Below are 55654 nucleotides of genomic sequence, written 5' to 3' on the forward strand. Positions count from 1 at the left end.
AGGACTACGAGCGATATGCAAGCACATTGGCAGACCTGCACCTCGTCGCCTTTGTCTGCCTCATGCTCAGGAAGGCTGCCCTACTCGCTTGCGGTCCATAACAGCCTCTAGAGGATCGCCCGCGCGGCGAGGTGCGCCCCGAGGCCGAGCAGGCCGACATAGAAGACCTTTCGGAACACCGGATCGCTGACCCGGCCCCGCACCCAGCCGCCGATAAACATCCCGCCCAGGGCCGGGAGGAGGGCGACGAGCGAGACGCCCGCGATTGCCGGATTGAGGACGCCGCTGCCCGTCAGCGCGATCGCCAGCGCGATGGTGGAGACGGTGAAGGACAGGCCGAGCGCCTGGATCAGGTCGTCCTTGGTCAGCCCGAGCGCGCCGAGATAGGGCGCGGCCGGGAAGGACGAGACGCCGGTCGCCGCCGTCACCACGCCGGTGGCGGCCCCGATCAGGGGGGCGAGCCAGCGCTCGGTCGCCGGCGCCACGGCGAGCCGCAGGGCCGCGAGGCCGTAGGCGGCGTAGATCATCAGCGCGACGCCCAGGGCGATGGTGGCCTCGCGCCCGTAGCGGCCGTGCAGCAGCGCCCCCGCGGCGAGCGTCGTCAGGGTGCTCGCCACGAGAAGCGGCCACAGGCGCCGCGCCAGGGTCCCGAAGCGCGGCCCCGCCACGAGCTGCCACACATTGGTGACGAAGGCCGGCACCACGAGGATCGCCGCCGCCTCCGCGGGCGTCATGACGAGGCTGAGCAGCCCCACCGCCACCGGCGGCAGGCCGAGCCCGACCACGCCCTTGACGAAGCCGGCGAGCAGGAAGGCGAAGGCCGCGATGGCGAGCGCCGAAGGGTCGAGGGGGAGGGGCATACGGTGTCCGGTGCAGGGGCGGGCGTGCGGTCAGGCGGGTCGCGCGGTGGGGACGAGGCCGGTGCGCGGGGCGCCATCCCGAGGGCACCGCGCGCCGGGCCGGCGGGGAAAGCCCGGAGACTCTGCGTGCGGTCGGCGCATCCGGGCAGACTTCAGTCGCCCAGCATCAGGGCATCGCGGAACAGGGTTTCCGGGTCGGGATCGGATGCGGTGGCCAGCTGCGCCGGAGCCGCCACCTGCGGGACCGCGCAGGTCCGCGCGGCCTCGGTCTTGATCGCGAAGGCCGACAGGGCGGTGAGCGCCGCGAGGACGATCGTGGCGCCCTCCAGAAGGAGACGTCCCGAGACGAGGGTGGGTGCCTGCTGTGCCATGGGCCGAGCTTCGGCGGAGCGGACGCGCGCGACAATGCGGAAGTCGCCCGTCCCAGCCTTCGGCTGAGCCGAAGGTTCTTGCCCGCGGGCCGCTGCCGGAGGATTATGGCCGACCGGAGGACCAAAGCCCACCGGAGGACCAGAGCCTTTGCGCTTCGACCTGACCGATCTCCGCCTGTTCCTCCACGTGGTCGAGGCCGAGAGCATCACCCACGGCGCGGAGCGCGCCGGCCTCGCCCTCGCGTCCGCGAGCGAGCGCATCCGCGGCATGGAGCTCGACGGTGGCGTCCCGCTCCTGGAGCGCCGCCCCCGTGGGGTGCGCCCGACGCCGGCGGGGCTCGCGGTGGCGCATCACGCCCGCACGGTGCTGGCGCAGCTCGAGCAGATGCGCGGGGAACTCGGGCAATATGCCCGCGGCCTGCGCGGCCATGTCCGCCTGCTCTCCGTCACCGCCGCCGTCGCGGCCTTCCTGCCGGAGGCCCTGTCCGGGTTCCTCGCCGCCCATCCGAGCGTCGATGTCGATCTGGAGGAGCGCACCAGCCGGGAGACGGTCGATGCGGTGGCGGGTGGGCTGGCCGATCTCGGCGTCGTGGCCGACACCACCGAACTGGCCGATCTGGAGACCCGGCGCCTGCGCCCCGACCGGCTCGTCCTCGTGGTGGCCGAGGGCCATCCCCTGGCGGAGCGGGCGGCGGTCGCCCTGCGGGAGGTTCTGGATGAGCCCTTCGTGGGCCTGAGCCACAGCCGCTCGCTCCAGACCTATCTCGCCGGCCATGCCGCCCGCGCCGGCCGACCCTTCAAGCTGCGGGTGCGGCTCGGCGGGCTCGACGCGGTCTGCCGGATGGTCGCCCGCGGCGTCGGCGTCGCCATCGTCCCCGAGGCCGCGGCCCTCCGCGCCAGGGAGACGGCGGCGATCCGGATCGTGCCGCTGAGCGATCCCTGGGCCTGCCGGTACCTCGTCCTGGCCGCCCGCAGGTTTTCCGCCTTGCCGGCGCATGCGCGCCAGCTCGTGGACCATCTGCTCGCGGAGAGCGCGTGAACGCGGGCGTTCAGCCGGATCGGCCCGGCAGCATCCGCGCGAGCACGGCGTCGCGGCGGATCGCGGCGTGCCAGATCGTGGCGGCGATATGCAGTCCGACCAGGGCGTAGACCGCGTATTGCCCGGCGAGATGCACCGAGGCGAAGGTCTCCTGCAGCGCCTTGTCCTTGGCGAAGCCGGGGATCGGGAAGAGATAGAAGAATTGCGTCGTGTTGCCGTTATAGGCGCTGAGCAGGTAGCCGCTCACCGGCATCAGCAGGAACACCGCGTAGAGCAGCCAGTGGTTGATCCGGCCGATTAGGGCGAGACCCGCGGGCTCGACCGTGTCGGGCGGCGGCGGATGCAGGGCGCGCCACAGGATGCGCAGGACCACCAGCGCCAGGATCGTGAGCCCCACCGACTTGTGGAATTGGAAGACGACCGGCTTGGCCGGATCCTCCTTGGCGAGGTTCGTCGCGATCCAGGCCAGAGGCAGCACCGCGGCGACGAGGAGCGCGGTGAGCCAGTGCAGGGCCTGAGCCATGCGGCCGTAGCGGGCGGGGCCGCCGACGGAGCGAAGGGCGGTGTCACGTTGGGCGGCGGTATCCATGGCCATCCTCCCGGGACGCGGGGCGACAGGCCGTCGCCGCCGAACCTCCGATTCACCTATGGCGGGAAGGCCGTCCGGGACATCACATCCGCGTGTGGGACTCAGATCGCCGCCGCCGGATCCTCGTCGGCGCTGCGCTCCCGATGCGCGCGGCGGGGGCGCCGTTCCATCAGGGCGCGGCCGATGGCCCGCAGCGGGGCGGTGAGGCGGCGGGCATCCTCGGCCCGTTCCATGAAGGTCTCGCCGCGGCGGATCTCCCGGTCGAGCTTGGCCATGGTGCGGGCGAGCGCCGGATCCTCGTCGTCCAGCCAGACCTCGACGGTGCGGGCGAAGGCCAGGACGGTGCCCTGGATCTTGAGGCGCCCCAGCGGACCCTCGGTGTCGATCCCGGCCGCGGCCAGCATGTAGCGGTGGGAATTGAGCGCCACGCCGTTGAGCGCCAGCATCGAGAGGGGATCGCCGCGCAGCGCGAAGCTGATCCGTTGCAGGGCTGCCTTGTAGGGCGTCATCGCGTCGAGGCGGCGCATCAGCACGTCGAACAGGCGCTCGCGGGCCGGCTCGTCGGCGAGGTCGCTGGTGTCGCCGTCCAGCACCGCCCGGTCGATGATCCGCGACAGGCCGCCGAGCACGGCGCCCTTGGAGGGGAACAGCTCGCGCAGCTCGGCGAGGCTCAGATCCGCCTCGCGGGCGATGTCGCCGATCTCGATGTCGTTCCAGGGCTGCTCGGCGGCGAGCCGCATCAGGGCCTCGACGGCGGCCGTGCGGGAATCGGGCTTCTTCGCCGTGGTCTCGGGACCGGATACGGATGCGCTCGCCTTGGACGCGCTTGCCTTGGCTCCACCCGCCTTGGACTCGTCCGCTCCGGTCTTGCCGGACTTGGACTTGCCCGGTTTCAGCTCCTGGACCCCGTCCTTCTGGGCTTCGTCCTTCCGGGCCTCGTCCATGATCCGTGCTCCGTGCTCGCTTCGCCGGTATGTAGGCGCGGTCGCGCGGGGTTGCACCCCGGAGCGGCTCAACCGGACAATTCGCCCGCCCGGACCCGCGCGGCCTCGACGGCGTCGCGCAGGGTGTCGGGCAGGCCGCCCGCGCGCATCAGCACGGCGAGCGCCGCCGCGGTGGTGCCGCCGGGCGAGGTCACGTCCTTGCGCAGCTGTGCCGCCGCGCGCGGATCCGCGTCGAGCAGCGCGCCCGCGCCCGCCACCGTGGCGCGGGCGAGGCTCTGGGCGAGATCCGGCGGCAGGCCCGCCGCGATGCCGGCCTCCGCCAGCGCCTCGGCCAGGAGGAAGACGTAGGCCGGGCCCGATCCCGACACGGCGGTGAGCGCGTCGATCAGCCTCTCGTCGTCGAGCCACGCGACGAGCCCGGCGCTGGCGAGCAGCGCGTCGGCCGCCGCGCGCTGGCCCGCATCGACCTCGGGGCTGGCCACCGCACCGGTGGCGCCGCGGCCGATGCTGGCGGGGAGGTTCGGCATCGCCCGGACCACCGCGCGGGCGCCGGGCAGGCGGCGCTTGAGGTCGGATATCGTCTTGCCGGCCAGGATCGAGACCACGAGCGTGCCCTCGCCGATCCAGGGCGCGAGCGAGGGCGCGGCGGTGTCGAGGCCCTGCGGCTTGAAGCCGAGCACCAGGACGCCCGCCGGCTCGGGCCGGTCCGGGTTGAGCCGGAGGCCGCGCGCGGCGCAGAGGTCGGCGATCTCGGGGGAGGGGTGCGGCTCGATCACCACCGCCGCGGCCGGGTCGAGCCCGCCCGCGGGGCTCCCGGCGAGCCAGCCCCGCAGCAGGGCGCCCCCCATCTTGCCGGCGCCGACGAGGACCAGGGGGGCGGGCAAGGTGGCGAGGGAGGCGGCGGCGAGGGGGGAAGCGGGCATGTCCGTCATGCGCCCTCGATCCCACCGGATCGCCCCGCGATCAAGGGGTGCGGTCGGTGCCGGCGCGCGGATCGGGTCGGCGCCGGGCTCGAGCCCGGATCAGGCCTCGCCTTCGGTCTCGAACAGCACCGCGTCGAGGGCCTCGCGGGCGGACTTGCCGGCCCAGAGCACGAACTGGAACGCCTGGAAGTAGCGCTCGCAGGCATCGGTGGAGGCCTTCATCAGCGCCGCGCACTGGCCCTGCGTCGGGGCGAGCCCGTCATTGAGCAGGAGCGAGTGGCGGAACATCACCACGCTGTCGGACGACCACAGGTCGAAATGGCCGATCCAGAGCTGCTCGTTCACCAGCGAGACGAGGCGCAGCATCTCGGCGCGGCGCCGCTCCGGCACCTTGAGATCGAAGGCGGCGGCGACGTGGAGGGCTTCGACCTCCTCGATCCAGGTGAAGGCGACATGGTATTCGGCCCAGCGCCCCGAGACCGAGACCGACATCTCGTCGGTCTCGATGCGATCGAAGATCCAGTCGCGCAGGGAGGCAAGGCGCTCGACGACGTCGATCGGGTGCTCGGACCGGTCGTTGGCTTCGATGAGGCTGAGCTGGGTCATGGCGATCCAAGTTGTCGGCACGGTCGGACGGGTCCGATCGGGCCGGCGGGCAAAGCAGGGCCGTGGCGGAACCCGGACGAGTTCCGTCGATCTCCGTCCCGCGGAGGGTTTCGATCAGATTTCACGAGGCCCCGCGGTCCGGTCGGTCTGTTCCGACGGGGCGAATCGTCTACCCGACGTTTATAGCCCGCAGCCCCGGCGTGCTTCAAAGCGTCGTCCCGGCATCAGCAGTGGGCAACAAGGGCTGTCCACCGCTGCTTCCTGTGCAAAGATCATTCGAATCCGGACGATCCGGCCTCCTGCGATCGTGCGGGACGGCGCCGGATCGCGCCGCCGCGGCAGGAGAGGAATCCGGAACGACGCCTTCGGTTTCCTTCCGCCGCAGCGATCGGTCCGGTGAAAGCGTCAGACCGCTTCCGTGTTGCCCGCCGTGCCGGCCTCGGTGCCGAGGCGCGCCTCCAGGGCGGTCACCCGGGCGGCGAGGGCGTCGTTCTGGCTGCGCAGGGCGGCGACGAGGTCGCGCAGCACGTCGACCTCCTCGCGGGTGGCGACGTCCATGTCGCGGATCAGGCGCTCGGCCTGTCCCTTGATCAGGGTCTCGGCCTCGCGGCGGACCCCCTGAGCCGCCCCGGCGGCGTCGGTGAAGATCCGGGCGACGTCGTCGAAGAGGCGGTTCGAGCTCTGCATGGGTTCTTCTCCCGAGCCCGACACGGTTGCGGGCATGCTCCGACATAAGAATCCGCGGGCGGCGGGGCAATCGAGCGGCCGTCGATGCCGGGACGGCGCCCGGCGCCGGGCACCGGACCGGCGCCACTCTGTTGCCGAACATGTCCGGCCGCCATCGCCGAAACGGAGGGTGACAATCGCGCGCCGTCCACCCGCTTCCGCCCCGGGCCGGAGCGGGCGTAAGACTGGACGCGCCATGAGCGCGAACGCCCCCACCCCCCACATCCTCGTCGTCGAGGACGATCGCGAGATCAGCGCGCTGGTTGCCCGCTACCTGCGCGCCAACGAGTGCCGGGTGAGCGTGGCCGGCGACGGGCGCGAGATGGATCGCGTTCTGGCCGATGCCCGCGTCGATCTGATCGTCCTCGACCTGATGCTGCCCGGCGAGGACGGGTTGAGCCTGTGCCGCCGCCTCAGAGCTTCCTCGCAGGTGCCGATCCTGATGCTCACGGCGAAGTCGGAGGAGATCGACCGCATCGTCGGGCTGGAGATCGGCGCCGACGATTATCTCGGCAAGCCGTTCAATCCGCGCGAGCTGCTCGCCCGCATCCGGGCGATCCTGCGGCGCAAGGGCGCCGAGCCGCAGGACGGCGAAGGGGTGCGCCGCTTCCACTTCGCCGGCTGGACGCTCGATGCCGGCCTGCGGCAGGTGCTGAGTCCCGAAGGCGCGCGTCTCTCGCTGACGGGGGCGGAGTTCGACCTCCTGCACGCGCTCTGCCTACGGCCGGGCCGGGTGCTCTCGCGGGACCAGCTCCTCGACCTGACGCAGGGGCGGGCGGCGGGGCCGTTCGAGCGCAGCATCGACGTGCTGGTCTCGCGCATCCGCCAGAAGATCGAGGCCGACCCGCGCAATCCCGAGATCATCCGCACGATCCGCTCCGGCGGCTACCTGTTCGCGCCGGAGATCGCCCGCTCATGAGCACCGGCCGCACCACCGCCCTGCCGTCATCCGTGGCGTCCCCTGCGGCGACGCCCGCCGTCGCCCCTGTCGCCTCCTCCGCCGCGGCGCCCCGGCGATGGCCGGTCTGGTCGCGCCCGCGGAGCGCGGCGGGGCAGATCGCGCTCCTCGTCGTGGCGGCAATGCTGGCGGCCCACGTGCTCGCCACCGTCGCGGTGCTGGTTCTGCGCGAGCCCTGGCGGGCGGACGGGCATCCCGGCGTGGCCGCGACCCGGCTCGCGACCCTGGCGCGCCTCCTCGACGCCGCCGAGCCCGGCGAGCGCGACGCCCTGCTGCGCGCGGGGGCGCGCAGCCTGCCGACCCTGCGCATCGCCCCCTGGGACGGCGCGGCGCCCGCCGGAGCGCGAGGACCGGCACCGGGCCATGGGCAGGGGCAGGGACAAGAGCAGGCCGTCGAGCGGGCGATCGACCGCCATCCCCTGGTCGTCCGGCTCCGGGAAGGATTCGGACGCGATCTCGCCCTCGTCGATCTCGCCCCCGAGGGGAACGAGGCCGGCCTCCTCTCGCTCGGGCTCGTCACGCCCGCGGGCGCCCGGCTGCGGGCGGCGCTCCCCGACGATCACCCGCGCCCGCTGTTCGGGCAGGGCGCCATCATCTTCACCCTCGTCTTCCTCGGCGTCAGCCTCACCCTGCTGCTGTTCTGGGCGACGCGGGCGCTCACCGCGCCCCTCGCCGGGCTCGCGGCGGCGGCCGAAGCCTTCGGCACCGCCGAAGAGCCGCCGCCGCTGCCCAAGCGCGGTCCGGAGGAGGTGCTGGCGCTCGCGCGCGCCCTCGACCGGATGCGCGCCCGCGTGCTGCGGCTCCTCGACGACCGCACGCAGATGCTGGCGGCGATCAGCCACGACCTGCGCACCCCGATCACCCGCCTGCGCCTGCGCGCCGAGTTCATCGAGGACGATCGCGCCCGGGAGATGACCCTGCGCGACCTCGATCAGATGAACGGCCTCGTCGAATCCGCCCTCTCCTTCGTCCGCGACGGACAGGGGAGTGCGAGCGAGGGCGAGCCGCTGCTGATCGACCTCGCCTCCGTGGTCCAGACCGTCTGCGACGGCTTCATCGATATCGGCGCGGCGGTGAGCCTGGAGCGCAGCCGCCACGTCCTCGTGCGCGGCCGCCCCGACGACCTGGAGCGGGCGCTCACCAACCTCGTCGACAATGCCGTGAAATATGGCGGCGGCGCCCGCATCCTGATGGGACCCGCGAGACAGAGCGAGCCCCCCGGCGTCGCCGTGGAGGTCCTGGACGACGGGCCCGGCATCCCCGAGGCCGAGCGCCACGCCATGCTCCAGCCCTTCGTGCGCGGCGACCGCGCCCGCAACCTCAACGCGGCGACCGGCTTCGGCCTCGGCCTGTCGATCGTGCTCGCCATCGTCGAGGGCCATGGCGGGCGCCTGACCCTGGAGAACCGCCAGGGAGGGGGGCTCTGCGCCCGCATCGAACTGCCGCTCGCCGCATCGAGCCGCGGCGGCTGAGGGCGCCCCTCGGGCCCCATCCGGTCGAGCCCTACGGGATGGCGGATGCGGGCTTCGCTCAAGCGCCGCGCGAGCGCGCTGATCCGGCTTGCATCAAGCGGACGCCGGATCAGAACTCCATATCGAGTTCCTCGATCTCGTCCGGCTCATGCTCGGCCAGGGATGCCCATTCGTTGAGCAGGTCCCAGCCCAGGATCGTGTCGCGATAGGTGGCGGCGGTGAAGGGCAGGGCGACGTCGTAGGTGCGGAACCGCGTGCAGACGGGGGCGTACATCGCGTCCGCCATGGTCGGCCGGGCGCCGAACAGGAACGGCCCACCGGAGCGCGACAGGCAATCCTCGAAGATCGCGCAGATGCGCTCGATGTCGCCCTTGGCGCCGTTGAAGATCTTGAAGCCGCGGTGGAGGCTGCGCAGGTTCATCGGCAGCGCCGAGCGCAGGTTGATGAAGCCGCCATGCATCTCCGCCGAGACCGAGCGGCAGCGGGCGCGCTCGCTGGGCGTCTCCGGCAGGAGGCCGGCCTCGGGACGGATCTCGTTGAGATATTCGGCGATGGCGAGCGCGTCCCAGACCGCGATGCCGCCATGGTCGAGGCGCGGCACCAGGAAGGACGGCGACAGGTGGAGCAGCTCCGCCCGGGTCGAGGCATCGCTGCCGGGCAGGAGTTCCACGGCGAGGTCGAGCCCGGCCATCCGGCACAGCAGCCAACCGCGCAGGGACCAGGAAGAATAGTTCCGGCTGGAGATCGTGAGCGTCGCCTCGGCCATGGCCTTTTCTCCCGCATGGGTCTTGGGTCCGGCGATCCAAGACTTGTGCCGGATCCCCGGCCCGCCGCCGGCCCGGCGGTATCGGACCCGCGCCTCGCGGCGGGGCACGGTCCCCAAGAGCGACGGGAAGAGAGACGGGAAGAGAGACGGGCCAAGCCGATGGCGCGACACGGGAAACGAATGTTCTCCGGACGACCGTGCACACAGTGTGATGCAATCTCGACACAGGCTGCATCTGTGTACTTTTGGTCGGTTGCGCGGTTTTTCGAACGGCTTAGCCTGGACCGCCCGAAATCGCGGCGCGGGGGCGACGGCCGCGGACTGGATAAAGTGCACCGGACGACGCCGGGCATCGGGACGTTCGTGCTGGGAGTTTGACCCGATGCTGTATCAAGCCTTCGATGTCCAGTCGGACATCGCCCGGCAGACGCGCCAGTGGGGCAGCCTCCTCCACGATGTGGCGGCGCCCTGGATGCGCACGCCCTGGCACGATAGCGCCAAGTGGTGGTCGGCCGGCGCCCGGATGATGATGCGGGCCGGTCTCACCTTCGCCCGCCCCGCCTACGGCATCAACGCCGTCACGGTGGGCAACCGCGAGGTGCCGGTCGTCGAGGAGCCGGTGCTGGCCACGCCGTTCGGCACGCTGCTGCGCTTCCGCAAGGACATCGACACCGCCCAGCCCAAGGTGCTGCTGCTCGCTCCCCTGTCGGGCCATTTCGCCACGCTGCTGCGCGGCACGGTGCGCACGCTGCTGCCCGATCACGACGTCTACATCACCGACTGGCACAATGCCCGCGACGTGCCGGTTTCGGAAGGTCGCTTCGGCTTCGACGATTATGTCGATCACGTCGTGCGCTTCATGGAGGCGATCGGCGAGGGCGCCCATCTCATGGCGGTGTGCCAGCCCGCGGTGCAGGCGCTCGCCGCCGCCGCCGTGATGGCGCATACCAAGAACCCGGCCCAGCCCCGCAGCATGACGCTGATGGCCGGACCGGTCGATTGCCGCATCAGTCCGACCTCGGTGAACCAGCTCGCCACCTCGAAGCCGATCGAGTGGTTCGAGCAGAACCTGATCGCCACCGTCTCGGGGCGGCACAAGGGTGCCGGGCGGCGGGTCTATCCCGGCTACATGCAGGTGTCGGCCTTCGTCGCGATGAATGCCAAGCGCCACCAGGACGCGCATGCGAACCTGTTCTGGAACTATGTCGACGGGGATGCGGAGAAGGCCCGCGCCGTCGAGACCTTCTACGACGAGTATTTCGCCGTGCTGGATCTCACGGCCGAGTTCTATCTCGAGACGGTCAAGACCGTGTTCCAGGATTATACGCTCGCGCGCAACGAGCTGACCTATCGCGGCGAGCGGATCGACATGGGCGCGATCCGGCGCACCGCCTTGATGACGGTCGAGGGCGAGCGCGACGACATCTGCGCGGTCGGCCAGACGATGGCGGCCCACGACCTCTGCTCGAGCCTGCCGCCGCATATGAAGAGCCATCACCTCCAGGCGGGGGTGGGCCATTACGGCGTGTTCTCCGGCCGCAAGTGGGAGGGGCAGACCTACCCGCTGGTGCGCAACTTCATCGCCTCCCACGCCTGAGGCGGGCCGGCAAACGGGCATCCCTCGACCGCCTTTCCGGTATCGCCTGCTGCGCCCCGGAAGGACGGTCGGGAAGCGGCGCGCGGCGCTGACGATCCCGTCGCCGCGACCCCCCGGTTCCGCACCATGGCGGACGTGTCACGGAGGGGCGAGATCCGTGTGGGGAAAAACTTTCGGAAGGCCTTGTCTTCCGCGCACACTTCCAACCGGAGCCGGCTTCGTGTAAGTCGCGCGCCCAGGTGCAATTCATTCGCGCCGATTCGGCCGCCGTCGCGACGCCTCCCCCGGAATGGAAACCGGGGACCGAGGCGCCTGACGGCTTTTTCCCGGTCCGGCCGGGAATCCGAGGCCGGCGCGGTCCGAAACAGCAGAACTCAGGGGTTGATTCCGTTGCAGGTACTCGTTCGCGACAACAACGTTGACCAGGCGCTTCGCGTCCTCAAGAAGAAGATGCAGCGCGAGGGCATCTTCCGCGAGATGAAGCAGCGCAAGGCCTACGAGAAGCCCTCCGTGCGCAAGGCGCGCGAGAAGGCCGAGGCCGTCCGCCGCGCCCGCAAGCAGGCCCGCAAGACCGCGATCCGCGAGGGCCTGATCGCCGCGCCGAAGCCGAAGCCCCGTACCGGCGCTCCGCGTCGCCCCGGCGCCCCGAGCTTCTCGCAGCAGCCGGCCGCCGCCGCGACGCCCGCCGTCGCCTCCTGAGGCCGGCCTCGGCCCGGTCTCCGGGCCCGGCTCCTCGTGGATCCGACACGAAAAAGGCCCCGCCGTGAGCGGGGCCTTTTTCGTGTCCGGGATCAGGCCGCCCGGGCGGTGAGGGTGGCGCGCTCGGCCTGCCGCAGGAGGTCGAGGGGAAGCCAGGGTTTGCTCATGTAGACCGCGTGGGGCGGCAGGTCGGCGCGCGGCGTCCCCTCGGAGGTCACCACGAGCCGCACCTGCGGCCACCGATCCTCGACGGTGCGGGCGAGGGTCGCCCCGTCCATCTTCCCCGACAGCCGCGTATCGGCGACCACCATGGCGACGGTGACGTCGTCCCGCTCCAGCACCGCCAGCGCGTCCTCCGCACTCGAACAGGCGATGACGTCGAGGTCGGTCTCCTCGATCAGCGCCGCGGCGAGATCGCGGGCGGCCTCGTCGTTCTCGACGACGAGCGCGACGGGACAGTCGGACGGGGCTTGGGGCATGATGGCTCCTCTGGCGACGAAGGAAGGACCGGCGCGGGACGACGCGGCGCCGGACGGGTGGAACCCGCGGGCTGAACCCGACACACGGCAACGAGCGCTGCCGAAGGTTGCTCTGCGACAACAGGCCCGCGAATGAATGGTTCAGGGGCCGGGCGTCGCTTCACGTTCAGCCGGCGCAATGATGTTTCTTAACGACCTGTTCACGCAACGGATCGGATTGTAACAAGCCGGTGACGGGCAGCGGCCCTTTCGGACCGAGTCTTGCACCGCTCGAACCAGGAGACATAGGAGGCCGACGTTCCGCCATGTGCCGTTTCCTCGCCTATCTCGGTGAGCCTGTCTTCCTGAACGAACTCGTCTGCGCCCCGACGCACTCGCTGGTGCATCAATCGCTCCACGCGTCGGAAGCGAAGACCGAGACCAACGGAGACGGCTTCGGTATCGGCTGGTACGGCGAGCATGCCGAGCCCGGTCTCTATCGCGATGTCTGTCCCGCCTGGTCGGACGACAACCTCGTCAACCTGTGCCGGCAGGTGCGGGCCAAGACCTTCTTCGCCCATGTGCGGGCGGCGACCGGCACGGCCACGACGCGGGCGAATTGCCATCCCTTCGCCCATGGCCGCCACCTGTTCATGCATAACGGCCAGATCGGCGGCTATCACCGGATCAAGCGGCGCCTGGAGGCGCTGATCCCGGACGACCTTTACGACACCCGCCGCGGCACGACCGATTCCGAGGCGATCTTCCTGCTGGCCCTGGCCCATGGGCTGGAGACCGACCCGGTCGCCGCCATGGAGACGACCTGCGCCACCGTGCGCGACCTGATGCAGGCCGCGCGCATCGCGGAGCCCTTCCGCTTCACCGCCGTGCTCACGGACGGCGACAGCCTCACCGCCTTCCGCTGGGCCTGCGACGGGCGCCCGCCGAGCCTCTACTATCGCGAGAGCGAGCGCGGCCTCACCGTCGTGTCCGAGCCGATCGACGGCTGCCGCGAGGGCTGGCAGGTGGTGCCCAAGGGCGGCACGCTCCGGGCGCGCCGGGGTTTCCGCGCGGTGGTGAGCCGACCGGAAGCCGGCCGCGCGGCGGCTTGAGCGATTCGATCGGCCTACCCCATCCCCCCTTGGGATGAGGGGATGGGCTGGAAAGCACGATCTCGCGATGGTCCGGCCTCGAAGAGCCTCCGCCCCCTCGCAAGCCAGCCTTCAGCCCCGCCCGGTCCCCAAGCCGCGGCCGCTCGACTAGATAAGGGCCGTTCCCCGCCCAGGAGACGGCTCATGGATCTCGACGTTTCGCTTCACATTGCCGGCCAATGGCGCGGCGGCGGGGCCGGCGACACCCTGCCGATCCTCAATCCCGCCACCGGGGAGACCATCGGCCGGGTCGCGGTGGCGACGCAGGACGATCTCGACGCGGCGCTCGCGGCGGCCGAGCGGGGCTTCGCCGCGTGGCGACGGATTTCAGCCTTCGACCGGGCCAAGATTCTGCGCCGGGCCGCCGCCCTGATGCGCGAGCGCCTCGAGCCGATCGCCCGCACCATGACCCGCGAGCAGGGCAAGCCGCTGGCGGAGGCTAGGGTCGAGACCGGGGTCGCCGCCGACATCATCGAGTGGTTCGCGGAGGAAGGCCGGCGCGCCTATGGCCGGGTCATCCCGGCGCGCGCGGAGGGCGTGCTCCAATTCGTGACGCGCGAGCCGGTCGGGCCGGTCGCCGCCTTCACGCCCTGGAACTTCCCGATCAACCAGGCGGTGCGGAAGATCTCGGCGGCGCTCTGCACCGGCTGCTCGGTGATCCTCAAGGGACCCGAGGACACGCCGGCCTCCTGCGCCGAGCTGGTGCGCGCCTTCCTCGATGCGGGTGTGCCGGGGGATGCCCTCGCCCTGGTCTACGGCGATCCCGCCGCCATCTCCGGCCGCCTCATTCCGCACCCGGTCATCCGCAAGATCACCTTCACCGGCTCGACCGCGGTGGGCAAGGACCTGGCCGCCCTCGCCGGTCGCCACATGAAGCGGGCGACGATGGAACTCGGCGGCCATGCCCCGGCCATCGTCTTCGACGACGCCGATGTCGACACCGCCGTGCGGGTGCTCTCGGCCAACAAGTACCGCAATGCCGGCCAGGTCTGCGTCGCCCCGACCCGCTTCCTCGTGCAGGACACCGTCTACGACCGCTTCGTCGACGGCTTCGTGGCGGCCTCCGAGGCCCTCGTGGTCGGCGACGGGCTCGAGCCCGATACGGGGATGGGCCCGCTGGTCCATGGCCGCCGGGTCGAGGCGATGGAAGCCTTCGTGGCGGATGCCGAGGCCAAGGGCGCCCGGCTCAGGACCGGCGGCAAGCGCATCGGCAATCGGGGCCATTTCTTCGAGCCCACGGTCTTCACCGATGTGCCGCTCGATGCCCGGATCATGAACGAGGAGCCGTTCGGCCCGATCGCCGCGATCCGCCGCTTCTCCGCGGATGACGAGGCGCTCTCGGAAGCCAACCGCCTGCCCTACGGCCTCGCCGCCTACGCCTATACCCGCTCGGCCACCCGCGCGACCCGCGTCGGGGCGAGCGTCGAATCCGGCATGATCTCGATCAATCACCACGGCATCGCGCTGCCCGAGACGCCCTTCGGCGGCGTCAAGGAATCCGGCTACGGCAGCGAGGGCGGCTCGGAGGCGATCGAGGCCTATCTGGTGACGAAGTTCGTCACCCAGGCGAGCGCCTGAGGCTTTCGCTCCTCACGACGTCGTTCCGGTTTCGCTCCGCGCCCCGGAATGACGGCCGAGGGGTTCGGACGGGAAAGCGCGCCCCAGCCGGGGATGCGGCGGTGCACAATAACTCTGGTTTTCCCCAGTGGTCTCTTGAACAAAGGAAACTTTCTGCAGGCGATGCGAGTTTAATCCTCAGCATCATGAAGATAAGGACAGCTTGGGTCTGCGAGCTGCTCCGGGGAGTGCTCGCTTGCTGTATCCTCTCTACGAGGCTGGACATCTGTGGCTTGCGCCCCTGCGCATGGCCGCTGAAGCCACCCGCATCGCCTGCGAGAACCCGTTCAACCCGCTGGCCTACGCGCCGCAGAGCCGCGCGGTCGCCGCCGGCTGCGAGATGTTCGAGCGCGCCACCCGCGTCTACGCCAAGCCGGACTTCCGTCTCGGCGTGCCCGAGCGCGTCGTCTGGGAAAGCCCGTTCTGCCGCGCCGTCGCCTTCGGCGAACCCGGTCCCGAGCTTGAGGCGCGCCCGAAGCTCCTGATCGTGGCGCCGATGTCGGGCCATTACGCCACGCTGCTGCGCGGCACGGTAGAAGGCTTCCTCCCGACCCATCAGGTCGTCATTACCGACTGGGCGGATGCCCGGCAGGTTCCGCTCGCCGCCGGCCGCTTCGGGCTCGACGATTACGTCGACACCTGCATCCAGCTGTTCGAGGCGCTGGGGCCGGATCTCCACGTCGCTGCGGTGTGCCAGCCCTCGGTGCCGGTCCTGGCCGCCATCGCCCGCATGGAGGCGGAGGGGAATCCGCTGGTGCCGCGCTCGGCCACCGTGATCGGCGGTCCGATCGACACCCGCCGCGCGCCGACCGCTGTGAATGCGCTGGCCACCGAGAAGGGGTTTCCCTGGTTCGAGCAGAACTGCATCCACACCGTGCCGCCGGGTTATCCGGGGGCGGGGCGCGCGGTCTATCCAGGCTTCCTGCAGCTCGCCGGCTTCATGGGCATGAATCTGGAGCGCCACGCGGACGCGCATCACGCGATGTTCGACCATCTCGTGCGGGGCGATGGCGATTCGGCGGCCAAGCACCGCGCTTTCTACGACGAGTATCTCGCGGTGATGGACCTCACCGCCGAATTCTACCTCGAGACGATCCGCCGGGTCTTCATCGATCATGAACTGCCCCGCGGCGTGTTCCATCACCGGGGCCGGAAGGTCGATCTCGGTGCCATCCGCCGCTGTCACCTCATGGCGATCGAGGGCGAGAAGGACGACATCACCGGCATCGGTCAGACCAGGGCCGCGCTGGAACTGGCCGTGAACCTGCCCGAGAGCGCCAAGGCCTATCACCTCCAGCCGGGCGCGGGACATTACGGCATCTTCAACGGCTCGCGCTTCCGCGCCGAGATCGTGCCGCTGATGCGCGGCTTCATGGAGCGCAGCATGGAGGCGGCCCGCCCGGCCGCGGAGAGGGCGTCGGAGGTCGATACGCGCCCGATCCTCCTGCCGGTCGAGCCGGCGCTGGCCCAACCGCAACGCCACGCCGTGCCGCCCCGTGCACGCCGCCCCGACTGGGCCGTCTGGCGCGAGGCCCCCACCCCGAACGAACGTCCGGAGCAGCGGATCGGGTAATCCCGTCCCTTCTGCCCAACCGCCTCATCCCGAGGATACCGGCTTTCCGTCCTCGAGAGAAAAGCCGGTATCTCTTGTCGCGCCCCCCGGACGGATCGCTGTTTGACCCACCCCTCTCGCTGAATTATGAATTCAAAAACGTCGGGACCGGCGTGGCGAGGGGAGGTTCGACTTGGGCGCGACAGCCAGTCCGCGGGCGACGGCCCGCAATGCGGCGGGGCTGCCGCGCAAGCTCGCGGAGGTTCTGCAGGGCGAGGCCCGCTTCGACGCCTTCACCCGCGGGCGCTACGCGACCGATGCCTCGATCTACCAGATCATGCCGGCCGGCGTCGTCTTCCCGAAAAGCGCCGACGATATCGCCGCGACCCTGAAGGTCGCGGCCGATCACGCGCTTCCGGTGATCCTGCGCGGCGGCGGCACCTCGCAGAACGGCCAGCCGATCGGCTCCGGCCTCGTGGTCGATTGCTCGCGCCACTTCAACCGGGTCCTGGCCTACGATGCGGAGGCCGGCACCGTCACGGTCGAGCCCGGCCACGTGCTGGAACGGCTGAACGCGCGCCTGCGGGCCGATGGCTGGTTCTTCCCCGTCGAGCCCTCGACCGCGACCCGCTGCACCATCGGCGGCATGGCGGGCAACAATTCCTGCGGCGCCCGCTCCCTGCGCTACGGCAAGATGAGCGACAACGTCCTCGGGCTGGAGGCCCTGTTCCACGACGGGCGCGCCTTCGGCTTCGGGCTCACCGGCAATGAGGCCGCCGCGGTGTCCGGCGGCCCCCGGGCCGAAGATCTCGCCCGGCGCATGCTGGCCCTGGCCGACGCGCATCGCGGGGAGATCGAACGGGTCTACCCGAAGGTGCAGCGGCGGGTCGGCGGCTACAACCTCGACAGCCTGATCGAGCCGCGGCCGAACCTCGCCCATCTCCTCGTCGGATCGGAGGGGACGCTCGCTGCCACCACGGCGGTGACGCTCAAGCTCTCGCGGCTGCCCGCCCACCGGGTCATGGGCGTGTGCCATTTCCCCTCGTTCCGCGCGGCGATGGAGACGACTCAGGCGATCGTCGGCCTCGATCCGGTGGCGGTCGAGCTCGTCGACAACAACGTGCTGGTCCTCGGCGCCGACATCCCGCTGTTCCGCACCACCCTCGCCGACATCACGAAGGGCACCCCGAACTGCCTGCTGCTCGCCGAGTTCGCGGGCGATGACCTCGCCGCGCTCCAGCGCGATCTGCGGCGCCTCGACCAGTGCATGGCCGATCACGGCTTTCCCGACGCCGTGGTCGAGGTGGTCGAGGCCAACCGCCAGAAGGCGGTCTGGGAGGTGCGGGAGGCCTGCCTCAACATCATGATGTCGATGAAGGGCGACCGGAAGCCCGTCTCGTTCATCGAGGATTGCGCCGTCCCCCTCGAGCATCTGGCCGATTACACCGATGCCGTCACCGAGGTGTTTTCCCGGCACGGCACGCGGGGCACGTGGTACGCCCATGCCTCCGTCGGCTGCCTGCACGTGCGCCCGATCCTCAACATGAAGGACGGGGGCGACGTGGCGACGATGCGCGCCATCGCCGAGGAGACCGCGGAACTGGTGCGCCGGCACAAGGGCTCCTATTCGGGCGAGCACGGCGACGGCATCTCGCGCTCGGAATTCGTCGAGCCGCTGTTCGGCCCGACGCTCACCCGCGCCTTCGAGACGGTGAAGGACGCCTTCGATCCCGACAACCGCCTGAACCCCAACAAGATCGTCCGCCCGCTGAAGATGGACGACCGCACGCTGATGCGCTTCGCCCCCGGTTATGAGGTGACCGAGCCGGCGCGGACGGCCCTCGACTGGTCGGATTGGGGCGGGTTCGGCCCGGCGGTCGAGATGTGCAACAACAACGGCACCTGCCGGAAGCTCGCCGGGGGCGCCATGTGCCCCTCCTACCGTGCCACCGGCGACGAGCAGCACCTGACGCGGGGCCGGGCCAATTCCCTGCGCCTCGCCATCTCCGGCCAGCTCGGCAAGGACGCGTTCCTGTCGCCGGAGATGAAGCGCACGATGGATCTGTGCGTGTCCTGCAAGGCCTGCCGCCGGGAATGCCCGACCGGCGTCGACATGGCCAAGATGAAGATCGAGTTCCTGCACCATTACCATGCCCGCCACGGGCTGCCCCTGCGCGAGCGCTTGGTGGCCGAGATGCCGCGCTTCGCCGGGATCGCCGCGGCGCTGAGCCCCCTGCTCAACCTGCGCAACCGCTCCGCCATCCTGGCGAAGTTCGGCGAGGATCGCCTCGGCTTCTCGGCGCGGCGCTCGCTGCCGGCCTGGCGGCGGCCCTGGCGCGAAGCCGGCGAGCCGGCGCACCCGCAGGACGTGGTGGACGATGTCCGCGACATCGTCCTGTTCGGCGACACCTTCAACCGCGCCTTCGAGCGCGAGAATCTCGAGGCCGCCGAGCGGGTTCTGACGGCCGCGGGCTACCGCCTGCACCGCGTGCTGGCCCATAAGGGCCGGCGCCCGCTCTGCTGCGGCCGCACGTGGCTGGCCTCCGGCCAGACCGACCGGGCGCGGGAAGAGGCGCGCCGGACGCTCGACGCGCTCCTGCCCTTCGTGCGCGCCGGTGCGCGCGTGGTCGGGCTGGAGCCCTCCTGCCTCCTCACCTTCCGCGACGAGTTCCTGTCGCTCCTGCCGGGGGACGAGGCGAAGACGTTGGCGGAGCGCAGTCTCCTGTTCGAGGAACTGCTCGCCGCCGATCTCGCGGCGGGCCGGATCCGCCTGCCGCTCCGGGAGCAGGGGGGCCGCGTCGCGCATCTGCACGGCCATTGCCACCAGAAGAGTTTCGGCGTGATGGGGGCGGTGGAGACGGTGTTGCGCCACGTGCCGGGGCTCGACGTCAGGGTGATCGAATCGAGCTGTTGCGGCATGGCCGGGGCCTTCGGCTACCGGGCCGACACGATCGACGCGTCCTTCGCCATGGCCGAGCTGTCGCTGTTCCCAGCCCTCCGCAAGGCCGGGCCCGACGACCTCGTCGTCGCCGACGGCACGAGCTGCCGCCATCAGATCCACGACGGGCTCGGGCGCGAGGCGATCCACGTCGCCCGCGTGCTCGACGCGGCGCTCTAGATCGTGCTGCTGTTTCGGGGAAACAGCAGCACGATCTATCTATTCATGTCGCAAGATGATTTCGGAAAACCGGATTCCACTTTTCCGCATCGTGCTCTGAGACATCGGTCCGAGGGGCCGTCGTCGGCCTGTCGGGCAAGCCGAAGCGGGGACAAACACCCGAAGCCCCGCTTCGGCGGAAGCCGCGGCCCAGCGGCGCGGGGTGGAACAGGGACGGGCGGGCCCGGTTGTCGCGGCAATCCACGACAGGAGCCGTGATGACCGATCCGCTGACCAAATATCCGCGCCCGCCCTTTCCCGCGCAGCCCCAGAGCTTCCCCGGCAAGACGCCGAAGATGGAGCCCGAGCCGGATCACGGCGAGGAGAGCTACAAGGGCGCGGGCAAGCTGACCGGCAAGGCGGCGCTCATCACCGGCGGCGACAGCGGCATCGGCCGGGCGGTCGCCATCGCTTATGCCCGCGAGGGCGCCGACGTGGCCATCGCCTATCTCCCCGAGGAGCAGGCGGACGCGGAAGCGGTCGGCCAATGGATCGAGAAGGCGGGCAAGCGCGCCCTGCTGCTGCCCGGCGACATCAAGGATGCCGCCTTCGCCCGCGAGATCGTGGACCGCACGGCCCGGGAGTTCGGCCGCCTCGACGTGCTCGTGAACAACGCCGCCTTCCAGGAACCGAACCGGGGCCTCGACGCGCTGGACGACGCGGTGTTCGAGAAACACTTCCGCACCAACGTGTTCGGCAGCTTCTACGCCACCAAGGCGGCCTTGGCGCATCTGCCGCCGGGGGGCAGCGTGATCTTCACCTCCTCGGTGAATTCCAAGCACCCGATGCCGACGCTGATGGCCTACAGCGCCACCAAGGGGGCGCTCAGCAACATGGTGCTCAGCCTCGCCCAGCTGCTCGCCGAGAAGGGCATCCGCGTGAACGGCGTGCTGCCGGGACCGATCTGGACGCCGTTCATCCCCTCCGGAATGAGCCAGGACGCGGTGAAGACCTTCGGCAGCCAAGTGCCGTTCGACCGCCCCGGCCAGCCGGCGGAACTGGCCTCGGCCTACGTGATGCTGGCCGCCGAGGAGAGCAGCTACACCTCCGGCGCGCTGATCACCGTGGCCGGCGCGATGCCGGTGCTGTGACGGACGACTTCCGAGCCGATCCCTCATCCTGAGGGGCCAAAATCGGCTCGGCCTCGAAGGAGAGCTCCGGCCGGCCGCGCGGTCCCCGGCGCTCCCCTTCGGCAGGACATGCCCGAGGACGCGCCTGCGAGGGTCGCCCCTTCGATATGGGGGCGACCCGCGCTTTCTCAGCCGCGATACGCGGCCGCCCAGTCGCCCGCGGGCAGGTTGTGCAGCACGAGGGATAGGCCGCTCTCGCGCAGGCACTCACCCAGCCGCTCCGCCGGCTCGGCATAGGGGAACTGGATCTCGGCGGCGTCGAAGCCGGCGTCCCGCGCCGCTGTGAAGCGCTCGACCAGCGGGCGTTCGGTGAACAGGAGGCTGAGATTGGCGGAGAAACGCGGCATTCTGATCTACTAAAATGCATGCAAAAGTCAGGGTGTTCGGATCTGGCTACTCGGAGATTTGGGCTTCGCGGTCGGCGGCGGCCCGGCGCTTGTTGCGCAGGTGACGGAACAGGATGTCGGCGAGTTCCGCTCCCGCCCGGCGGCGGAGCGCGTCGAGGATCTCCTCGTGCTCCCGCATCGCCTCGCCCCAGCGGTCGCGGTCGGCATCGAGATTGGCCGAGTAGCGCACCCGTCGCAGGCGTCCGGCGAAGCCCGCATAGGTCGCCCTGAGGGCGGCGTTGCCGGCGGCCTCGACGATGCGGTCGTGGATCGCTTGGTTGCAGGCGAAGTAGCCGTGCAGGTCGCGGCGGAGATAATGCCCGTACATCGCGTGGTGCAGCCGCTCGATCTCGGCGAAGTCTTCCTCCGTCACCCGCTCGCAGGCGAGGCGGCCGGCCAGCGCCTCGAGCCCGCCCATCACGTCGAACAGGTCCACCAGCTCCCGCTCGTCGATCCGGCGCACCCGCGCGCCGCGGTTCGGCAGCAGTTCGATCAGCCCCTCGGAAGCCAGGACCTTGAGCGCCTCGCGCAGGGGGGTGCGGGAGATGCCGAAGCGCTCGCAGAGCAGCCGTTCGGGCACCCGCGCCCCGGCGGCGAGATTGCCCTCGACGATGAAGTCGCGCAGCCGCGCCAGCACCTCGTCGTGCAGGGAGGGCACCAGTCTTTCCCGCGGCTTCGGCGGCGGGCCGAGGGTCGGAGAGGCGGCGGCGTCGGTGCCGTCCGAATCGATCGGTGCGAGGGTCATGGCGGACATCGGCGATTGGTAGCAGCGGCCTCGACCGAGGTCGACGGCAGAATTGCCTTCATGATACGGCTTGTCTCAGGCAATTTTGAATGCAATTTTGACGCGGAGACGCGCCGAGCACGAACCCGGCGCCGGGGAGAAGACGCCATGACGGGCCGGACCGGACGCCATTTCCTGCATATTCCCGGGCCGAGCCCGGTGCCGGAGCGCGTGTTGCGCGCCATGGACCGGCAGATCATCGACCATCGCGGGCCTGAATTCGCCCGGCTCGGCCGCGAGGTGCTGGAGGGCATCCGCGGGGTGTTCCGCACCCAGGGTCCGGTGATCATCTATCCGGGTTCGGGCACGGGGGCCTGGGAGGCGGCGATCGTCAACACGCTCTCGCCGGGCGACCGGGTACTGATGTTCGAGACCGGCCATTTCGCCACGCTCTGGCGACAGATGGCGGCCCGCTTCGGCATCGAGGTCGAGTTCGTGCCCGGCGATTGGCGCCGCGGCGTCGATCCCGCCGCGGTCGAGGCCCGGCTGTCCGAGGATCGCGCCCGGTCGATCAAGGCCGTGATGGTCGTCCACAACGAGACCTCGACCGGCGTGACGAGCCGGATCGCCGCGATCCGCCGGGCGATCGACGCGGCGGGCCACCCGGCCCTGTTCCTCGTCGACACCATCTCCTCCCTGGCCTCGGTCGATGTCCGCCACGACGAATGGGGCATCGATGTCACCGTCAGCGGGTCGCAGAAGGGCCTGATGCTACCGCCGGGCCTCGGCTTCACGGCGATCTCGGAGAAGGCCCGCGCCGCCGCCCGCCACAACACGATGCCCCGGTCCTACTGGGACTGGGAGGAGATGCTGAAGGCCAACGCCTCCGGCACCTTCCCCTACACGCCGGCCACCAACCTGCTCTGGGGCCTGCGCGAGGCCATCGCCATGCTGAGGGAGGAGGGGCTCGACGCCGTCTTCGCCCGCCACGCCCGGCTCGCCGCCGCGACCCGCGCGGCGGTGGAGGCCTGGGGTCTGGAGGTCCTGTGCCAGAATCCGGACGAGCATTCGCCGGTGCTTACCGCCGTGATGATGCCGGAGGGACGGGGGGCCGACGCCTTCCGCGCCGTGGCGCTCGAGCGGTTCGACCTCTCGCTCGGCGCCGGCCTGTCGAAGCTGTCCGACAAAATCTTCCGCATCGGCCATCTCGGCGAGACCAACGACCTGACCCTGATGGGGGCCCTGTCGGGGGTCGAGATGGCGCTCGCCGCGTCCCGCGTGCCGCACCGGTCCGGCGGCGTGCTCGCCGCGATGGCGAGCCTGGGGGCCGGCCTCGACGGCTGACCGATCACCCGCGCTTCGGGAAAGCCGTGCACCCGATACGGCCCTGGGGCGGTTGTCCGAAGAACCGGAGGAAACCGCCGATGATCACGATCCCTCGCCGCGTGACGGCGCCGGGCATGGTGCTGTTCCTGCTCTGCCTGATGTACTTCATCACCTATGTCGACCGGGTCAATGTCGGCACCGCCGGGCCGGCGATCAAAGGCGAACTCGGGCTGACCAACACCCAGCTTGGCCTCGTCTTCTCGGCCTTCGCCTACCCCTACGCGGTGTTCCAGATCGTCGGCGGCGCCATGGCCGACAAATGGGGGGCGCGGCGCACCCTGTTCATCTGCGGCCTGATCTGGGCGGCGGCCACCATCTCCACCGGCTTCGTCGGCGGCGTGGTCTCGCTGTTCCTGGCCCGCTTCGCCCTCGGCTTCGGCGAGGGGGCGACCTTCCCCACCGCGACCCGCGCCATGCAATCCTGGGTGGCCAAGGATCAGCGCGGCTTCGCGCAGGGCATCACCCACTCCTTCGCCCGCTTCGGCAACGCCATCACGCCGCCCCTCGTGGTGGTGCTGATGGGCTTCGTCGGCTGGCGCGGGGCCTTCGTCATCCTGGGCCTCGTCAGCTTCGTCTGGGTCGTGGTCTGGTTCGCCTATTACCGGGACGATCCGCGCACGCATAAGGGCGTGACCGACGCGGACCTGGCCCGCCTCGCGATCCGCGACCGCGCCGCCCCACCCGCGGTCAAGCCTCCGGTGCCGTGGCGCCGCCTCGTGGTGCGGATGGCCCCCGTCATGCTGACCTATTTCTGCTACGGCTGGTCGCTGTGGCTCTACCTCAACTGGCTGCCCTCGTTCTTCAAGGACGGCTACGGCCTCGACATCAAGAACTCGGCCCTGTTCGCCTCGGGCGTGTTCTTCGCGGGCGTGATCGGCGACACCTTGGGCGGGCTGGCCTCGGACCGCATCCTGCGCAGAACCGGCGACCTGCAGAAGGCGCGCCGCAACGTGATCGCCTTCGGCATGCTGGGGGCCGCCGCCTGCCTCGCGGGCGTCTTCTTCACCAAGGAACTCACCCTGGTGGCGCTCCTGCTCTCCGGCGGCTTCTTCTTCCTGGAACTCGTGATCGGGCCGATCTGGTCGGTGCCGATGGACATCGCCCCCCTTTATGCCGGCACCGCGAGCGGGCTGATGAATTTCGGCTCGGCCTTCGCCGCGATCGTCTCGCCGCTGACGTTCGGCTTCATCGTCGACGTGACCGGCAACTGGATCCTGCCGTTCGCCGGCTCGATCGGCCTGCTGATCCTCGGCGCGGGGCTCGCCTTCACCATGCACCCGGAACGCCCCTTCCTCGATGCGCCCGATCCGACGCCGCCGCGGACCGTGCCGGCGGAATAGGACCGGGATTCCGAAGGGGCGCCGATTCGGCGGGGTGCCGGGGTGTCTGCGGAGAAGCGTCCCGGATTGCGGATCCGGGACGCTTCTCCGGGTTCTTCTGCCGCATCGGCGTTTTGCCGAAAGCCGGCATCCGCCGTTCGGGCGACCCCGTCCGGCGACGGGGAAGACCCTCGCGACGTCGAGTGGGCAGACCTTACTGCGCTGGGAGATGCCGACCGCTCAGGTCAGGCCGCGCTCGCTCAGCGCCTGCCGAACCGGAGCGGCGCTCCCGGAATCGGAATCGGCCAGCACACCGCCGAGAAGCGTGCATCCCCGGCCGCACCCGGTCGATCTCGCACAGGGCAATCTCTGCCTTGATGCGCGGGCGACGCAGATCTTCCGGGACGCCGGCTCGTACCACCTCCGGTCGGGATCGCCCGTCTAGATCCCGGGCAGGAACTGCCACAGACCGATCGGAACGGGGAGCCCACCGCGGGCGAGCGTGAGCAAGGCCCGCATCGGCAGTTACCATTCTTGCCCAGCGCGGTGGCGTCTTGCGGTGCGACCCCGACCGAGCGCTCGCCCTTCTTGGGCAACGCCGTGTCATCGATCGCGAGGCTCGCATGCGGCTTCAGGCGCTTCACTTGATATCAACGACTCATGCATAAGTTGTATTCTTTCAATAATACGACTTATGCTGATGCGCCATTTTATGAATTGTTTAGCCAACGCGCCTGGGCCGTCGCCCCTGACGTATGGAATGCCCGTTCTCTCGCTCGCCACTGCGCTCTGTATGCAATGCCTTACAGGTGTTTGGATCAATGCATCGGCACCTGAGTGTTTGGTCCCCGCTGTGATTATTGCCGGGACCGTGTATTTCCACGTGAGATCCATGCACGAGCATGGCATACTCGCTGTGACAGGTTTTTTGGCAATCTTGATGACGCATGCATTATGTGTCGCCGCCCTTTCCTATAGTGTCCAGGCGTTTGCATTTCCGCTGCAAGACGATTTATTTATTTCGATAGATCGATCCTTTGGATTTGAGTGGCTGTCCTTTCAAAAGCAAATTATAGAATGGCCTGTGGTAATTTTCATTCTGGGGCTGTGCTATAGTACATTCTTTTTTCAATTGGTTTTCACGCCGCTATTTTTGATAGCTTTGGGCGCAGCAAGCCGTGCGGACCGCTTCACGCTGGCCTTCATGCTCTGCGGGTTGGTAACGGTGGCGGTGAGCGCCGTCCTGCCCGCTACGGGGGCAGCCGGGCTGGTTGGTCCGGACACAGAGTCATTGCTCTTGCACGGCGCCACGCCTCTGCCGGACTTATTGGCCCTCCGAAACGGCACGCTGCGCACGATCACGTTGGCCGAGGTCGGTCCCATAATCTCATTTCCGTCTCTCCACTGCGCGGTCGCCTACCTTGGGACTGCAGCGCTCTGGTCGGTTCCGCGCCTACGCTGGGCTATCGCCGCTCTCAACGCCGCGATGACAATCTCTGCGGTGACGCACGGTGCTCACCACATCTGCGATTGTCTTGCAGGACTCCTCGTTGCGGCCGTGTCCTTCCATGTCGCCGGCTGGCTCGGGCCATGGAGTCGGGTGACGCTCGCCCGGTGGAGTACTGGGCCAGCGCAGCCTGTGGCCACGTCGGCCAATCTCGCAGCCTGAAGGTGGATTGGATCGCCAAAGCCTACTCCCGAGGGGAAAGCCAGCCCAGGATGGCCGCGCCTACCTCCACACCGGACCGAGCGCACGCATCGGCCCGGTGGTCACAGCGCCGGGGAGTGCCCAAACCCGCAATTCGAGAGCAGATCGGCCCGATCACGCCGTTCGTGCGAGAGATGCCGGAGGAGGTGGTGCGGGCGCCGTGCGTCGAGCGGGGGCCGCTCTTGACGACGGATCACAGACGCCAAACGGGAACGCCAGCGCCAAAAGCCATCCAGGGACAGCCTTCCCGCAACCTAAAATGAAACGCAGCTGTAATGCTAACCCTTCGGCCATCGGTGCTGGAGGGTGGCCAGGACCTCGACAGCGTCCTGCGAGATGCCGGCCTCGCGGGCGGCCCTGAGGGTCGGATCCTCTGCCGGCGGCGGCGCGGCGGTGCGGGCCTCGAATTGGCGGCGATGGGCGTGGTCGAGGATGTCGGCGATGCGGCCGCCGACCGCCACGGCGATGGCGGTCGAGTCCGGCCCCTCGGAGCGGTGGATGTGCATCCGCTCCAGCGCCTCGGCGATCTGGCGCTCGAAGGCCTGGAACAGGTCCCCCGCCGCCTTCGGGTTCATGCGCATCAGCGCCGCGGCCGCCGCGCCGTAGGTTTCCTTGAGCATGTAGAGCGTCAGCCGCTCGACCGCCCGATCGTCCTCGTCCGCCGGCTTGCCCGTCTCACCCGTCATCGCGCCTGTCCTGTTCCGCCGTCTTCCGGATCGTTTCTCCGGCGACAGATGATGGAAACCTTAAGGCAAGACGGCGCGTCCCGCCCGCTCGCTACGATGCCGACGGGATGAAACCGATCCGCTTGGGTCAGGGGTGGGCCGAGCGACCTGCCGATCCGCCATGGGTCGGGAAGCCGGCGCGCCGGAGGCGGGCAGCCCCGCCGTCCTCTCGGAACGGCGGGGCGTGTCGTGTCCGCACGACGGAGCCGATACGCAACGCGGCTCCGAGGAAGAGAATGACCGGTTCAGGTTAGCCGGCCCTCAAGGCGCCGTCTCGATCGCGGTCCCGGAATGGGATGGTCTCACCCGGCCGGGCTCGCCGACGCGGGCCGCGCGAAGACGAGGCGCTGATAGACGAGACCGATGCCGATCAGGCAGGCACCGAGACCGAGGAACGAGAGGGCCCGCAACAGGCCCTCCAGCCCGGCGAGATCGAACAGGAACACCTTGAGGGTCGTGAGCCCGATCAGCACCGCCGAGGCGAGGCGGGGCAGGGTCGAGCGCCGCCGGATCCCGACGGCGAGCGCGAGGAGGCCGAGGGTGAGCCCCGCCGCGGAATAGGCGTACCATTCGGCCTGGCTCGTCCCGCGATCGAGACCGATCCGCTCCCCCTGGAAGCCGTGGCGCACGGCCAGCCCCGTGCCGAGGCAGGCGAGGGCGAGGCCGAACAGCCCCGCGGCCCGCACGAACCATCGCGGACGACGCCCCGGCGCGGTCCGGGCCAGGGCGAGGGCGGCCAGGGCCGGTGCTCCGTAGGCGAGGAGGATGTCGTTGACGAGGAGGCCGCCCGCCACCGGCTCGTCGGTCAGGAGCGGGTTGACGGCAAGCCCGAGACCGAGCCCGCCCTGCACCAGGGCGAGGACGGCGAAGGCGATTCCCCCGAACCGGACGACCGGCGAGGCGCCCGCGCCCGAGACGTGCCCCATCACCAGGGAGAAGCCGAGGGCGGAGAGCGTGGTCAGCCCCTGTTCGAGCAGGCTCGTATCCGGGGCGGCGAGGTCGCCGCCATGGAGCGCGTGGCGGATCTCGAGGAAGACGAGCAGGGCCGCCAGAACGAGGCTCACCGCCTGGGTGACCTGTTCCGGCCCATCCGCCGCGCCCCGGCGGATCGCGCGGGCGGCAAGGCCCAGGCAGAGCGCGGGCAGGCCGTAGGCGAGGAGGAGCCCGTTGAGGATCGGCGTCGCCGACAGGCCGGGGCCGGTCAGCAGCGGGTCCCAGGCGAGGCGCAGCGCCACCAAGACGGCGAGCCCGGCCACGCAGACGCGCAGGGCCGGGATGTCGAGGCGGCGGGCGATCAGCGCCGTCGCGAGAGCGGCGGCGGCCAGGGCCGGGGTCAGCGATCCGCCGGAGACGGCGAAGACGAGCCCGAGGCACAGGGCCGCCACCGAGGCCGCCGCGAAGGTGCCGAGGCCGAGGGTGAGGGCGGGGGAGGGCCTGCGTCCGGCCTCCCGGCGGCAGAGGGCGGCCAGCCCGCAGAAGCCGGCGCCGAGGCCGCCCGCGATCGCCGCGAAGCCCGGCGCGACCGCGCCGTCGGAGAGGCGCAGAAAGGCAAGCGTCAGGGCCGCCAGCGGACCGAGCGCCGCGCCCGCGGCATAAGCGAGGGCGGTCGCGTAGGGCAGGCGGCTGCCCCCGAGGAGCCGCAGGGCTCCGGGGGCGGCGATCGTGGCGGCGGTGAGGGCGGCGAAGCCCAGCATCGTCCCCGGCGCGTCGGTGCCGTGCCACAGGCCGAGCAGGCCGCGCGCGGGTTCGCCCGTTTCCGGCCAGAGCGCGAGGGTGGCGACGAGGCCCCCGACCGCCACCGGCAGGCCGAGGGCGGCCGGGGCGGCGAGGAACCCGGCGGCGGCGGGCAGGGCCGATGCGGCGAAGGCCGCCGCGATCCAGCCGGCGCCCGCTCCCTCGTCGGCGGTCAGGCCGAGCACCGCCCCGGCGACGAGGGCGAAGCCGGCGAGCACCCCCGCGGCGAAGCGGTCGGGCCGCGCCTGCGCATCCGCCGTGCCCCGGCCCGGCAGAACGGCGAGGACGAGGACCGCGAGCGCGCCCTGCAGCACGAGATGCGTCTGCGCCGGTCCGGCCCCCGCGGCGTGGAGAGCCAGCAGCACGCTCCAGGCCGCCGCACCGAGGCCGCCGGCCACGGCCAGCGCCCGCCAGCCCCTGAGCCACGCGAAGCCGTAGGCGCTGCCCGTCACCACGGGCAGGTAGAGCGCGAGCGGCCACAGGCTCGCCGACCCACCGCCGATCAGGAGCGGCGTCGCCATCGCGCCGACGAGGCCGAGGCCGGCCAGGACCGGCCCGTGCAGGAGGGCCGCGGCCATGGCGGCGAGTCCCGTCGCCGCGAGCCCGGAGAAGGCCGCGAGCGGCCCGAGGAAGCCGTAGAGGGCATGCGCCGCGTAGAGCGCCCCGAACAGGGCCGCGATGCCGGCGGCCGTGACGACGGCGGGCACGTCGGGCCATGTCGGGATCGACGGGGGAAGCGAATCAGAGCCCGCCATCGTCCCGCGCAGGCGCCGCCGCAGGACCTCGCCCGCGGCGAGCAGCGCGAGCGCGAGCGCGATGGCACCCGCGACGCGCATGCCCGGCCCGAAGACCCCCTGCTCGGCTGAGTAGCGCACCATCAGGGCGCCGCCGAAGGCCAGCGCCAGCCCGCCGATCCAGACGGTCCAGCGGGTGCCGAACCGTTCCTCCAGGGAGGGGCGCGGCGCGCCCGGTCGCGCGGCGGCCTGCTCCGGTGTTGCCGGTATGCGCTCCGGTGCGATTCTCGGGACCTGGCTCCGCTGAGGCGGCGTCGATTGCGCGCGGGGTGCCGCGGCGCGGACGGCGTCCGGCCGCTCCGTCTCCGGCGGGATCGTTTCCGATCGCGGTTCTGGGGCGACCCCGCCTTCGAGCCGGGCGAGGCGCCGCTCCAGATCGGCGACGCGACCGCGCTGCACCAGTGCCGCGACGAGGCCCGCGGGTCCGGACACGGCAAGGCCGAGGCCGATCAGGACGAGAAGGAGAAGAAGGCTGTCGTCCATGGGGCCGGCCGTCCGGTTCGGAAGGCGGCAACCTTAACGCGGTGCGGGGGCGGCGCGCGTGTGGACGCTCACAGCCGGGCCGTCAGCGCGTATAGGCGAGATGCAGCCGGCAGCCCTCGCGCTCCACCACGGCGCAGGGCCGATCGATGGCCAGCGATGCGATCGAGAGATGGACGGTGTCGGGGATGACGGCGCCCGGATCGACTTCGACGTCGACGCCGTTCGGTGAAGAATCCCACACGAGACAACCAATCGAGCTTGCGATTTCGTCCGACGAAATCAGTCCTACCTCGAACGCGTCTTGAAGAAATAAATCACGGTCCGTGCTCATCATCGACTATCTCCGCGACCGCAGCGGCTCCATGCATTAACGATACGGTTAGGATTTCCGGAAAGCACGCGGAAATTTTTTAAGAGCTGGCAAAAAACCTGTTGCATGCTCGATCAGTTCATGAATGCGTGAGCGTCGTTGCTTGTTCGTTCCGAGTCTGGTCATTCGGTTGTATGTCGTCGTCCGGTACGCGTGGCGCGTCTTGTGGCGACAGCACCGAGAATACGGTCGGGACACTCATCCACGGCGAAGGTGTCTCGGCCGGGCGCGACGGCTTGACCCGCCGGAGCGCCGGCTCCACGATCCCGTCCGCGCGAAGAAGGTTTCCGAGGCGTGGCGACAGGCCGTTTGGCGAGCATCCCGTTCTTCAAGGAACCGGGTGTCGATCTTTCCCCCTACGAGACGCGCTGCCACTGGCGGCGCTTCGACGAGAACGAGACGCTCGTCGACTACGACGACATCTCGACCGACGTGTATTTCCTCGCCACCGGCGAGGTGCGCATCCTCAACCGTTCGCAATCGGGCAAGGAGGTCATCCTCGGCGAGATGCGGGCGGGGGCCTTCTTCGGCGAACTCGCCGCCCTCGACGGGATCGGCCGCTCGGCCAACGTCACGGCGCTGACCCGGGGCGAGGTCTGCGTGGTGCCGGCCGCCGTGTTCCGCCAGATCGTGTTCGCCTCGGAGCCCATCGCCGACCGGCTGTTCCGGCTGCTCGCCAAGCGCGTGCGCGAGCTGAACACGCGGCTGATGGAGCATGCCCTGCTCGACCTGCGCCACCGCCTCTACGCGGAGCTGCTGCGCCTCTCCGTGCCGCGGGCCGGACACGAGGGCGAGCGGGTGGTGACGCCGCCGCCCTATCACCATGTCCTCGCCGCCCGCATCGGCTGCCGCCGCGAGCAGGTGACCCGCGAGTTCACCGTGATGGCGGGCGAGGGGCTGATCGACCGCACCCGCGGCGCCCTCGTCATCCGCCGCCCCGACCTGCTGGAGGCGCGGGTGCAGGAGGCGCTGCGGGAAGACGCGTGATACTGAGCGACCGAGTCGCCCCGAGCCCCTGACCCGATCACCTTGCACGCGCCCACGCCCCTTCCCGCCGCCCCGCTGCTCCGCATCGAGCGGATCACCAAGCGCTTCGCCGCCCACACGGCCGTCGACGGGGTCTCGCTCGACCTCGCCCAGGGGGAGATCGTCTGCCTGCTCGGCCCTTCGGGCTGCGGCAAGAGCACCCTGCTGCGGCTGGTCGCCGGCTTCGAGGCGCCGGATGCCGGCACGATCCGGCTCGACGGGGCGGACCTGACCGCGCTCCCGCCGCATCGGCGGCCGGTCAACATGATGTTCCAGTCCTACGCGCTGTTCCCGCACATGCGCGTCGCGGCCAATATCGGCTACGGTCTCAAGGGCTTGGGCCTGAGTCGGCGGGAGGCGGCCGAGCGGGTCGCCGGGCTGGTGAAGCTCGTGCGGCTCGAAGGCTTCGAGGCCCGCAAACCCGACACGCTGTCGGGCGGGCAGCGCCAGCGGGTGGCCCTCGCCCGCGCCCTCGCCCGCGAGCCCAAGATCCTGCTCCTCGACGAGCCGCTCGGCGCCCTCGACCGGACGCTCCGCGAGGAGACGCAAGGGGAGCTGCGGGCGATCCAGCGGCGGCTCGGCACCAGCTTCGTCGTCGTCACCCACGATCCCGAGGAGGCGATGGCGCTGGCCGACCGGATCGGCGTGATGGAGCGCGGGCGCCTCGTCCAGATCGGCCCGGCCCGCGACCTCTACGAGCGCCCGGCCAGCCGCTTCGTCGCCGGCCTCCTGGGGGATGTGAACCTGATCGAGGGCCGCCTCGGGCCCGCCGAGCCCGGCGGCCTCCGCACCGTCGAGACGGCCTTGGGGCCGATCCGCGCGAGCGGGGAGGGGGCGGCCGGCGCCGCCGTGGTGGTGGCGGTGCGGCCCGAGCGGCTGAGCCTCGGGGCCGCCGCTGGGCTGCCCGGCACGCTCGTCGAGGCGACCTTCCTCGGCGACCGCATCCGCTCCCGGATCGCCATGGCCGACGGCTCGGTGCTGCGCGCCTCCGCGGCCCTGCCCGCGCCGGGGCCGGTGCCGGCCGTGGGCGCGGCCGTGACCGTCGCCATCCCGCCGGATTCGGCGCGGATCCTGCCGGCATGAGCGGGCGCCTGACCCGCAGGCTCGGGCGCGGCCTGGTGCGCGGGCTGCCGCTGCTGTGGCTGGTGCTGTTCTTCCTCGTGCCCTTCGTGGTGACGCTGAAGATCAGCTTCTCCTCGCCCGCCACGGCGCAGCCGCCCTATCTGCCGGTGATCGACTGGCAGGGCGGGCTCGAGGGCTGGAGCGAGTTCCTGCAGGCGCTCGACTTCCAGAACTACCACATGATCGCGGGCGACGCGCTCTACCGCGACGCCGCCCTCTCCTCCCTGGGCTACGCCGCCCTCGCCACCGCGATCCTGGCGCTGATCGGCACGCCGACCGCCTACGCCATGGCGCGGGCCTCCGCGCGCTGGCAGCCGATCCTCGTGGCGCTCGTCATCGTGCCGTTCTGGACGAGCTTCCTCATCCGCATCTACGCCTGGATCGCGGTCCTCAAGCCCGAGGGGCTGCTCAACGGGGCGCTCCTGAAGCTCGGGCTGATCGCGGGGCCCCTGCCGCTTCTCGATTCGTCCGTCGGCGTGCTGATCGGTCTGACCTATGCCTACCTGCCCTTCATGGTCCTGCCACTCTACGCGGTGATGAGCCGGCTCGATCCGGCGCTCCTCGAGGCCGCGGCGGATCTCGGCGCCGGGCGGGCGCGGGCCTTCGCCACCGTCACCCTGCCGCTCGCCCTGCCGGGGCTGGCGGCGGGCGCGCTGCTCTGCTTCATCCCGATGGTCGGCGAGTTCATCATCCCCGACCTGCTCGGCGGCTCCGACACGCTCATGCTCGGACGGGTGCTGTGGAGCGAGTTCTTCTCCAACCGCGATTGGCCGCTCGCCTCGGCCGTCGCGGTGCTGCTGCTGATCCTGATCGTGGTGCCCGTCGTGCTGTTCCGCGAGGCGGAACTGCGGCGGGAGGAGGCGGCCGAGGGGAGGGGACGATGAGCCCCTTCGCCCGCTCCGCCCTGACCCTGGCGCTCGCCTTCCTCTACGCGCCGATCCTGGTGCTGATCGTCTATTCCTTCAACGATTCGAAGCTCGTCACCGTCTGGGGCGGGTTCTCGACCCGCTGGTACGCGATCCTGTTCGCCGACGGGCCGCTGCTCGCCGCCGCCCTCGTCTCGCTCAAGGTGGCGCTGCTCTCCGCCGCCATCGCGGGCGTGCTCGGCACCCTCGCCGCCCTCGCCCTCGACCGGCACGGGCGGTTCTTCGGGCGCGGCGCCTATACCGGCCTGCTCTACGCTCCCATGGTGATGCCCGAGGTCATCACCGGCCTGTCGCTGCTGCTGCTCTTCGTCGGCATCGGGCTGGATCGCGGCATCGCCACCATCGTGATCGCCCACGCGACCTTCGCCACCGGCTTCGTGGCGGTGGTGGTCGGCGCGCGCCTGAAAAGCCTCGACCGCTCCCTAGAGGAGGCCGCCGCCGATCTCGGCGCGGCGCCGCTGCGGGTGTTCCTCGGCATCACCCTGCCGCTGATCGCGCCCTCGGTGGTGGCCGGGTTCCTGCTGGCCTTCACCCTGTCGCTGGACGACCTCGTGATCGCGAGCTTCGTCTCGGGCCCCGGCGCCACGACCCTGCCGATGCGCCTCTACAGCCAGGTCAGGCTCGGGGTGAACCCGGAGATCAACGCCGCCTCCACGCTGATGATCGCCCTGGTGGGCCTGGTGGTGCTGGCGGCCTCGTGGCTGACGGCGCGGCGAGGGCAGGGGGGATAGGGGCGGGCTGCTGCGAACTTGAATTGTAACGCAGAGCGTTGTACTTCTTGAGGTGCTGTCGTGCCGGTTTCTTCGGCCTGAGACATCGGGGCAGCGGTTCGGTTCGCCCGCACCCGCGGATCGATCGAGCGGCTATAACAAGATGATTTTCATGGTTTTTTGATCTGCCGACTGGGGGCAGGGCATGAAGATTTTTACGACTTCGCTTTTCGCGAAATTGGTCGACAAGGAGGGCGTTTCCGAAGCTGATCTGATGGAAGCGGTCGATCGTGCCGAGCGCGGTCAGATCGATGGTCCGATCGGAAAGTTCCTGATCAAGCAGCGTATCGCCCGTCCGGGACAGGGACGCGCCCACGGCTTTCGATCCATCCTCGCCTACAGGGCCGGCGACTTCGCCGTGTTCCTGTATCTTTTCCCGAAGAGCGCCCGGGCCAACCTTACGGTGCACGAGCGCACCGCCTACCAAGATTACGCCGAGACCCTGACCCGTCACACGGATGCGGATTTCGCCCGCTTGGTCGCCGAGCGAGGATGGAGGCAGATCGCATGACAACCCGCTCCCGAGCCACGCCCCGCAGCGACGCCCTTCAGGCGCTGCACGAGGCTGCGTCCGACTCCCACGCAGTCGGGGCGATCGACAAGGCCACCATGCGCCATTTCGATCTTGCCTGTCTCACCCCGGTCGAGCCGCTCTCGCCCGAAGCCATCCGGCAGGTGCGCGAGACGGCGAAGATGAGCCAAGCGCTCTTCGCCCGCGCGCTCAACGTGACTGTCACCCTCGTCAGTCAATGGGAGCGCGGCGAGCGCCGCCCGAGCGGCCCCTCGCTCAAGCTCCTGTCTTTGGCCGCGCACAAGGGCATCGATACGATCCTGTGAACGCTCCCGCCGGAAGCAAATGCTGGTTCGCCGAAGGAAGCCTCCTGGCGCATGCCGAACCAGTCTCGCCTGGGTCTCACCCCGGCGGCGCCAGCACCTGCGCGCGGCGGGCCTCCAGCGTCTGCCAGACGAGGAGCGAGGGCAGGCCGAGGACCACGTCGGGGACGCGCTTGGCCAGCGACAGGGCGATGGCGATTCCGGCATCGAGCCCGAACAGGGCGCCGACGAACACGAAGCCGCCCTCCTGCACGCCGAGGCCGCTCGGGACCGGGAAGGCCGCCGACTTGATCGCCTGCGACAGCGATTCCAGCACCAGCACCTCGGTCAGGCTCGCCTCGATCCCCATGCAGGCGAGGACGATCCAGATCTCGGCCGCGCCGAGCAGCCAGCCGGCGGCGTGAAGCAGCGTCGCCTGGGCCAGCGGCCCCCGGCGGTCTCGACCCCAGACGGCGTCGAGGGCATCGCGGACCGAGGGGCCGGTGCGCGCCGCGGCGTCGGGCTCGGACGGGCCGATGACGCGGCGCAGGAGGCCGGAGAGCCGCCGCTCCAGGCCGCGCGTCGAGCCCAGGCGCTGCAGCGCGAAGAAGGCCGCCACCGCGGCGACCGCGACTGCCGCCACCTCCACGGTCCAGCGGGCCAGGGTGGCGGCGGCCTCGCCCGGCAGCCGCCAGAGCAGGCCCGCCCCGAGCACGGTGAACGCCACCTGCGTGGCCACCTGGATCAGCATGTCGGCGAGCAGCGAGGCCGCGGCGAAGCTGCCGGCGACCCCCCAGAAGGTCAGCAGGCGCCCGCCCACCACCTCGCCGCCGACCGAGGCGACGGGCAGGAGCACGTTCACCCCCTCGCGGACGAAGCGCAGGATCACGAAGGCGCCGGTTTCGACCGGCTTTCCCCCCGGCCCGGCGGGCGCGAGGCCGGCGAGAAGCCGTGCCCAAGCGAGTCCGCAGACGAGGACGATCAGCGCGCGCACGAGGACGAGGCCGATCAGACCGATCGCGCCGATCCGCCCGAACGCGTCGCCGATCGCCGTGAGATCGTTGGTGACCACGAGCCACGTGCCCAGGGCCAGCCCGGCGAGCGTCCCGAGGAGCGGCAGGCGGCGGGCGAGGCCGCGCAGGAGCCGGCTCGGGCCAGGCTTCGGGGCAAGCTTCGGGCCGGGCCGGGGATCAGCCATCGGCGGCGTGCACGATCGGAACCGGGCGGGCGGGGGCGTCGAGGCGCAGCGCCTGCGGCGAGAGTTCCTTGAGCGCCGGCTCCAGCAGGACGACGCGACCGCGGGCCAGGGAGGCCGCCGTCGCCACGGTGAGCAACCGCTTGGGACAGGGGCCGAGGCAGCCCGTCTCGACGATCTTCACCTTTCGGGCTTTCGTCTTGCGGGTCTCGGCTTTGCGAAGCGTGCCGTCGATCTCGGCCGTGGCGTGAGAGCTTGGGGCGCGCTTGAGGACGCGCTTGAGGGCGCGGCCGAGCCGCTTGCGGTCCACGCCCTGGCGCTTGGCGCACTTGCCGCAGACCAGAACCACTTCCGCGAAGCTGGCCTTGGCCGTGCGGGCCGGGCCGCACGGTTCCTGACGCCGTCCCAACTGCTCCTCCGAAGTCGTCATCCGCATCGGCCGTGGTGCCGGATCGCCGTGCATCCGGCACGCCCCCCGGATCCGGGCTGCCCGCGGCATGCCCCGGGCACAACCGGTGCGGGGCGGCCTATCGCAAGTCCGGTCCCGCGCGGCAATCCCGGCGGATCGCCGCGCCTTAAAAAGGGCCGAAAAAACCGTGACCTCAGCCGTGGCCGCGAGGGCTCGCCCGGCGCTTCGCGGCCGGGTGCGGCATGAGCCCGGCATGAACCGGCACGAGCCCCGGCGGCGGTTTCCCCGCGAGGATGTCCTTTCGATGAGTTCGGACGAGATCAAGCAGGAGACGAGAGTCCGGTCGAGCCCGAGCGTCCAGTCGCTCATGGATCTCGCCCGCCGCTCCGTGCCGGATCTGCGGCGCAACGCCGAGACGATCGAGCCCGTGCCCGCGAGCCGCAGGGGCGCCCTGGCCGCGCAGCTGCGCCGGACCCTGGACTGGACCCGCCTGCCCGGCCTCAAGCCCCGCGAGGAGAACCGGCCGCAGCCCCGCCTGATGGTGCGGCTCCTGCGCAGCTACGGCATCTTCGTGCTGGTGCCGACGGCGGCGGTGAGTTTCTACGTCTTCGCCCTGGCCACGCCGCAATACATCGTCGAGTCGCAATTCGCGGTGCGCGGCAACATCGAGCCGATGGGATCCGTCCAGCTCGGAATGTATCAAGACCTCATTCAGAAGCATAACAGCCAGGACAGCTTCATCCTCCGCGACTACATCAAGAGCCGCCCCCTCGTGGAGGCGGTCGATGCCAAGCTCGATCTTGGAAAGATGTTCTCGCATGACGGGATCGACTTTTGGGCGCGCTACGACGCGGGCCAGCCGGTCGAGAAGCTGGTCAAACATTGGCGCCACCACGTCCAGCCGCAGATCGACGTCGTCTCCGGCGTGATCCGTCTGACCGTGCGGGCCTTCTCGCCCGAGGACGCCGTGGCGATCTCCAAGGAGGTGATCACCCGGTCGGAGAGCCTCGTGAACACGATCTCCCGCCGCGCCCAGGAGGACATGCTCGTCCAGGCGCAGAAGGAGGTCGACAAGGCGGGCGAGCGGCTCAAGCGCGCCCGTATGGCGCTGCAGGAATTCCGCAATCGCTGGGGCATCATCGATCCGGTGCTGTCCGCGAAGGCGACGGCCACGACGATCGAGATGCTGCGCAAGGACAAGATCAAGGCCGAGAACGACCTGCGCGTCATGCGCGATTCCAAGCTCGACGAGCGGACCCGCGGCGTTCAGGTGCTCGTCGCCACCGTCGCGGCCATCGACGGGCAGATGAAGGAACTGCAGAACCGTCTCACCACCGACGGACTCGTCACCGACGCTTCGCGCAACCTCACCCAGGCCCTGCTCGAATACGAGGGGCTGATGGTCGAGCAGATGATCGCGGAGAAGCTCAACGCGTCGGTGACCATGCTCCTCGACCGCGCCCGGGTCGCGGCCTCGAAGCAGCAGATCTACCTCTCGACCTTCATCGAGCCCCTGCTGCCGACCTACTCGGCCTATCCGGCCCCCCTCTACGCCGTCGGCGTGGCGCTGTTCCTGTTCACGATGATCTGGAGCGCGCTCTCCCTGGTCCGGGCCGCCGTCGTCGACAATCGCCTCTGACGAGCGGAGCCGGTCGTGGACCGCCCCGGCATCGCGATGCCGGGCGGGGCCTCTTGATCGGGCTGCCGCCATGGGCACATTCCCGTCCGGGGCCGCCCGGCTCCGATTTTCACCCGATGACCCTCAACCGGCTTTGAGTGCGTGCCATGGCGGACTTCTCGGACCTCGTCGCCCGCGCGGTGAGCCCGTCGATGAGCCGGGACGAGCGGGAGCAGGTCTACACGGTGGTCCGGCAGGCGGTGCAGCGGCTCCAGGACCGCGAGGGGCTGGCGGCCGACGATCCCGCCATCGTGCTCCAGCGCCACCTGATCGAGGAGACGATCCGGGACGTCGAGTTCGACATCACCCGCTACCTGACGCTGCGCAAGATCGAGGAGGCCCGGGCCGCACAGGATGCCGAACACGCGGCGCGGATCTCGGGCCGGCGGCGCTGAGCCTGCCCGGACCTCCGCTCCGCCCCGCGCGGTGATCCGGATGCGCCGCCCGCCGGCTGGACGAACCCGGCCAGGGCCCCACATGACGGCCCTCCGCCCTCCGTGGCATTCCCCGAGAGGATCGGGCCGCATCGGCTTTTCTCCGAGAGCCGGCGCCACCTTTCGGACCGATGCGCGAGCGCCCTAGGAAACCCCGACGAGATCCGCGATGCAGGCCGAGTCCCCTCCTAAATCCCCCGCCGCGTCCCCCACCCTCGACGACGAGACCATCGCCTTCGCCGGCCGCGTCTTCCAATATGCCCGGATGGGGCATGCCGAGGAGCTGGCCGGATTGTTCGCGCAGGGGCTGCCGGCCAACCTGCGCAACGACAAGGGCGACAGCCTCCTGATGCTCGCTGCCTATAACGGCCAGGCCGAGACCGCGCGGGTGGTGCTGGAGGCGGGCGGCGATCCCGAACTTGCCAACGATCGCGGCCAGACCCCGCTGGCGGGGGCCGCCTTCAAGGGCGAGGCGGGCATCGTCGAGCTGCTGCTCGATCACGGGGCGGCGATCGACGGCGCGGGCGACGGTTCGCGCACCGCGCTGATGGTGGCGGCGATGTTCGACCGCGTCGCCATCGTCGAGCGGCTGCTCGCCCGCGGTGCCGACCCGGCCCGGCGCGATGCCTCGGGGATGAATGCCGCGGACCTGGCCCGGCAGATGGGCGCGAAGGAGACCCCGGCCCTGCTGGAACGGGCGGCGGGCTGACCGGCGACGCGCCGGTCGCCGGACCGCCTTCCGGCGGCGCGATCGTCGTGTAGGATCGCGCCATGGCCCGGGCGGGACGATCCGGGCCGGGGAGGTCCGGCATGGGGAACGCGGTGGCGCAAGCGGTCGGGGCGATCGACCAGGGCACCACGAGCACGCGCTTCATCGTGTTCGACCGCTCCGGCGCCATCCTGGGGCAGGCCCAGCGCGAGCACGAGCAGATCTTTCCCCGCGCCGGCTGGGTCGAGCACGATGCGCGCGAGATCTGGCGCAACACCCGCACGGTGATGCGCGAGGGGCTGGTCCGGGCCGGGCTGGAACCGGCGGATCTCGCCGCCATCGGCATCACCAACCAGCGCGAGACGGCGCTCCTGTGGGATGCCGCGACCGGCGAGCCCCTGCACAATGCCCTCGTCTGGCAGGACACCCGCACCGACCGCCACGTCGCGGCGCTGGCCCGGGACGGCGGGCGCGACCGCTTCCGCGATCTCACCGGTCTGCCGCTGGCAAGCTACTTCTCCGCCTCCAAGCTCGCGTGGCTGCTCGATCATGTCGAGGGCGCGCGGGAGAAGGCCGAGGACGGGCGCGCCCTGTTCGGCACGATCGATTCCTGGTTGGTCTGGAACCTCACCGGCGGCGAGGAGGGGGGCTTGCACGTCACCGACGTGACGAATGCCAGCCGCACCCAACTCATGTCGCTCGCGACCCTCGACTGGGACGACGGGATGCTCGGCGTGTTCCGCATCCCCCGCGGGGTGCTGCCGAAGATCGTCCCGTCGAGCGGCGTGGTGGGCGAGACCCGCGACCCCTTCGCCGGGGTGCCGGTGGCGGGCATCCTCGGCGATCAGCAGGCGGCCCTGTTCGGCCAGACCTGCTTCGCTGCCGGCGAGGGCAAGAACACCTACGGCACCGGCGCCTTCGCCCTGATGAACACCGGACCCGAGCCGGTCGCCTCGAAGGCGGGTCTCGTCACCACGCTGGCCTACCGGATCGGCGACGAACCCCCGGCCTATGCCCTGGAGGGCTCCATCGCCATCACCGGCGCGCTGGTGCAATGGCTGCGCGACAATCTCGGGCTCATCCGCGAATCCGGCGAGGTCGAGGCGCTCGCCCGCAGCGTCGAGGACAATGGCGGCGTCTACGTCGTGCCCGCCTTCTCCGGCCTCTACGCGCCGCATTGGCGCGACGACGCCCGCGGGCTCATCATCGGCCTCACGCGCTACGCCAACAAGGGTCACATCGCCCGCGCCTGCCTGGAGGCGACCGCCTATCAGACCCGCGAGGTGCTGGAGGCGATGGAGCGCGATTCCGGCATCACACTCGGCGAGTTGCGCTGCGACGGCGGCATGGTCGTCAACGATCTCCTGATGCAGTTCCAGGCCGATATCCTCGATCGCGAGACCCTGCGCCCGAAGGTGTCGGAGACCACGGCCCTGGGCGCCGCCTACGCCGCCGGGCTCGCCACCGGTTTCTGGGGCAGTCTCTCGGACCTCAAGGACAATTGGGCGGTTGACCGGCGCTGGCATCCGCATCTCGACGCGGAGCGGCGCGCGGCCCTGTTCGCCGGCTGGAGCCGGGCGGTGGAGCGCTCCTTCGGCTGGGTGGAGGACGAGGCATGAGGCACGGGCGGATCGCGGCGGCACTCCTGACGATGACGATGACTTTCGGGATGGCGGACCCGGCTTCGGCCGCACCGCAGACCTATCCAGGCCAGCAGGAGGGTGACGTCGTCGTCAGGGACTTCCGGCTCACCGGTGGCGAGCGCCTGGAACAGGCCAAGCTTCACTACACCACCCTCGGCACGCCCCATCGCGGCGCCGACGGCGAGATCGACAACGCGGTGCTCGTCCTCCACGGCACCACCGGCACCGGAAAGAGCTTCCTGATCCCGACGCTCGGCCCCGAACTGTTCGGCGAGGGCGCCCCCCTCGACGCGCGCCGCTGGTACGTGATCCTGCCCGACGGGCTCGGGCGCGGCGGCTCGTCGAAGCCCTCGGACGGGCTCAAGGGCCGGTTCCCCCGCTACGGCTACGGCGACGTCGTCGAGGGCCAGCACCGCGTGGTCGAGGAACTCGGCGTGAAGCGGCTGCACCTCGTTCTCGGCACGTCCATGGGCGGGATGCAGGCCTGGATGTGGGGCATCCGTTACCCGCAGGCGATGGATCTGATCATGGCGGTGGCCAGCCAGCCGATCCCCGTGAGCGGGCGCAATGCCCTGTGGCGGCGCCTGCTGATCGAGGGCATCCGCTCGGATCCCGACTGGAAGGAGGGCGAGTACACGACGCAGCCCAAGAGCTTCGAGCGGATCCTGCCGATCTTCAACATCATGACCGAGAGCGTGCTCGGCCTCCAGAAACAGGCGCCCACCCGCGCCGCGGCGGACGCGGCCTACGACAAGATGGTCGCGGGCTACGACAACAAGGCCGACGCCAACGACTGGCTCCGCTGGTTCGACTCCTCGTTCGACTACGACCCGTTCCCGGAACTCGACAAGATCAGGGCCAAGGTGCTCGCGGTGAACTTCGCCGACGACGAGCTCAATCCGCCCCAGCTCGACGTGATGAACGCGGCCCTGGCCAAGGTGAAGGACAGCCGCTTCGTGCTGGTGCCGACCTCGCCCGAGACCCACGGTCACCAGTCGCTGCGCTATGCCGGACTGTGGAAGCGCCACTTGGCCGAGTTCCTGGCCGCGCCCGAGGCGAAGACCGAGGGGCCGAATACTCCGGAGGGGCCGGCGAAGCGGCCGGGGGATCAGAACTGACGGGGCAGGACGCCGGACGGGGCATGTCTCGGCTCCGTCTCTGTTGCTCTGCAAGCCTCGAAAGCGCTGCGGCTGCGGCGACGCCCCCTTCGTAGAGGGTATCCGAGCCGCGGCGCGGTCAATGGCAATCAAATGAAACGTTTTCGATGCTCCGGATTCTAGAATAATAGTGCTGAGCGCCGCTCTGGCGACGGAAAATTAACTCTTCAAATCCTTAATCCGGCCGCAGGAATTGTTCCTGAACTCGACCGGATCCTCCATGCGCGTCTCCCTCAAAGCGGCCCTGGCCGGCTCCTTCAGCCTGCTCGCCGTCGTCGCGGCGGTTCAGGGCGGCCTCAGCATCGTCCGGTTATCGGCGATCGACCGGGAGGTGCGGGAGATCGCCGACAACTGGCTGCCCTCGGTCGGCCTGCTCGGAGACATCAGCACCGCGACCCGCGACGAGCGGGTGAAGACCTATCGCTACGTCTCGACCTCCGACACGCCGCAGCTGCTCGCCGAGAACGAGAAGAGCGTCCGGGCGAGCCAGAAGACGCTCGCCGATCTGCGCCGCGCCTACGAGCCGCTGATCGCCTCGCCCGAGGAGCGGGCGGTCTACGAGCGGTTCTCCGCCACCTGGGCCACCTATACGACCCGGCTGGAGGAGATCGTCGGCCTGATGCAGGCCGGGCGCAGGGCCGAGGCGCTGACCCTGCTCGCCGGGGCCGACACCCTCGCCCTGGCCCAGAACGCCACGCGGACGTTGCAGGAGAACCTCGCCCTCAACAAGCGCGGCGCCAAGGCCAGCGTCGACCAAGCCGTCGGCAGCGCGGCCTCCGCCGCCACCACCGCCTGGATCGCCATGGCGGTGACGCTGCTCGCGGCGCTCATGGCCGCCCTGTTCGGCTGGCGCGGCATCTCGCGTCCGATCGAGAACATGACCGCGGCGATGGGCCGGCTCGCCGCGGGCGACGCCACCCTCGACGTGCCGGGCCGCGACCGCCGCGACGAGATCGGCGCGATGTCGGCCGCCGTCCAGGTGTTCAAGGACAACCTGATCCGTGCCCGTACGCTCGAGGAGGAGACCGCGCTCGCCCGCGCCGGAGCCGAGGCTCAGCGCAAGGCCGCCGCCCGCGACATGGCCGACGCCTTCGAGCGCGCCGTCGGCGGCGTGATCGGCGGTCTCTCGGCGGCCGCCACGGAGTTGCAGGCGACCGCGGAGCAGATGACCGCGACCGCCGCCCAGACGGCGGCCCAGTCCGGCACGGTCGCCACCGCCGCCGACGAAGCGGCCTCCAATGTCGGCACCGTCGCCGCGGCGGCGGAGGAACTCGGCGCCTCGGTCCAGGAGATCGGACGACAGGTCGACGGCTCGGCGGCCCTCGCGCAGGCCGCCGTCGGCGAGGCCGGACAGACCGCGATCCTCGTGCGCGACCTCTCCGACGCCGCCGCCCGGATCGGCGACGTGGTGGCGATGATCTCGACCATCGCGGGCCAGACCAACCTGCTCGCCCTCAACGCCACCATCGAGGCGGCCCGCGCCGGCGAGGCGGGCCGGGGCTTCGCGGTGGTCGCCGCCGAGGTGAAGGAGCTCGCCAACCAGACCGCGCGGGCGACCGAGGAGATCACCGGCCAGATCGGCCGCATCCAGGCCTCGACCGATCAGGCGGTGTCGGCGATCGACAGCATCGCCGGGCGCATCCGCGAGATCAGCGGCGTCGCCACCGGCATCGCGGCGGCGGTGGAGGAGCAGGGCGCGGCGACGCAGGAGATCGTCCGCAACGTCGCCCAGGCGGCGAACGGCGCGGGCGCGGTGACGGCCAACATCGCCGGCGTGGCGAGCGCGGCGGAGGAGACCGGCGCGGCGGCGAGCCAAGTGCTCGCCTCGGCAACCGAATTGTCGCGCCAATCCGAGCATCTCGGCGCCGAAGTCCACCGCTTCCTCGGCACCGTGCGGGCCGCCTGAGGCGGCCTCAGAAGACCGGCGCCTCCGCGGCGGGCTTGGGCGCCGGGGCCTTCTTCTTGCGCAGCCGGCTCCGCTTGACCGGCGGCTCCTCGTCGGCGGCGCGCGCCTGGATCGCGAAGGCGTGGAGATCGGCCGCCTGCTTCGAGGCAGGGTCCTGGTCTCGGGCTTGTGCTTGCGTTTGGTTCTCGATCAGCGCGTAGAAGGCGGCACGCACCACCTCCTTCTTGCTCGCTTCGGGATGCCGCTCGCGCACGGCGGCCAGCAGGTTCTTGGGCTTCATGCCCGCCGCCGCCACTGTGCGCAGCGTGGCCGCAATCTCGTCGATCGACGCCATCTCTCTGTCATCTCCGGGCCGCCGCCTCGCCCGGGCGCATCGGCATACCGGCTTAACATAAGCAGTGCGGGGCGGGTCGCTCAATCCTCCGCCCCGTGCGGTCAGGGCCGAAAGCCCTCGAACACCATCTGGTCGGCATGGGCCTCGGCGAGCGCCCGCTGCTCGGGGTTGCGCACGGTCCAGGTCATCACCGGCATCTGGCCGAGGCGGCGGCAGAGATAGGGCACCGGCCCCGGCAGGTCGCCGACGCGCCAGGACAGGAAGTCGGGCCGGCTCTCGTCGAGATGGAGCAGGCCCGACAGGGCGATGCGCTGCGAGGCCGTCAGTCGGTCGTATTCGGGGTCGTCCTGGCTCGCCTCGGCGACGATGCCGCGGGGCACCGAGGGCGCGATCTCGGCCAGCGTCCCGACGATGCCGGGATCGAAGGATTTCAGCGCGATCGGCGCGGTGAACCCGGACACGACCTCCGCGGTGCGGCGGGTGAGCCGCCGGTCGCCGTCGAAGCGGCTCTTGATCTCGACCACCACCGGCACGCGCCCGCCGACACGGGTGAGGAACGCGGTCAGCGTCGGGATGCGCTCGGCGGTGCCGGCGACGGTCAGTGCGGCGAGGTCGGCGGCCCTCGTCGCGTCCACGGCGCCCTCGGTGCCGGTGAGGCGCCCCAGCGTCGCGTCGTGGAACACCATCGCCTCGCCGTCGGCGCTGATCTGCACGTCGCACTCGATGGCGTAGCCCGCGGCCGCCGCGGCCTCGGCGGCGGCCAGGGTGTTCTCGGGCACGCCGCCCGCGCGGTCGTGCAGGCCGCGATGGGCGATCGGCCGGGCGATCAGCCAGCCGGGCGCGTTGAGGGCGCGGCTCACGCGACCTCGAACATCGCCTCGACCTCGACCGCGGCGTCGAGGGGGAGTTCGGCGACGCCGACGGTCGAACGGGCATGGCGGCCCTTATCGCCGAGCACCGCGACCATCAGGTCGGAGGCGCCGTTCATGATCGGAGCCAGCCCGGCGAAGCTCGGCACGGCGTTGATGAAGCCGCCGAGCCGCACGCATTGCACGACGCCGCGGTCGAGATCGCCCACCGCCGCCTCGACCTGGGCCAGCACGTTGAGCGCGCAGAGCTTGGCCGCCTCGATCCCGGCCTCGTTCGAGACCTCGGCGCCGAGCTTGCCCTTATGGGCCTCGGACAGCTTGCCATCGGGCCCGAAGCAGATCTGGCCGGAGATGATCACGAGGTTGCCCGAGCGCACGAACGGCACGTAGTTCGCGACCGGAGCCGCCGCCTTCGGCAGGGTGAGCCCCAGGGCCTTCAGGCGTTCCTTGACCGAGTTCATGCGCATGTCGCTCCTTGGGGCCGCTTCGCCGCCGGGGACGAAGCACGGGGGCGGGGCAGGGCGCAAGGGGGCTTCCCCTCACGCCGTCACCGCGTCCCGCGCCGGCGCCCGGCTCTGAGAAAAGTCGTAGCGCAGATCGGCATGGGCCACCGTCGCCGGGCGGTGGGCGACGATGATGCGGGTCATCCTGAGGTCGCGGAGCGCCGCCGCGATGACCGCCTCGGTCGGCTCGTCCAGCGCGCTCGTCGCCTCGTCGAGGAACAGGATTTCCGGGCGCCGGTAGAGGGCGCGCGCCAGGATGACCCGCTGGCGTTGCCCCCCGGAGAGGGTCGAACCCATATCGCCCACCAGCGTCTCGAAGCCCATCGGCGTGCGGGCGATATCCTCCAGGATGGCGGCGCGGGCGGCGCATTCGCGGATCCAGCCGGGATCGGGCCGCTCGTCGAAGCAGGCGATGTTCTCGGCGATCGAGCCCGCGAACAGGCCATCGTCCTGCATCACCCCGGCGATGCGGCCGCGATAGGCGGCGGTGCCCCCGGCGCGGATGTCGCGCCCATCGACCAGCACCGCGCCCTCGCTCGGCGCGATCAGGCCCATCATCACCCGCATCACGCTGCTCTTGCCGCAGCCCGAGGGGCCGGTGATGGCCAGGCTCGATCCGGCCGGGACGGCGAGGTCGAGATCGCGGAACACCCAGGGCTCGTCCGCGCCGTAGCGCAGGGACAGGCCCGTCGCCCGCAGGGCCGCGCCGTGCCCCGCACCGGAAGCCGGCGCGGGGAGGGGGCGTGCGCCGGAATCCGGCGGGTCCGGCGTGGCGGCGGGCGGCGGCGGCGCAGCATTCTCCTCCGGATCGGTCATCACGATATCGGCGAGCCGGTCGGTCTGGACGTTGAGCATCCTGAGCTGGAAGCCCGCCTGCATCAGGTTGCCGATGCGGGTCGAGAACTGGTCGCGATAGGCCAGGAAGGCCACGAGCATGCCGAGCGACAGCCGCTGGTCGATGACGGCGCCGGCTCCCAGCACGAGCAGGACGAGGCGGTCGGCCCCGAACAGGAACTCGTTGCCGCGTCCGAACACGAGGTCGAGCCGCTGCAAACGCAGGCGCGCGTTGAGTGCCTGGACGAACTGGTTCATCCACACGCCGCGGCGGCGCTCGCGCAGGTTCAGGAGCTTGACGCTCGCCATGCCGCGCACGGTCTCGATGAAGTGGCTCTGCTGGCGGGCCTCCGCGACGAGCGCCTCCTCGGTGCCCTCGCGATAGGCCTTGTAGGCGATGATCCGAAGTCCGGCGTTGAGCGCGGTGGAGGCGAGCGCCACCAGCGCCAGCCAGCCGCCGTAGACGAACAGCATGATCAGCATGCCGATCGACATGATCCCGTCGAGGGCCGCCTGGACGAGGTCGGTGGTGAGTCCCCTCTGGATGGTCGCGAGCGACCCGAACCGGGAGATCACGTCGCCGACATGGCGCTTCTGGAAATAGTCGAGCGGCAGGCGCGAGAGGTGGTCGAACAGCGAACTCGACCATTGATAGTTCAGCTTCGAGCCGGTCAGCATGATCGCCCAGGTGCGGGCGACGCCGAGGCCCAGTTGCAGCAGGAGCAGCAGGGCGAGCCCGAGGCCGACCACGAGCAGCAGGTCGCGGTCGCCGTTCACGATCACCTCGTCGATGACGATCTGCGAGGCGATCGGCATCAGGATCGACACGAGTTCGATGCCGAGCGAGAGCGCCAGGACCTGCGCCATGGCCCCGCGGATGCCGGCCAATCCCCGGAACAGGTCGGGGATGCCGAAGCGGCGCTCCGCCTTCTCCCGCACGAAGCTCTGGTTCGGCTGCACCTCCAGGGCCACGCCGGTGAACTCGCGGGAGGCTTCCGCGAGGCTCAAGCTGCGGCGGCCGCGGGCGGGGTCGTGGATGACGATGTCCCGGCGCCGAACCTCGGCCAGCACGACGAAATGGTTGAGGCCCCAATGCAGGATGCAGGGGGTCCGCAGGCGGCCGAGATCGTCGAGCTCGACCCGGAGCGCGCGCGTCGACAGACCCATCGTGCCCGACAGGTCGATCAGGTTTCTGAGGGTCATGCCCTTCAGCGAGAGGGCGTGGCGCGCCCGCATCGTGCCGAGATCGATGGCGCGGCCATGGTAACCCAGCACCATGGCCAGGCACGCCATGCCGCATTCCGCGGCCTCGGCCTGGAGCAGGACGGGCAGGCGTCGGCCGAAGCCGAATTTGAGATCCGCGATCAGGCTCACCGGATGCCTCCGCCCGTGACGAGATCGATGCTGCGCTGGACGTGATTCAGCGGGTCGAGCAGCCAGCGGTAGAGCGGGCGCTTCTCGAGCGCGATATCGGCCTCGACCCGCATGCCGGCCTCCAGCCGCCGGGCCTCGCCGTAGGCGACCACGCTGTCCGCGTCGGGGCGCACGACGATGCGGTAGACGCCGCCGCTCGTCCGCCTCGCGGCGTCCTGGCCCGGGGCGGGGACGGCGTTCCCCTCTTCGAGCGGCGCGCGGGTGACCTCGGTGACGCGCCCGGCATAGAGGCCGAAGCGCTGGAACGGGAAGGCGGCGTAGCGCAGCATCACCGTGGCGCCCGGCTCGATGAAGCCGATGGCCGAGGAATCGACGTAGAGATTGGCCTGAAGCCGCCCCTCGCTCGGCAGGAGCGTGAGCAGGCTCGCGCCCGCCGCCACCGTCTGCCCGGCCTGCGCCCGGATCGAGGTGAGGATGCCCCGCTCGGGCGCCCGCACCTCGATGGCCCGGCGCGCCTCGCTCTCGGCCCGCTGCTGTTCGAGCTGAGCCGCGGTGCGATCGAGTTCGGCGAGGTCGCGGGCGAGCGTCTCGTCGTAGGTCGCGAGCCTCGCCCGCAGGTCGCCGAGCTTGCCGGAGACCTGCAGGCCGTTCTGGCGGAACTGGGCGAGCTGCGAGGTCGCCTGGAGATAGAGGTAGTTCTGGCTCTGGAAATCGGCGGCGCGGGCGAAGCCCTTGGCCACCGCATCGGCAAGTTCCTGGGCGCGGGTCTTGAGCGGCGGCACCAGCTTCTCTTGGAGTTCGACCTGCTCGGCGACGCGGGCGCCCTGCTCCTCCAGATTGGCGATCTGCTCCGTGAGGCCGCGCTTCTCGGCCTCGGCCATGGCGGCACGGGCCGTGCGCTGGCGCTCGACGCTGTCGCGCTGAAGGGCGAGCTGGGCGATCACCCGCTCCTGGGTGGGGCCGCTCGCCGAGACCGCGTCGAGATCGATGGTGAAGAGGAGCTGTCCGCGCTCGACCCGGTCGCCCTCCTTCACACCCGAGGCGCTGACCCGGCCCGCGAGCGGGCTCGCCACGGTGATGAGCCCGACATCGGGCGCCAGCAGCCCGTCGGCGTGGACGCGCCGGGTATAGCTGCCGAGCCAGATGAAGAGGCCGACCGCCACGACGAATCCGAGACAGAGCCCGACCACGATCCGGATCGGCAGCGGCTGGACGACCTGCGCCTCGCCCAGCCACGCGCTGCGACGGGCCTCGGCGACCTCCTGGCGGAAGAGGGGCGCGTTCATCGCTCGGGGCTCCCGAGCGCGATTCGGCACTTTGCGCCTGCGTTATTATAGCGCAGTTCTGAAAAAAAATTACGATGCAACAGATGGTTAGCTCGTCGATGCCCCGTTACGCGAGAGACGCGGGGGATCAGGTCAGTTTTTGATCCCTCAATGCGGGGCCCGCGACCTTTCGTCAGCAGGGGCCGAGCGCATCCGCCGTCAAAAACTCCGAAGAGGGAAGAGCAAGATATGTCCACCGGCCGTAATTCCGAACGGTCTGGAGCAGTTATAGGCGACGACAAGGGTTGCCTCCCGAGACAATATCCGTACTTTTAACAGCAGAGCCGCGCAACACGCAGCTCTTATTCCACAGGAAGACAAAAATACAGAACGTCTTTCTACGAATTTCCGACACGCAGGAGAAAACCATGCAGCAGAACATTGACACCATCCGCGAGCTCAACGCTGCGGAGCTGGATCAGGTCGGCGGCGGTCTGTCTCTCGGCCTCAATCTCGACCTGAGCAAAGAGTTGGGTGCGGTGTCCGGCACAATCGATCAGGTGGGTGGTCTCGCCGGCGGTGCGCTCGATACGGTCCTCGGGGCTGCCGGCGGTACGCTCAACACGGTTCTCGGTGCTGTCGGCGGTCTCCTCGGCAAGTAAAAGCGGGTTTGGGCGCCCCTGGAATCTCCGGAGTTCATCGGCCCATCGGCGACGAACTTGGCTGTTCCGGCGACAGGCGCCCTGCCTCGGATGCTCCCTGGAACCGGCGACATTCGCCGGTTCCAGGGAGACATGAGATCGATCGCAGCCGCATTTTGAACGGCATGTCGCATCGCGAAGGATCGTTGCGGCCTCCGTTCCGGAAGACGGAGGGCGATGCCTTGGTCGTCAGATCTGCCGTCGACGCATCAGCAAAGCGGTCTGCGAAAGAAGGTGGGCGGCACCCTGCTCTGTCCGATGAACAGATCGGGCGTCTGCGTGCTGTCATATCCCAGCGGATCGACCGGCCCTTGACGCTCCGCGACCTCGCTGGCGCGGCCGGTCTGAGCGAGAGCTACTTTGTACGAGCCTTCAAGAGATCGTTCGGGGTGACGCCGTATCATTACGTGTTGTGCGAGCGCGTCGCGCTGGCTCAGTCCCTCATTCGCTCCGGCGGGGCTTCCCTGAGCGAGGTGGCCCGGCGCTCCGGTTTCCCCGATGCCCGTCGGATGGGGCGTACGTTCCGGCAATTGGTTGGCCATTCTCCAACCCGCATGAAGCGCGAAGGATGAAACGGGAATCCGCAAACGTTAACGACAATGGCCGCTCGTCCGTGTTCGCGCCGACTGATTTCCTAAGGGCGCTCGCTTCGGCGCCGATGGACCATAGACTGAGAGGATATCGGTACCGGCCACAGAGACCGTCGAGGAGTGCCGGGCGTCATCGGACGCTGGGTAGGCCCCATGATCCGGAGCGATGCGAACGATGAGCGTGCCTTTCGCCAATGGCAGCGTGCATGGTGAAATCAGCGCGCTGCCCGACATCGTGTTCGGACAGATCGTAGCGAGCGGGATCGACAGTCTCACCTTCATCGATTTCGGTTTTCACCTGCCCGGGCACAGCACGCACAGCGTCACCGGCCTGCTTGTCGGGACATGGCAGAGCGAGTCGCTGACTTTCCAGGAAGAGAAGGCCGGCAGCGGCATCTACGAGGAAAATGCAGGCGGCACGTTCGTCCTGCGTCCGCCCGGCTTCGCCGGCCGGACGGAATGGAACGGCCAATGCCGGGGGCGTTACCTCGTCTTCAGTCCGGAGGCCGTCGAGCGGAAGATCGAGGCACCGGTCGGGCAACTCGATATCGGCACGACGACCTGCAGCCTGTCCGATCGGATGACGGTCTTTCACCTGTTGACCGCCCTCGGCCTGGCGGCCGCCGACCGTGACAGTCCCACGGACGCCTTGCTGATCGACAGCGTGGCGCTCGCGGTCTTGCGCGCCTGCGGCGTGGCGCCGGGCGCCTCGCCGCGCAAGACCGCGCTCACGGCGCGGCAGGTGCGCCGTATTCGCGATCTCGTCGCCGATCGGATCGGCACACCGCTGTCGCTCGGCGAGATGGCCGAGGCGGTGAGCTTGAGCGAAAGTTACTTCGTGCGCGCCTTCAGGGGCTCGTTCGGCATCACGCCCTACCAGTACGTCCTGCGCGAGCGCGTGGCGCTCGCCCAATCCCTGATCCGCTCCGGTACCGTCACGCTCAGCGAGGCGGCGAGCCGCGCGGGCTTCCCCGATGCGCGGCGCATGGGCCGCACCTTCCGCAAGGTCACCGGCCGCTCGCCCACGGCGGCGGCGCGGTAGCACGGCGCCTGATCCGGTCTCACCGCATCGCGTGCGAGATCAAAAGCAGGACTGAGCCGGCAAAAGACGGGGCGTGATCAGGGTTGCGACAGGTCGAGACGCCCGCAACGTTGCGGATCCCCCCTTTTCCAGTGTAATCGCGACCGTGCCGCCCGCATCCCGAGGCGGCACTTTCGTTTGGAACGCTCTTCGTTCTTTTGCCTGAGGAAGCCGGATGACCGCGACCTCCGCCCTGTTGCCGACCTATGCCCGCGCGCCGCTCGCCTTCGAGCGCGGCGAGGGCGCTTGGCTCGTGACGGAGCGCGGCGAGCGATATCTCGATTTCGGCGCCGGGATCGCGGTCAACGCGCTGGGCCACGCGCACCCCCACCTCGTGGAGGCGCTGACCACCCAGGCGCAGAAACTCTGGCACACCTCGAACCTGTTCCAGATTCCGGAGGGCGAGCGGCTGGGGCAGCGGCTCGTGGACGCGACCTTCGCCGACGTGGTGTTCTTCGCCAATTCCGGCGCGGAGGCGAACGAGGCCGCCATCAAGATGGCGCGCAAGTACCACGCCGTCGGCGGCCACCCGGAGCGCTACCGCATCGTCACCTTCGAGGGCGCCTTCCACGGGCGCACGCTGGCGACGATCGCGGCGGGCGGGCAGCAGAAATACATCGACGGCTTCGGCCCCAAGGTCGAAGGCTTCGATCAGGTGCCGGTCGGCGATTTCGAGGCGCTCGAGGCCGTGATCGGCCCGGAGACCGCCGCCCTGATGATCGAGCCGATCCAGGGGGAGGGCGGCCTGCGGCTGATCCCCGGCGAGACCCTGCGGCGGCTCCGCGCGCTCTGCGACGCGCACGGCCTGCTGCTGATCATGGACGAGGTCCAGACCGGCGTCGGGCGCACGGGCAAGTTCTTCGCCCATGAATGGTCGGGCGTGACGCCGGACATCATGAGCGCGGCCAAGGGCATCGGCGGCGGCTTTCCGCTCGGCGTCTGCCTCGCCACCCGCGAGGCCGCCCGCGGCATGGTCGCGGGCACGCACGGCACGACCTTCGGCGGCAACCCGCTCGCCATGGCGGTGGGCAATGCCGTGCTCGACGTGGTGCTCGGCGACGGGTTCCTGGCCCATGTCGAGCGGATGGGCCTCCTGCTGACGCAGAAGCTCGCCGGCCTCGTCGACCGTCACCCGCACGTCTTCGTCGAGCTGCGCGGGCAGGGCCTGATGCGCGGCCTGAAGCTCAACCTGCCGAACACCGAGTTCGCCGCCGCCGCCCGGGCGCGGCACCTGCTGGTGATCCCGGCGGGCGACAACGTGGTCCGCCTGCTGCCGCCGCTGATCGTCGGCGAGGCGGAGGTGGACGAGGCCGTGACTCGGCTCGAGGCCGCGGCGACCGATCTGGAGGCGCAGATGCGCGGCGCGGCCTGAAGGGCTTTTCCCGGAACGCGCCGAAGCGGCGTGTCCCGGGGTCCCGGCCTCCCCGCGAGCGAAAATCGATATGAGCACGACCCTGAACGGCAGCGGCGCCCAAGCCGCCCCCACCCATGTCCGCCACTTCCTCGACCTCAAGGATTTCTCCGCCGAGACCCTGCGCGGCATCCTCGATTCCGGCGCGGCCATCAAGCGCGCGCGGGTGAAGGGCCGGCAGGCCGAGGAGCGCCCGCTCACCGGCAAGACGCTGGCGATGGTGTTCGACCGGCCGTCCACCCGCACCCGCGTCTCGTTCGACGTCGGCATGCGCGAGCTCGGCGGCGACACCCTGATGCTGACCGGCAAGGAGATGCAGCTCGGCCGCGGCGAGACGGTGGCGGACACCGCCCGCGTGCTCTCGCGCTTCGTCGACGCGATCGTGATCCGCACCCTCGACCACGCGCTCATGCTCGAACTGGCCGAGCATGCCGAGGTGCCGGTGATCAACGCCCTGACCAAGGTCTCGCATCCCTGCCAGATCATGGCCGACATCATGACCTTCGAGGAGCATCGCGGGCCGATCAAGGGCCGTACGATCGCGTGGTCGGGCGATGCCAACAACGTGCTGGCGAGCTGGGTCCATGCCGCGGCCCGCTTCGACTTCACCCTCACCGTCGCCGCCCCGAACGAGCTGGCGATGCCGCCGGCCCTCGTCGCCTGGGCCGAGCGCGAGGGCGCGCGGGTCCACGCCACCACCGACGCCACCGAGGCGGTGAAGGGGGCGGATGCCGTCGTGACCGATTGCTGGGTCTCGATGGGCGACGACGACGAGCATTTCCGCCACAACCTGCTCTCGCCCTACCGGGTCGATGCCGCCCTGATGGCACACGCCGCCAAGGACGCGATCTTCCTCCACTGCCTGCCGGCCCATCGCGGCGAGGAGGTCACGGCGGAGGTGATCGACGGACCGCAATCGGTGGTGTTCGACGAGGCCGAGAACCGTCTGCATGCCCAGAAGGGGATTCTGGCGTGGTGCCTGGAGGATGAGCGGTAGCGCGCCGGCCGTCCTCCTCCCCGCGAGGGGAGAGGGGGACCTTCCGGATCAGCCGGCCTTGGCTCGCGCCAGGAACTCCTCGTAGGCGCCCGCCACGGCCTCCGTCCGCTCGAAATGCGGGAAGGCCCCCGTCGGCAGTCGCCGGACCGTCCAGTTCGGTCGGCCCACGACCTCGCCGACATGGCGGTAATCCACGAAGTCGCCCCGCGCGCCGTGGACCATGAAGATCGGGAGCGTCAGCGCCTCGTAGACCCGCGTGGTGTCGTCGGGGAACAGGTAGCCCGCGATGAACGAGAACGGCGCGTGCTCGGCCCCCGGCTGATGGGCCGAGAGCTGGTCGTAGGCGAAGAGCCCCTCGTCGATGTCGCGGCTGCCCCAGGTCTTCTCGAGGAAGAAGCGCATGCTCGGGGCGCTCACCAGGGCGTCGAAGAGCGGCCGCCCCCAGAGCGGGAAGCGGACGATCCGGCGCGTCACGGCGCTGCCGCGATGCGCGTCCAGGGGCCCGCGGCCCGAAAGCCGGGCATCGAACCCCGTCGGGCTGATCAGGCCGAGGCTGGAAAACAGGGCCGGCCGGTCGAGGGCGGCGCGGGCGAGGAAGGCGCAGGACAGGGACAGGGCGACGGCGTCGATCGCCCCGCCGCCGTGGCGGCCGGAAATCTCGGCCGCCGCGTCGAGGATCGCGTCGGCCATGAGGCGGGGCGTGTAGACGCGGTCGGCCCGCTCGGACGAGCCGAAGCCGGGCAGTTCCAGGGCGTAGACGGGCCGCGACCCGCGAAACCGTTCGTAGAGCGGCCGGACCTCGTAGGCGTTGGCCGCCGCGTTGATCGAGTGGATCAGGAGGAGCGGGCGGCCGGCGCGCGCATCCGCCGCGTAGAGGCCGACCCCGCCGGCGCGCGTGCGCAGGCGGGTCCGCCGCCCCGGCAGCGCCGGGGGGAGGGGGCCGCTCCGATTGAGGCCGAGATGGCTCCACGCGATCCAGGCACCCGCCGCCGCGAGCGGCAGCAGGGCGGCGGCCTTCAGGGCCTTGCCCTGCCCGACCGATCTCCGTGTCCGATCCACCGATTGCCTCCGGGCCGAAGCATCGTCCTGGATCGTATCCGGGAGGATGCTTCGGGTTCTTGTGCCGCATCGGCTTTTCCGAAAGCCGGTTCCCGCCTTTCAGGCCGATGCTCCAGCCATGTCCGGCGACAACGCGAGGCGGAGCGGAGGTTTCCCGTTCCCTAAGCTGCACGAAACAGGACCGATGGTCCCGTTTCGTGTCTCCGCGCGGGGGCGATCGACGATGATCGGAGCATCGTCGATCGGTGTCAGGCCGAGGCCAGCGGCTTCGACACGTCCTCCAGCGACTTGCCCTCGGCCGCCGTGCCGTAGAGCCCGCCGACGACCGCCGCGACCGCCATCAGCGCGGCCCCGACCAGGTAGCCGACCAGCACCCACTCGCGCGATCCGGTCTCGACCAGCGAGCCGAACAGGAGCGGGCCGGAGACGCCGCCGATGCCGGTGCCGAGGGCGTAGAAGGCGGCAATCGCCAGCGCCCGGATCTCCAGGGGGAAGGTCTCGGCGACCGTGAGATAGGCCGAGCTGGCGGCGGCGGATGCGAAGAAGAACACCACCATCCAGGCCGCGGTCTGGCCCACGGGGCCGAGGATGCCGAGCTGGAACA

The 55654-nt window shown here is 70.4% G+C and carries 54 protein-coding genes and 1 pseudogene (1 of these 55 cut by a window edge); 31 read left to right on the forward strand and 24 right to left on the reverse strand.

Features of this window, described 5'->3' with window-relative positions:
• Positions 1-101, forward strand: a pseudogene (locus MFF26_RS22820) (IS5/IS1182 family transposase); the annotation flags it as partial.
• A 6-nt stretch (positions 102-107) separates the two neighbouring features.
• Here the strand turns inward: MFF26_RS22820 and MFF26_RS22825 are convergent.
• Positions 108-860: a sulfite exporter TauE/SafE family protein gene (locus MFF26_RS22825; RefSeq protein WP_238308607.1), complete on the reverse strand. Its 753-nt coding sequence runs from the start codon at positions 858-860 to the stop codon at positions 108-110.
• A gap of 152 nt (positions 861-1012) precedes the next feature.
• A complete protein-coding gene (locus tag MFF26_RS22830) occupies positions 1013-1231 on the reverse strand; it encodes a hypothetical protein (RefSeq protein ID WP_238308608.1) in 219 nt (72 codons plus the stop codon).
• 148 nt (positions 1232-1379) lie between these two features.
• On the opposite strand from MFF26_RS22830, the gene MFF26_RS22835 reads away from it, so the two are divergent.
• The gene (locus tag MFF26_RS22835) at positions 1380-2270 is read left to right on the forward strand and encodes a LysR substrate-binding domain-containing protein (protein WP_137831830.1); all 891 of its coding nucleotides are present in this window, start codon (positions 1380-1382) and stop codon (positions 2268-2270) included.
• Between the two features lie 10 nt (positions 2271-2280).
• Here the strand turns inward: MFF26_RS22835 and MFF26_RS22840 are convergent, their stop codons facing one another.
• From MFF26_RS22840 to MFF26_RS22860, 5 genes are all read right to left on the reverse strand, one after another.
• On the reverse strand, positions 2281-2859 hold the full coding sequence (locus tag MFF26_RS22840) for a cytochrome b (RefSeq protein ID WP_238308609.1): 579 nt from the start codon (positions 2857-2859) through the stop codon (positions 2281-2283).
• Between the two features lie 101 nt (positions 2860-2960).
• On the reverse strand, positions 2961-3803 hold the full coding sequence (locus MFF26_RS22845; RefSeq protein ID WP_137831832.1) for a TetR/AcrR family transcriptional regulator: 843 nt from the start codon (positions 3801-3803) through the stop codon (positions 2961-2963).
• A gap of 68 nt (positions 3804-3871) precedes the next feature.
• Positions 3872-4726 (reverse strand): pyrroline-5-carboxylate reductase, encoded by an 855-nt coding sequence (gene proC, locus MFF26_RS22850; protein WP_238308629.1) that lies wholly within the window; start codon positions 4724-4726, stop codon positions 3872-3874.
• A gap of 99 nt (positions 4727-4825) precedes the next feature.
• Positions 4826-5332 carry a type III secretion system chaperone family protein gene (locus MFF26_RS22855; RefSeq protein WP_137830288.1) on the reverse strand — a complete coding sequence of 169 codons (507 nt, stop codon included), beginning with the start codon at positions 5330-5332 and terminating at the stop codon, positions 4826-4828.
• A 405-nt stretch (positions 5333-5737) separates the two neighbouring features.
• Positions 5738-6019 carry an accessory factor UbiK family protein gene (locus MFF26_RS22860; protein ID WP_137830289.1) on the reverse strand — a complete coding sequence of 94 codons (282 nt, stop codon included), beginning with the start codon at positions 6017-6019 and terminating at the stop codon, positions 5738-5740.
• Between the two features lie 235 nt (positions 6020-6254).
• On the opposite strand from MFF26_RS22860, the gene MFF26_RS22865 reads away from it, so the two are divergent.
• Together MFF26_RS22865 and MFF26_RS22870 are read left to right on the forward strand one after the other, a co-directional pair.
• A complete protein-coding gene (locus MFF26_RS22865; RefSeq protein ID WP_137830290.1) occupies positions 6255-6977 on the forward strand; it encodes a response regulator in 723 nt (240 codons plus the stop codon).
• Positions 6974-8488: an ATP-binding protein gene (locus tag MFF26_RS22870; protein ID WP_137830291.1), complete on the forward strand. Its 1515-nt coding sequence runs from the start codon at positions 6974-6976 to the stop codon at positions 8486-8488. The genes MFF26_RS22865 and MFF26_RS22870 overlap by 4 nt, the downstream gene beginning before the upstream one ends.
• Positions 8489-8597: 109 nt before the next feature.
• On the opposite strand, the gene MFF26_RS22875 is transcribed toward MFF26_RS22870, so the two are convergent.
• Positions 8598-9254: a glutathione S-transferase family protein gene (locus MFF26_RS22875; protein ID WP_137830292.1), complete on the reverse strand. Its 657-nt coding sequence runs from the start codon at positions 9252-9254 to the stop codon at positions 8598-8600.
• A gap of 382 nt (positions 9255-9636) precedes the next feature.
• On the opposite strand from MFF26_RS22875, the gene MFF26_RS22880 reads away from it, so the two are divergent.
• Entirely contained in the window at positions 9637-10851 is a 1215-nt protein-coding gene (locus tag MFF26_RS22880; RefSeq protein ID WP_137830293.1) for a polyhydroxyalkanoate depolymerase, read from the forward strand.
• Positions 10852-11241: 390 nt separating this feature from the next.
• A complete protein-coding gene (gene rpsU, locus MFF26_RS22885) occupies positions 11242-11550 on the forward strand; it encodes a 30S ribosomal protein S21 (protein ID WP_137830294.1) in 309 nt (102 codons plus the stop codon).
• Between the two features lie 92 nt (positions 11551-11642).
• Here rpsU and MFF26_RS22890 read toward each other — a convergent pair whose 3' ends face one another.
• Positions 11643-12029 (reverse strand): response regulator, encoded by a 387-nt coding sequence (locus MFF26_RS22890; protein WP_137830295.1) that lies wholly within the window; start codon positions 12027-12029, stop codon positions 11643-11645.
• Between the two features lie 305 nt (positions 12030-12334).
• On the opposite strand from MFF26_RS22890, the gene MFF26_RS22895 reads away from it, so the two are divergent.
• The 5 genes from MFF26_RS22895 (at position 12335) to MFF26_RS22915 (ending at position 20576) form a co-directional block, all read left to right on the forward strand.
• Positions 12335-13120, forward strand: coding sequence for a class II glutamine amidotransferase (locus MFF26_RS22895; protein WP_137830296.1), 786 nt, complete (start codon positions 12335-12337; stop codon positions 13118-13120).
• A gap of 183 nt (positions 13121-13303) precedes the next feature.
• Complete coding sequence (locus tag MFF26_RS22900; protein WP_137830297.1) at positions 13304-14737, forward strand: NAD-dependent succinate-semialdehyde dehydrogenase; 1434 nt, start codon at positions 13304-13306, stop codon at positions 14735-14737.
• Positions 14738-14972: 235 nt separating this feature from the next.
• Complete coding sequence (locus MFF26_RS22905; protein ID WP_137830298.1) at positions 14973-16349, forward strand: polyhydroxyalkanoate depolymerase; 1377 nt, start codon at positions 14973-14975, stop codon at positions 16347-16349.
• Between the two features lie 172 nt (positions 16350-16521).
• Positions 16522-19446, forward strand: coding sequence for an FAD-binding and (Fe-S)-binding domain-containing protein (locus tag MFF26_RS22910; RefSeq protein ID WP_137830299.1), 2925 nt, complete (start codon positions 16522-16524; stop codon positions 19444-19446).
• Between the two features lie 257 nt (positions 19447-19703).
• The gene (locus tag MFF26_RS22915) at positions 19704-20576 is read left to right on the forward strand and encodes an SDR family oxidoreductase (RefSeq protein WP_137830300.1); all 873 of its coding nucleotides are present in this window, start codon (positions 19704-19706) and stop codon (positions 20574-20576) included.
• A gap of 167 nt (positions 20577-20743) precedes the next feature.
• On the opposite strand, the gene MFF26_RS22920 is transcribed toward MFF26_RS22915, so the two are convergent.
• Both MFF26_RS22920 and MFF26_RS22925 read right to left on the reverse strand, forming a co-directional pair.
• Positions 20744-20962 carry a hypothetical protein gene (locus MFF26_RS22920; RefSeq protein WP_238308610.1) on the reverse strand — a complete coding sequence of 73 codons (219 nt, stop codon included), beginning with the start codon at positions 20960-20962 and terminating at the stop codon, positions 20744-20746.
• A gap of 46 nt (positions 20963-21008) precedes the next feature.
• Positions 21009-21746: a GntR family transcriptional regulator gene (locus MFF26_RS22925; protein ID WP_137830301.1), complete on the reverse strand. Its 738-nt coding sequence runs from the start codon at positions 21744-21746 to the stop codon at positions 21009-21011.
• A gap of 147 nt (positions 21747-21893) precedes the next feature.
• On the opposite strand from MFF26_RS22925, the gene MFF26_RS22930 reads away from it, so the two are divergent.
• A complete protein-coding gene (locus tag MFF26_RS22930; protein ID WP_137830302.1) occupies positions 21894-23069 on the forward strand; it encodes a pyridoxal-phosphate-dependent aminotransferase family protein in 1176 nt (391 codons plus the stop codon).
• An 80-nt stretch (positions 23070-23149) separates the two neighbouring features.
• On the forward strand, positions 23150-24451 hold the full coding sequence (locus MFF26_RS22935; protein ID WP_238308611.1) for an MFS transporter: 1302 nt from the start codon (positions 23150-23152) through the stop codon (positions 24449-24451).
• Positions 24452-24690: 239 nt separating this feature from the next.
• Here the strand turns inward: MFF26_RS22935 and MFF26_RS26655 are convergent, their stop codons facing one another.
• Positions 24691-25074 (reverse strand): transposase, encoded by a 384-nt coding sequence (locus tag MFF26_RS26655; RefSeq protein ID WP_137830304.1) that lies wholly within the window; start codon positions 25072-25074, stop codon positions 24691-24693.
• Positions 25075-25190: 116 nt separating this feature from the next.
• Here MFF26_RS26655 and MFF26_RS22940 point away from each other — a divergent pair, with 116 nt between their 5' ends.
• Complete coding sequence (locus tag MFF26_RS22940) at positions 25191-26099, forward strand: phosphatase PAP2 family protein (protein WP_238308612.1); 909 nt, start codon at positions 25191-25193, stop codon at positions 26097-26099.
• Positions 26100-26416: 317 nt separating this feature from the next.
• Here MFF26_RS22940 and MFF26_RS22945 read toward each other — a convergent pair whose 3' ends face one another.
• From MFF26_RS22945 to MFF26_RS22955, 3 genes are all read right to left on the reverse strand, one after another.
• On the reverse strand, positions 26417-26824 hold the full coding sequence (locus MFF26_RS22945) for a hypothetical protein (RefSeq protein ID WP_137830306.1): 408 nt from the start codon (positions 26822-26824) through the stop codon (positions 26417-26419).
• Between the two features lie 341 nt (positions 26825-27165).
• Entirely contained in the window at positions 27166-29874 is a 2709-nt protein-coding gene (locus MFF26_RS22950; RefSeq protein ID WP_137830307.1) for a DUF2339 domain-containing protein, read from the reverse strand.
• 82 nt (positions 29875-29956) lie between these two features.
• Entirely contained in the window at positions 29957-30208 is a 252-nt protein-coding gene (locus MFF26_RS22955; protein WP_171015509.1) for a hypothetical protein, read from the reverse strand.
• Between the two features lie 330 nt (positions 30209-30538).
• Between MFF26_RS22955 and MFF26_RS22960 the strand changes: the two genes are divergently transcribed.
• The 6 genes from MFF26_RS22960 (at position 30539) to MFF26_RS22985 (ending at position 34925) form a co-directional block, all read left to right on the forward strand.
• Positions 30539-31231: a Crp/Fnr family transcriptional regulator gene (locus MFF26_RS22960; RefSeq protein WP_137830308.1), complete on the forward strand. Its 693-nt coding sequence runs from the start codon at positions 30539-30541 to the stop codon at positions 31229-31231.
• A 42-nt stretch (positions 31232-31273) separates the two neighbouring features.
• Positions 31274-32353 (forward strand): ABC transporter ATP-binding protein, encoded by a 1080-nt coding sequence (locus MFF26_RS22965; protein WP_137830309.1) that lies wholly within the window; start codon positions 31274-31276, stop codon positions 32351-32353.
• A complete protein-coding gene (locus tag MFF26_RS22970; protein WP_137830310.1) occupies positions 32350-33276 on the forward strand; it encodes an ABC transporter permease in 927 nt (308 codons plus the stop codon). The genes MFF26_RS22965 and MFF26_RS22970 overlap by 4 nt, the downstream gene beginning before the upstream one ends.
• Entirely contained in the window at positions 33273-34049 is a 777-nt protein-coding gene (locus MFF26_RS22975; RefSeq protein ID WP_137830311.1) for an ABC transporter permease subunit, read from the forward strand. Before MFF26_RS22970 ends, MFF26_RS22975 begins: the two co-directional genes overlap by 4 nt.
• Positions 34050-34233: 184 nt before the next feature.
• On the forward strand, positions 34234-34599 hold the full coding sequence (locus tag MFF26_RS22980) for a type II toxin-antitoxin system RelE/ParE family toxin (RefSeq protein WP_137830312.1): 366 nt from the start codon (positions 34234-34236) through the stop codon (positions 34597-34599).
• Positions 34596-34925 carry a helix-turn-helix domain-containing protein gene (locus MFF26_RS22985; RefSeq protein ID WP_137830313.1) on the forward strand — a complete coding sequence of 110 codons (330 nt, stop codon included), beginning with the start codon at positions 34596-34598 and terminating at the stop codon, positions 34923-34925. The genes MFF26_RS22980 and MFF26_RS22985 overlap by 4 nt, the downstream gene beginning before the upstream one ends.
• Before the next feature lie 76 nt (positions 34926-35001).
• Here MFF26_RS22985 and MFF26_RS22990 read toward each other — a convergent pair whose 3' ends face one another.
• Together MFF26_RS22990 and MFF26_RS22995 are read right to left on the reverse strand one after the other, a co-directional pair.
• Positions 35002-36099, reverse strand: a complete 1098-nt coding sequence (locus MFF26_RS22990) for a lysylphosphatidylglycerol synthase domain-containing protein (RefSeq protein ID WP_238308613.1) — start codon at positions 36097-36099, stop codon at positions 35002-35004.
• Positions 36092-36526 carry a hypothetical protein gene (locus MFF26_RS22995; protein WP_238308614.1) on the reverse strand — a complete coding sequence of 145 codons (435 nt, stop codon included), beginning with the start codon at positions 36524-36526 and terminating at the stop codon, positions 36092-36094. The genes MFF26_RS22990 and MFF26_RS22995 overlap by 8 nt, the downstream gene beginning before the upstream one ends.
• Before the next feature lie 283 nt (positions 36527-36809).
• On the opposite strand from MFF26_RS22995, the gene MFF26_RS23000 reads away from it, so the two are divergent.
• From MFF26_RS23000 to MFF26_RS23025, 6 genes are all read left to right on the forward strand, one after another.
• Positions 36810-38144 carry a KpsE/RkpR family capsule polysaccharide export protein gene (locus MFF26_RS23000; protein WP_137830315.1) on the forward strand — a complete coding sequence of 445 codons (1335 nt, stop codon included), beginning with the start codon at positions 36810-36812 and terminating at the stop codon, positions 38142-38144.
• A 146-nt stretch (positions 38145-38290) separates the two neighbouring features.
• Entirely contained in the window at positions 38291-38578 is a 288-nt protein-coding gene (locus MFF26_RS23005) for a hypothetical protein (protein WP_137830316.1), read from the forward strand.
• 208 nt (positions 38579-38786) lie between these two features.
• Complete coding sequence (locus tag MFF26_RS23010; RefSeq protein ID WP_137830317.1) at positions 38787-39326, forward strand: ankyrin repeat domain-containing protein; 540 nt, start codon at positions 38787-38789, stop codon at positions 39324-39326.
• Positions 39327-39439: 113 nt separating this feature from the next.
• Positions 39440-40945 carry a glycerol kinase GlpK gene (gene glpK / locus MFF26_RS23015; RefSeq protein ID WP_137830333.1) on the forward strand — a complete coding sequence of 502 codons (1506 nt, stop codon included), beginning with the start codon at positions 39440-39442 and terminating at the stop codon, positions 40943-40945.
• Positions 40942-42087, forward strand: coding sequence for an alpha/beta fold hydrolase (locus MFF26_RS23020; RefSeq protein WP_137830318.1), 1146 nt, complete (start codon positions 40942-40944; stop codon positions 42085-42087). The genes glpK and MFF26_RS23020 overlap by 4 nt, the downstream gene beginning before the upstream one ends.
• 259 nt (positions 42088-42346) lie before the next feature.
• Positions 42347-44032 (forward strand): methyl-accepting chemotaxis protein, encoded by a 1686-nt coding sequence (locus MFF26_RS23025; RefSeq protein ID WP_137830319.1) that lies wholly within the window; start codon positions 42347-42349, stop codon positions 44030-44032.
• A gap of 7 nt (positions 44033-44039) precedes the next feature.
• Here MFF26_RS23025 and MFF26_RS23030 read toward each other — a convergent pair whose 3' ends face one another.
• From MFF26_RS23030 to MFF26_RS23050, 5 genes are all read right to left on the reverse strand, one after another.
• On the reverse strand, positions 44040-44366 hold the full coding sequence (locus tag MFF26_RS23030; RefSeq protein WP_238308615.1) for a hypothetical protein: 327 nt from the start codon (positions 44364-44366) through the stop codon (positions 44040-44042).
• 101 nt (positions 44367-44467) lie between these two features.
• A complete protein-coding gene (locus MFF26_RS23035) occupies positions 44468-45226 on the reverse strand; it encodes a glycerophosphodiester phosphodiesterase family protein (protein WP_137830320.1) in 759 nt (252 codons plus the stop codon).
• The gene (locus tag MFF26_RS23040) at positions 45223-45696 is read right to left on the reverse strand and encodes a RidA family protein (protein WP_137830321.1); all 474 of its coding nucleotides are present in this window, start codon (positions 45694-45696) and stop codon (positions 45223-45225) included. The genes MFF26_RS23035 and MFF26_RS23040 overlap by 4 nt, the downstream gene beginning before the upstream one ends.
• Before the next feature lie 78 nt (positions 45697-45774).
• The gene (locus MFF26_RS23045) at positions 45775-47946 is read right to left on the reverse strand and encodes a peptidase domain-containing ABC transporter (RefSeq protein ID WP_137830322.1); all 2172 of its coding nucleotides are present in this window, start codon (positions 47944-47946) and stop codon (positions 45775-45777) included.
• Complete coding sequence (locus MFF26_RS23050; protein WP_137830323.1) at positions 47943-49232, reverse strand: HlyD family secretion protein; 1290 nt, start codon at positions 49230-49232, stop codon at positions 47943-47945. Before MFF26_RS23050 ends, MFF26_RS23045 begins: the two co-directional genes overlap by 4 nt.
• A gap of 407 nt (positions 49233-49639) precedes the next feature.
• On the opposite strand from MFF26_RS23050, the gene MFF26_RS23055 reads away from it, so the two are divergent.
• The 5 genes from MFF26_RS23055 (at position 49640) to argF (ending at position 53991) form a co-directional block, all read left to right on the forward strand.
• Positions 49640-49873, forward strand: coding sequence for a hypothetical protein (locus MFF26_RS23055; protein ID WP_137830324.1), 234 nt, complete (start codon positions 49640-49642; stop codon positions 49871-49873).
• Between the two features lie 164 nt (positions 49874-50037).
• Positions 50038-50484, forward strand: coding sequence for a helix-turn-helix domain-containing protein (locus MFF26_RS23060; protein WP_137830325.1), 447 nt, complete (start codon positions 50038-50040; stop codon positions 50482-50484).
• Positions 50485-50677: 193 nt separating this feature from the next.
• Positions 50678-51544 (forward strand): helix-turn-helix domain-containing protein, encoded by an 867-nt coding sequence (locus MFF26_RS23065; RefSeq protein WP_238308616.1) that lies wholly within the window; start codon positions 50678-50680, stop codon positions 51542-51544.
• Between the two features lie 214 nt (positions 51545-51758).
• A complete protein-coding gene (locus MFF26_RS23070; protein ID WP_137830327.1) occupies positions 51759-52955 on the forward strand; it encodes an aspartate aminotransferase family protein in 1197 nt (398 codons plus the stop codon).
• A 70-nt stretch (positions 52956-53025) separates the two neighbouring features.
• Positions 53026-53991, forward strand: coding sequence for an ornithine carbamoyltransferase (gene argF, locus MFF26_RS23075; protein WP_137830328.1), 966 nt, complete (start codon positions 53026-53028; stop codon positions 53989-53991).
• Positions 53992-54039: 48 nt separating this feature from the next.
• On the opposite strand, the gene MFF26_RS23080 is transcribed toward argF, so the two are convergent.
• Both MFF26_RS23080 and MFF26_RS23085 read right to left on the reverse strand, forming a co-directional pair.
• Complete coding sequence (locus tag MFF26_RS23080; RefSeq protein ID WP_238308617.1) at positions 54040-55050, reverse strand: alpha/beta fold hydrolase; 1011 nt, start codon at positions 55048-55050, stop codon at positions 54040-54042.
• Positions 55051-55298: 248 nt separating this feature from the next.
• On the reverse strand, positions 55299-55654 hold the 3' portion of the coding sequence (locus MFF26_RS23085; protein WP_238308618.1) for an MFS transporter. It continues 1123 nt past the right edge of the window; 356 of the gene's 1479 nt are visible here — the last part of the coding sequence; its start codon lies beyond the right edge, outside the window — the gene reads right to left on this strand; it ends in the stop codon at positions 55299-55301.

The sequence above is a fragment of the Methylorubrum suomiense genome (genome assembly GCF_022179765.1).
Lineage (GTDB): Bacteria > Pseudomonadota > Alphaproteobacteria > Rhizobiales > Beijerinckiaceae > Methylobacterium > Methylobacterium suomiense.

Bases quoted from the DNA above. Each gene is read 5' to 3' on its own strand.
- MFF26_RS22825 (WP_238308607.1), bottom strand. From the start codon at position 860: ATGCCCCTCCCCCTCGACCCTTCGGCGCTCGCCATCGCGGCCTTCGCC.
- MFF26_RS22830 (WP_238308608.1), bottom strand. From the start codon at position 1,231: ATGGCACAGCAGGCACCCACCCTCGTCTCGGGACGTCTCCTTCTGGAG.
- MFF26_RS22840 (WP_238308609.1), bottom strand. From the start codon at position 2,859: ATGGATACCGCCGCCCAACGTGACACCGCCCTTCGCTCCGTCGGCGGC.
- MFF26_RS22845 (WP_137831832.1), bottom strand. From the start codon at position 3,803: ATGGACGAGGCCCGGAAGGACGAAGCCCAGAAGGACGGGGTCCAGGAG.
- proC (WP_238308629.1), bottom strand. From the start codon at position 4,726: ATGCCCGCTTCCCCCCTCGCCGCCGCCTCCCTCGCCACCTTGCCCGCC.
- MFF26_RS22855 (WP_137830288.1), bottom strand. From the start codon at position 5,332: ATGACCCAGCTCAGCCTCATCGAAGCCAACGACCGGTCCGAGCACCCG.
- MFF26_RS22860 (WP_137830289.1), bottom strand. From the start codon at position 6,019: ATGCAGAGCTCGAACCGCCTCTTCGACGACGTCGCCCGGATCTTCACC.
- MFF26_RS22865 (WP_137830290.1), top strand. From the start codon at position 6,255: ATGAGCGCGAACGCCCCCACCCCCCACATCCTCGTCGTCGAGGACGAT.
- MFF26_RS22870 (WP_137830291.1), top strand. From the start codon at position 6,974: ATGAGCACCGGCCGCACCACCGCCCTGCCGTCATCCGTGGCGTCCCCT.
- MFF26_RS22875 (WP_137830292.1), bottom strand. From the start codon at position 9,254: ATGGCCGAGGCGACGCTCACGATCTCCAGCCGGAACTATTCTTCCTGG.
- MFF26_RS22880 (WP_137830293.1), top strand. From the start codon at position 9,637: ATGCTGTATCAAGCCTTCGATGTCCAGTCGGACATCGCCCGGCAGACG.
- MFF26_RS22890 (WP_137830295.1), bottom strand. From the start codon at position 12,029: ATGCCCCAAGCCCCGTCCGACTGTCCCGTCGCGCTCGTCGTCGAGAAC.
- MFF26_RS22895 (WP_137830296.1), top strand. From the start codon at position 12,335: ATGTGCCGTTTCCTCGCCTATCTCGGTGAGCCTGTCTTCCTGAACGAA.
- MFF26_RS22900 (WP_137830297.1), top strand. From the start codon at position 13,304: ATGGATCTCGACGTTTCGCTTCACATTGCCGGCCAATGGCGCGGCGGC.
- MFF26_RS22915 (WP_137830300.1), top strand. From the start codon at position 19,704: ATGACCGATCCGCTGACCAAATATCCGCGCCCGCCCTTTCCCGCGCAG.
- MFF26_RS22920 (WP_238308610.1), bottom strand. From the start codon at position 20,962: ATGCCGCGTTTCTCCGCCAATCTCAGCCTCCTGTTCACCGAACGCCCG.
- MFF26_RS22925 (WP_137830301.1), bottom strand. From the start codon at position 21,746: ATGACCCTCGCACCGATCGATTCGGACGGCACCGACGCCGCCGCCTCT.
- MFF26_RS22930 (WP_137830302.1), top strand. From the start codon at position 21,894: ATGACGGGCCGGACCGGACGCCATTTCCTGCATATTCCCGGGCCGAGC.
- MFF26_RS22935 (WP_238308611.1), top strand. From the start codon at position 23,150: ATGATCACGATCCCTCGCCGCGTGACGGCGCCGGGCATGGTGCTGTTC.
- MFF26_RS22940 (WP_238308612.1), top strand. From the start codon at position 25,191: ATGCCCGTTCTCTCGCTCGCCACTGCGCTCTGTATGCAATGCCTTACA.
- MFF26_RS22945 (WP_137830306.1), bottom strand. From the start codon at position 26,824: ATGACGGGTGAGACGGGCAAGCCGGCGGACGAGGACGATCGGGCGGTC.
- MFF26_RS22950 (WP_137830307.1), bottom strand. From the start codon at position 29,874: ATGGACGACAGCCTTCTTCTCCTTCTCGTCCTGATCGGCCTCGGCCTT.
- MFF26_RS22955 (WP_171015509.1), bottom strand. From the start codon at position 30,208: ATGATGAGCACGGACCGTGATTTATTTCTTCAAGACGCGTTCGAGGTA.
- MFF26_RS22970 (WP_137830310.1), top strand. From the start codon at position 32,350: ATGAGCGGGCGCCTGACCCGCAGGCTCGGGCGCGGCCTGGTGCGCGGG.
- MFF26_RS22975 (WP_137830311.1), top strand. From the start codon at position 33,273: ATGAGCCCCTTCGCCCGCTCCGCCCTGACCCTGGCGCTCGCCTTCCTC.
- MFF26_RS22980 (WP_137830312.1), top strand. From the start codon at position 34,234: ATGAAGATTTTTACGACTTCGCTTTTCGCGAAATTGGTCGACAAGGAG.
- MFF26_RS22985 (WP_137830313.1), top strand. From the start codon at position 34,596: ATGACAACCCGCTCCCGAGCCACGCCCCGCAGCGACGCCCTTCAGGCG.
- MFF26_RS22990 (WP_238308613.1), bottom strand. From the start codon at position 36,099: ATGGCTGATCCCCGGCCCGGCCCGAAGCTTGCCCCGAAGCCTGGCCCG.
- MFF26_RS22995 (WP_238308614.1), bottom strand. From the start codon at position 36,526: ATGACGACTTCGGAGGAGCAGTTGGGACGGCGTCAGGAACCGTGCGGC.
- MFF26_RS23000 (WP_137830315.1), top strand. From the start codon at position 36,810: ATGAGTTCGGACGAGATCAAGCAGGAGACGAGAGTCCGGTCGAGCCCG.
- MFF26_RS23005 (WP_137830316.1), top strand. From the start codon at position 38,291: ATGGCGGACTTCTCGGACCTCGTCGCCCGCGCGGTGAGCCCGTCGATG.
- MFF26_RS23010 (WP_137830317.1), top strand. From the start codon at position 38,787: ATGCAGGCCGAGTCCCCTCCTAAATCCCCCGCCGCGTCCCCCACCCTC.
- MFF26_RS23020 (WP_137830318.1), top strand. From the start codon at position 40,942: ATGAGGCACGGGCGGATCGCGGCGGCACTCCTGACGATGACGATGACT.
- MFF26_RS23025 (WP_137830319.1), top strand. From the start codon at position 42,347: ATGCGCGTCTCCCTCAAAGCGGCCCTGGCCGGCTCCTTCAGCCTGCTC.
- MFF26_RS23030 (WP_238308615.1), bottom strand. From the start codon at position 44,366: ATGGCGTCGATCGACGAGATTGCGGCCACGCTGCGCACAGTGGCGGCG.
- MFF26_RS23040 (WP_137830321.1), bottom strand. From the start codon at position 45,696: ATGAACTCGGTCAAGGAACGCCTGAAGGCCCTGGGGCTCACCCTGCCG.
- MFF26_RS23050 (WP_137830323.1), bottom strand. From the start codon at position 49,232: ATGAACGCGCCCCTCTTCCGCCAGGAGGTCGCCGAGGCCCGTCGCAGC.
- MFF26_RS23055 (WP_137830324.1), top strand. From the start codon at position 49,640: ATGCAGCAGAACATTGACACCATCCGCGAGCTCAACGCTGCGGAGCTG.
- MFF26_RS23060 (WP_137830325.1), top strand. From the start codon at position 50,038: ATGTCGCATCGCGAAGGATCGTTGCGGCCTCCGTTCCGGAAGACGGAG.
- MFF26_RS23065 (WP_238308616.1), top strand. From the start codon at position 50,678: ATGAGCGTGCCTTTCGCCAATGGCAGCGTGCATGGTGAAATCAGCGCG.
- MFF26_RS23070 (WP_137830327.1), top strand. From the start codon at position 51,759: ATGACCGCGACCTCCGCCCTGTTGCCGACCTATGCCCGCGCGCCGCTC.
- argF (WP_137830328.1), top strand. From the start codon at position 53,026: ATGAGCACGACCCTGAACGGCAGCGGCGCCCAAGCCGCCCCCACCCAT.